The following is a 46,777-nucleotide window of genomic DNA, read 5'->3' as shown; positions in this document are numbered from 1 at the left end:
GAACGCGGACACCGAGCGCTAGCGAGGTGCCGCAGTGAGCGAGCTTGCGAGCGAACCATTCAACACAGAGCGTCCGCGAACGCGGACACCGAGCGCTAGCGAGGTGCCGCAGTGAGCGAGCTTGCGAGCGAACCATTCAACACAGAGCGTCCGCGAACGCGGACACCGAGCGCTGGCGAGGTGCCGCAGTGAGCATTCTGGTCAAGGGCGGCGCCGTGCTCAGCCCGACCGGCTCGGTGGCCGCGGACGTGGTCGTCGACGGCGAGCGGATCACCGCGGTGGTGGCGCCGGGCTCGTGGCCCGGCACCGTCGACACCGTGATCGACGCGACCGGCAAGTACGTGCTGCCCGGCGGCATCGACGGCCACACGCACATGGAGATGCCGTTCGGCGGCACCCAGTCGGCCGACACCTTCGAGACCGGCACCACGGCGGCGGCCTGGGGCGGCACCACCACCATCGTCGACTTCGCGGTGCAGCCCAAGGGATCCTCGCTGCTGTCCACTATGGACCGCTGGCACGAGAAGGCCGACGGCAACTGCGCCATCGACTACGGCTTCCACATGATCGTGTCGGACGTCAACGACGGCACGCTCAAGGAGATGGACGCCTGCGTCGACGCCGGCGTGAACACGTTCAAGATGTTCATGGCCTACCCGGGCGTGTTCTACTCAACCGACGGCGAGATCCTGCTGGCCATGCAGCGGGCCCGGGCCAACGGCGGCACGATCATGATGCACGCCGAGAACGGCATCGCGATCGACCAGCTGGTGGCCCAGGCCCTGGCCGCCGGCCGGACCGATCCCGTGCAGCACGGGCTGACCCGGCCGCCGGAGCTGGAGGGCGAAGCCACCCATCGGGCCATCCAGCTGGCCAAGGTCACCGGCGCGCCGCTCTACATCGTGCACCTGTCGGCGGCCCAGGCGCTGGAAGCCGTGGCCATCGCCCGCAACGACGGCCAGAACGTGTTCGCCGAGACGTGCCCGCAGTACCTGTTCCTGTCCATCGAGGACCTGGCCAAGCCGGACTTCGAGGGCGCCAAGTTCGTCGCTTCCCCGCCGCTGCGCGAGAAGTCGCACCAGGGGGCGCTGTGGCAGGGGCTGCGCACCAACGACCTGTCGGTGGTGTCGACCGACCACTGCCCGTTCTGCTTCGTGGAGCAGAAGGAGCTGGGGCGCGGGGACTTCTCCAAGATTCCCAACGGGATGCCGGGCGTCGAGCACCGGATGGACCTGATCTACCAGGGCGTGGTCGGCGGCGAGCTGACGTTGCAGCGCTGGGTCGAGGTGACCTCGACCACGCCGGCTCGCATGTTCGGGCTGTATCCGCGCAAAGGTGTCATCGCCCCGGGGTCGGACGCCGATATCGTCGTGTACGACCCGAACGCGCGGCAGACCCTGTCGGCCAGCACGCACCACATGGCCGTGGACTACTCGGCCTACGAGGGCCTGGAGATCACCGGCCGCGTCGACACCGTGCTGTCGCGGGGTCGGGTCGTGGTCGACGGCGACGGCTGGCACGGCGCCAAGGGACACGGCCGGTTCCTGTCCCGTGAACTGAACCAGTACTTGAACTGAGAGGCCCAGCGATGGACTTCGGCGTAGTGCTCCAGACCGATCCGCCGGCCCGTGCCGTGGTGGAGACGATGAAGGCCGCGGAGGACGGTGGTTTCCGCTACGGCTGGACGTTCGACTCGGTCGTGCTGTGGCAGGAGCCGTTTGTCATCTACTCCCAGATCCTGGCCGCCACCCGGGAGCTGGTCGTCGGGCCGATGGTGACCAACCCCAGCACCCGGGACTGGTCGGTGACGGCGTCGCTGTTCGCCACCCTCAACGACATGTTCGGCAACCGGACCGTGTGCGGCATCGGCCGCGGCGACTCCGCGCGCCGGGTGATCGGGCAGAAGCCGGCGACGCTGGCCACGCTCGGCGAGGCCATGCACGTCATCAAGGAGCTGGCCGAGGGGCGCGAGGCCCTGCACCACGGCGTGCCGGTGCGGATCCCGTGGGTGCGCGACGGCAAGCTGGAGATGTGGATGGCGGCCTACGGTCCCCGTGCGCTGAAGCTGGTCGGCGAGCAGGCCGACGGTTTCATCCTGCAGACCGCCGACCCCGACATCGCCCGCTGGACCATCGGCTCCGTGCGGGACGCGGCCGCCGCCGCCGGCCGTGATCCCTCGGAGGTCACGATCTGCGTCGCCGCCCCGGCCTACGTCGGCTCCGACCTGGCGCACCAGCGCGACCAGCTGCGCTGGTTCGGCGGCATGGTCGGCAACCACGTCGCCGACCTGGTCGCCCGCTACGGCGAGGACGGCGGCGTGCCCAAGGCGCTGACCGACTACATCAAGGGTCGGGAGGGCTACGACTACGCCCACCACGGCAAGGCCGGCAATCCCTCCACCGACTTCGTGCCCGACGCCGTCGTGGACCGGTTCTGCCTGGTCGGCCCGGAGTCCGCGCACGTCGACCGGCTCCAGGAGCTCAAGGAGCTCGGCGTCGACCAGTTCTCCCTGTACCTCATGCACGACGACCGCGACAAAACCCTCGCTGCCTACGGCACCACCATCATCCCCGCGGTCTGACCCCCCCGATGGGGTGAACTCCCTCAAGCTTGGAAGGGGGCCTTCCTCCACTCGGAGTGGAGGAAGGCCCCCTTCCAAGCGTCAAGGGGTGACTTGCCACACGCCGCGCGGGCGGTTTACTGTTACCTCAAGTAACAGGTAAGCCGGGAGGTCGGCGATGACGGAGCCGGACAAGCTGGTGCTGCGACCGCGGGACGTGCGGTTCGACTGGTCCGAGCTGCCGATGCACTGGGTGCCGCGGGAGCCGTTCGCCACCCATGTGCTCAACGTGCTGCACCTGCTGCTGCCCGAGGGCGAGCGCTGGTTCTGCCGCACCTTCCAGGAGGCCCTGCCGCTGATCGACGACGACCGGCTGGCCGAGGACGTGCGGGGCTTCATCGGCCAGGAGGCGGTGCACGCCGAGGCCCACCAGGGCGTGCTGGCCCACCTGCCGGCCAAGGACCTGGACCCGGAGCCGTTCGTCAAGGAGGTGTCCTGGATCTTCCGGCGCATCCTGGGCGACCGGCCGGCGCTGACGGTCCGGGCCCGGCAGGAGTACCTGATCGAGCGGCTGGCCATGATCGCCGCGATCGAGCACGTGACGGCCTTTCTCGGCGACTGGATCCTCAACTCCCCCGGCCTGGACCGGGCCAAGGCCGACCCGACCATGCTGGACCTGCTGCGCTGGCACGGAGCCGAGGAGGTCGAGCACCGCTGCGTGGCCTTCGACGTGATGCGCCACTTCGACGGCCGCTACCTGCGCCGGGCCCGGGCCATGGTCATCGCCGGCCCGGTGCTGTGGATCATGTGGATCAAGGGCGCGAGGTTCCTGCTGGCCAACGATCCCGAGCTGCCGCGAGGCACCGAGCCAAGCTGGCGTGACTACGGGCGGGCGGTGCGCAAGGGCCTGATGCCCGGCCCGTGGCAGATCGCCCGCTCGATGTCCCGCTACTTCAAGCCCGGCTACTACCCGACCCAGGAGGGCTCCACCGCCCAGGCGGTGGCCTACCTGGCGCAGTCCCCGGCCGCACAGGCAGCCCACTGATGCCGGACCGGTTCCTCCGCGGCCTGACGCGGTTCACCGACGCCTACACGCGCTCGCTGCCGTACTGGGGGCGCAGCCGCGGCCTCGCCACGTTGCTGGAGCGCCCGCTGAACCTCGTGGTCAGCGAACGGAAAGTGGTCGCCGACGGCGTCGTCAGCCTGCGGCTGGCCGGCGAGGACCTGCCGACCTGGCATCCCGGCGCGCACCTCGACCTGCACCTGCCGTCCGGCCTGCGGCGGCAGTACTCGCTGTGCGGGGACCCGGGCGAGCACAGCTACCGGATCGCCGCCCGCCTGATCGGCCCCGGCTCGGCCGAGGTGCACGCGCTGCGGCCGGGCGACCGGGTCACGGTTCGCGGCCCGCGCAACGCGTTTCCCTTCGTGGCCCAGGGAAAGGCGCTGTTCGTGGCCGGCGGCATCGGCATCACGCCGATCCTGCCGATGGTCCGCACGGCCGCCCGGCTCGGCCTGGACTGGCGGCTCGTCTACAAGGGACGGTCGCTACCGTTCCTGGACGAGCTGCCGCAAGGGAAAGTGACCGTCAACCCCGGTCGCGACGAGCTGCTGGCCGACGCGCCCGAGGGCGGCGCGGTGTACGTCTGCGGCCCGGCGGGAATGCTGGACGCGGTACGGCAGGGCTTCCGGGACTGCCCGGCGACCCGCCTGCACTACGAGCGCTTCGGCCCGCCGCCGATCGTCGACGGCAAGCCGTTCGAGGTGCAGCTGGGCGTGGACGGCCCGGTCCTGCCGGTGCCGGCCGACCGGTCGGCGCTGGCCGTGCTGCGGGATTTCCGGCCCAGTGTGCCCTATTCGTGCCAACAGGGTTTCTGCGGCACCTGCCGCCGGCGCACGGTCGAGGGCAATGACATCCTGGTGTGCGTCGAGCGCACCGACGGCGAACGCATGGTGTTGGAGGAGCTATGAAGAGCAGGACTGTGGCCTCCGACGGCGTGCGGCTGGCCGTCTACGAGCAGGGCGACCCGGCCAAGCCGACCGTGCTGCTGGTGCACGGCTATCCGGACACGCACCTGATGTGGAACGACGTGGCCGTGCAGCTGGCCGAGGACTTCCACGTGGTCAGCTACGACACCCGAGGCTCGGGCAAGACCACCGCCCCGTCCACTGTGGAGGGTTACCGGCTGGCGCAGCTGGCCGACGACCTGATGGCCGTGGCCGACGCGGTCAGCCCGGACGCCCCGGTGCACGTGGTGGCCCACGACTGGGGCTCCATCCAGGCCTGGGAGGCGGTCACCGAGCCGGCCAACGCCGACCGGATCGCCTCGTACACCTCGATCTCCGGGCCGTGCCTGGACCACGTGGCCCACTGGACCCGCCGCCCCAGCCTCAAGACCGTGCGGCAGCTGCTGCACTCCTGGTACATCGGCTTCTTCCACCTGCCGGTGCTGCCCACCCTGGTCTGGCGGTTCTGGCTGGGCCGCAACTGGGGCAGGCTGCTGAGCGCGGTCGACGGCGTGCCGCGCCGGCCCGGGCACCCGGCGCCGACCATCACCAAGGACGGCATCAACGGGATGTCGTTGTACAAAGCCAACTTCCGGGCCGTGTCGGCCAATCCGCGGGAGCGCCGGACCACGGTTCCGGTGCAGGTCATCCACCCCGAGCGGGACCGCTACGTGACCGCGCCGCTGACCCAGAACCTCCAGAAGTGGGCGCCGAAGGTGTGGCGGCGGACCATCCCGGCCAGCCACTGGGTGGCGCTCACCCACCCGGAAGTGGTGGCCCGCATGGCCACCGAGTTCATCCGGCACGTGGAGGGCGAGCCGGCGCCGCGCTCGCTGCGGCGGGCCGAGGAAGGCCGGCACCGGGCCCCGTTCGCCGACCAGCTGGTGGTGATCACCGGCGGCGGCAGCGGCATCGGCCGGGCCACCGCGCTGGCGTTCGCCAAGCAGGGCGCGGAGATCGTGGTCTGCGACCGCAACCACGACACCGCGGCCGAGACCGCCGCCCTGGCCGGGACGAAGGCCCACGCGTACCAGGTGAACGTGGCCGACGAGGGCGCGGTGGCCAAGTTCGCCGCCGATGTCGCGGCGGCGCACGGGATTCCGGACGTGGTGGTGAACAACGCCGGCATCGGGCACGCCGGCGCGCTGATGGACGCCACCACCGAGGAGTGGCAGCGGGTGCTGGACGTCAACCTCTGGGGCGTGATCCACGGCTGCAAGTCCTTCGGCGAGCTGATGATCGCCGGCGGCGAGGGCGGGCACATCGTCAACGTGGCCTCGGCCGCCGCCTACCTGCCGTCCAGGCACCTGGGCGTCTACTCGACGTCCAAGGCGGCGGTGTTCATGCTGTCCGACTGCCTGCGGGCCGAGCTGGCCGCCGCGGGCGTGGGCGTGTCCACCATCTGCCCCGGCATCGTCAACACCAACATCGCCGGCACCACCACGTTCTCCGGGGTGACCGCGGCCGAGCAGGCCCGCAAGCAGGAGGCCAGCACCAAGGCCTACCGGCGGCGCAACTTCCCGCCGGAGCGGGTGGCCGCCGAGATCGTGCGGGCGGTGCGGCGCAAGCGCGCGGTCGTGCCGGTCACGATCGAGGCCAAGATCGCCCGGGTGACCAGCCGGCTGTTCCCCTCGGCGCTGCGACGGCTTGCCGCTAGATTCTGACCATGACTGAGTTCCAGGTCGTCTGCGAGATCGAGCCGCCGACCAAGCCGGATCTGATGCACGTGCGGCACCAGATCGGCACGCTGTCCAAGGTCGCGAGCAGCTTCCTCATCCCGGACAACCACATCGGGCGCGCCACCGTGTCCAGCGTGGCCGTGGCGCACGAGGTGCAGGCGATGGGCGGGCGCAGCATCGCCTGCCTGAACTCCCGCGACCGCAACATGTTGGGCTTCCGGCGGGACCTGCTGACCGCCGCCGCCTACGGCGTGGACGAGTTCCTGTTCGTCTACGGCGACAAGCCGGCGGCCGGCAGCCGGACCGGGCAGCTCACCGTGCGGTCGATGATCGACGAGGTGCGGTCGCTGGCGGAGGACAAGGCGTTCTCGGGGGTCCGGCCGTTCCGGGTCGGCACCGCCGCCGGGCTGCGGCCGCTGCCGGCCTGGAAGCACGCCGCCGACTTCATGTTCGTGCAGGTCAGCTTCTCGCTGGACGCGCTGCTGCGGTGGCGGGACGCGAACCCGGTCGACATGCCCGTGTACGCCGGCGTGATGGTGATCGCCAGCGCCGCGCACGCCCGCCGGCTGGCCGCTGCCATTCCCGACATCGACATCCCGGCCGACCTGGTCGAGCGCCTGGACGGCGACCGGTTGGCCGGCGTGGAGACCACCTGCGAGCAGGTGCTGAAGATCCGCGAGTCGGGCGCGTTCGACGGCGTGCACCTGGTGCCGGTGGCCCGCTACCGCGAGGTCGCCGCCCGGCTGGAGCAGGCGCTGAAGTGATCGCCGCCTTCCTGTCCGCCGCCCGCTCGGCGGCGGCACTGCTGCGCACCCCGGAACTGGCTGAGGCCTGGGCCAAGCCCAGCGCCCTGGCCGAGTTCCGGGTGTCCGGGCTGGCCGGCCACCTCGCCGGTCAGGTCACCAACATCGGCTTCTTCCTCGACTCGCCGCCGCTGCCCGACGAGCCGGTGCTCGACGCCGTGCGGTTCTACTCCCAGCAGCCCGACGTCGACGTCGACTCCCCTGTCGCCCGCGGCATCCGGGAGCGCAGCGAGGCCAACGCCGGCCCCGCCGCTGGCGAGCTCGCCGCCCGCTACGACGCCGCCGTCACCTCGGTCGCCGCCCGGCTCGACGGTCTCGACCCGGCCATGCTGGTGACGGTGTGGAACCGCTGGACGCTGCCGCTGGACCAGTGCCTGCTGACCCGGATCCTGGAGCTGGTCATCCACGCCGACGACCTGGCCGTGAGCATCGGCGTGCCCACGCCCGAGTTCGCCGACGAGGTCGTGGACGCCACCGTCAGCACCCTGGCCCGCATCGCCGTGCGCAAGCGCGGCACGGTTCCGGTGTTGCGGGCGCTGTCGCGCCGTGAACGCGCCGACGCGGTGGCCACCGCGTTCTGATCGCGGCATCACCCGAACGCAGCAGCACGCCCCCTCCCGCCAACGGCGGACGCCATGAATCTCAGCGCCCGCCGCTAGGCTGGAAATCGGGGGGGGACCCCCACACGGGGTGATCTTCAGAGCGGGAGCGTCATCACCGGCTTGGGCGTGGCCAGCGGCGTGCCGACCGCGGTGAGCAGACCGGTCGCCTTGTCCACCCGGTAGCTGGTCACGGTCCCCGAGTCCTGGTTGGACGAGAACAGGAACGAGCCGGTCGGGTCGAGGCCGATGTGCCGGGGGTTCTTGCCGACCGGCGTGTTGGCCAGCAGCGTCAGCTTGGCCCCGCCATCACCGACGGCAAAAACGGCCGCGTTGTCGGAGCCCCGGTTGGACAGGTACACGAACCGCCCGTCCGCGGAGACGATGATCTCCCCGGGGTAGTTGCGAACCCCAGCCGGCGGCGCGGCGGTGAGGGTGGTCTGGGGCTTGCCCGGCGTGAGCACCCCCGAGGCCCCGTCGTACGACGCCACGATGACCGAATTGCCGAGCTCGTTGGCGATGTAGGCGTACCGCCCGTTGGGGTGGAACGCGAGGTGCCGAGGCCCTTGCCCGGCGGGAACCTTGGCCTGGTGCACAAGCTTGAGCTTGCCGGCCGAAGACACCGTGTAGGCGTAGACGGTGTCGGTGCCGAGGTCGACGGAGTGCACGTAGGCGCCGTGGTTGTCGGGCAGCACCTGGTGGGCGTGCGGCCCCTCCTGCCGGTCGGGGTCGGGCCCGGAACCGGTGTGCTGGGCCAGGTCCGTCGCGGCGCCGAGGCTGCCGTCGGCCTTCACGGGCAGCACGACAACGCTGCCGGAGTCGTAGTTGGCTGCGAGCACGTGCTTGCCGTCGGGGGTGACGCACAGGTGGGTGGGCCCGTCGCCCTGGGCCGACTGGCTGTTGAGCACCTTCAGCGTGCCGCCGGACACGGACAGCGCGGTGACGCGGCCGCCGGCCTGCTCGTCGACGGCGTAGAGATAGCGCTGCGAGGGGGCGAGCGCGAGGAACGAGGGGTTGGACACGGCGACCACGGACTTGGCGACGACGGCGCCGGCGGCCGGGTCCCAGGCGCCGACGCCGATGCCCTTGCCGGCCCCGCTGCCGTCGGTGTACGTGCCGATGAACAGCGGCCTTGTCGCGGCGCGGGGCTCGCTGCCCGGCCCGGCCTCGGCCACGCCACTTCCCATCAGCACCGCTCCTCCCACCCCGGCCAGCAGCCCGCCCAGGAAGCCCCGACGATCCATTCCAGGCACAGCGACGCCCCTTTCGATCACAACGGCGGCGTGTCGCCACTGTGGCCTAGACCATCGGTCCGGGACAAGACGCGCAACCAAGGTTGCATATTGCGCAACACAGCCTGCACGCAACGAATCGCTGTCAGAATCTCGAACAGCGCAACAAACAGGTGCCATACGCAACATAGACCGGATGAAATCACCGCCAGGGGCCATCTAGCCTTGGGACATGACCGCCACCATCGACACCCCCACCACGGCCGCCGGTTACGTCGACCTCGACGAGCGGTGGAGCACGCACAACTACCACCCGCTGCCGGTGGTCATCGCCGAGGGCGAGGGCGCCTGGGTGACCGATGTCGACGGCAACCGGTACCTGGACTTCCTGTCCGGCTACTCGGCCCTGAACTTCGGACACCGCCACCCCGCGCTGGTCGCCGCGGCGGTGGAGCAGCTCAGCCGGGTCACACTGACCAGCCGGGCCTTCCACCACGACCAGTTCGGCCTGTTCTGCCGCGAGCTGGCCGAGCTCACCGGCACCGACCTGGTGCTGCCGATGAACTCCGGCGCGGAGGCCGTGGAGTCGGCCATCAAGGTCGCCCGCAAGTGGGCCTACCAGGTCAAGGGCCTGCCCGCCGGCTCCGCGCAGATCGTGGTGGCCGGGTCCAACTTCCACGGCCGCACCACCACGATCGTGTCCTTCTCCACCGACGACACCGCCCGGGCCGACTTCGGGCCGTTCACGCCGGGCTTCACCGTGGTCGAGTACGGCGACCTGGACGCGATGGCCGACGCGATCGGCGAGCACACCGCGGCCGTGCTGATCGAGCCGATCCAGGGCGAGGCCGGCGTGGTCGTGCCCCCGGCCGGCTATCTGGCCGGCATCCGGCGGCTGTGCGACGAGCGCGACGTGCTGATGATCGCCGACGAGATCCAGTCCGGCCTGGCCCGCACCGGCGAACTGCTGGCCCTGGACCACGAGGGCGTGCGGGCCGACCTGTACACGCTGGGCAAGGCGCTGGGCGGCGGCATCATGCCGGTCTCGGCGGTCGTCGGCCGGGCCGAGGTGCTGGGCGTGCTGCGCCCCGGCGAGCACGGCTCGACCTTCGGCGGCAACCCGCTGGCCTGCGCGGTCGGCCGGGCCGTGGTCCGGCTGCTGGCCACCGGCGAGTTCCAGGAGCGCTCCCGCGAGCTCGGGGCGTACCTGCACGGGCGGTTGGGCGAGCTGATCGGCCACGGCGTGGCCGAGGTCCGGGGCCGGGGCCTGTGGGCCGGCGTGGAGATCGCGCCCGGCGGGCCGGCCGGGCGGGCCGCCTCCGAGGCGCTGGCCAAGCAGGGCGTGCTGTGCAAGGAGACGCACGACACGACGCTGCGGATCGCGCCGCCGCTGGTCATCACCCGCGAGGAGATCGACCGGGGCGTGGCGGCGATTTCGAACGTTATAGGTAGGTAAAATGCCGTACCGCTTGTGACCCACGTCATGAGACGTTGACGGCATGACAGTCGACATCGCCAGGGCACCCGTGGCGCGGCTGGGCATCGAGGACCTGGCCGCGTGCCTCGATCTCGCCGCCGACCGGCAGTGGCCGAGGGAGCGGCGCAAGTGGTCGTTCCTGCTCACCATGGGCGAGGCCTACGGCCTGCGGGACGAGCACGACCTGGCCGGCTCGGTGGTGCTGAGCCGGTTCGGTCCCCGGCTGGCCTGGGTCGGCATGATGCTGGTGGCACAGCGGTGGAATCGGCGCGGCCTGGGCCGGGCCCTGATGCGCCACGCCATGGATCACGCCGGCGCCGGCACGATCGCCTTGTACGCCACCGAATCCGGCCGCCCGCTGTACGAGGCGCTGGGCTTGCGCGTGGCCGGAACCGTCTCCACGCACCGCGGCCGCTTCCTCGGCGCCGGGTCCCGCACCGGCCTCACCCGCCCGTTCACCCCGGCCGACCTGGCCGCCGTGCAACGCCTGGACGCCGAGGTGACCGGGGCCGATCGCCGCCGCCTGCTGACCGGATACCTCCGCTTCGCCGGCCAGGTCCGGGTGGTGACCGAGGGCGGCGCGATCACCGGCTACGCCGGCTCGTGGCGGGACGGCGAGACGGTCGTGATCGGCCCGGTGATCGCCGCCCGGCTGGCCGACGCCAAGGTGCTGGTGACCGACATCGCGTCCACTGTGGACGGTCCAGTGCGGCTGGACACCGGCCACCCCTACCTGGCCGCCTGGGCCGTCGCCGAGGGCCTGGCCCGGCAGTTCGAGGTGACGACCATGGTGCACGGCCGCGACCTGCCCGGCGACCGGTCCCGCCTGTTCACCCCGCTCATGCAGGCGCTGGGCTAGGCGAAACCGCCGGAGGCGTGCACCACTTCGCCGGTGATCCAGCGGGCGTCCTCGGAGGCCAGGAACACCGCCACCAGGCCGATGTCCTCCGGCGTGCCCACCCGACCCAGCGGGCTCCGGGCGGCCATTCCCGGCGAGTCGCGCACGCCCAACGCCTCCGCCCCCTCGGTGTCGGTGACCCCGGGCGCGATCGCGTTCACGCGGATCCCGCGCCCAGATCCACTGATCGATGCTCGGAAGGGGGCTTTCCTCCACTCCAAGTGGAGGAAAGCCCCCTTCCGAGCTTGAAAGCGGCTGGGGGCGGTCAGCGTTCGGTGATGGTGGGCGGGGAGGGGATCTTGTAGCCGGTGCCGCCGAAGTTGTGCTGGAGCGAGGACTGCCAGGCGCCGGTGCTGACCATCTTGGTGATGGCGTCGTCGATCTTGGCCACCGAGGCGGTGTCGCCCTTCTTGACGCCGATGCCGTAGCGCTCCTGGGTGAACGGCTTGCCGACGACCCGCAGCAGCTCCGGGTTCTGCGCGGCGTAGCCGGCCAGGATGAGGTCGTCGGTGGTCACGGCGTCGACGATGCTGAACAGCAGCGCGGTGATGCACTCGGAGAAGTGCGCGTACTCGACCAGCTGGGTCTGGGCCGCGAACTTGTCCTTGACCTCCTGCGCGGAGGTGGTGCCGGCCACCGAGCACAGCCGCTTGCCGTTGAGCGACTCGGGACCGGTGATGGTCTTGTCGTCCAGCCGCACCAGCAGGTCCTGCCCGGCCACGAAGTACGGGCCGGCGAAGGAGATCACCTGCTTGCGCTTGTCGGTGATGGAGTAGGTCTCCACCACCAGGTCGGCCGAGCCGTTCTCCAGCACGGTCTCCCGGTCCGCGGACACCGTGCTGCGCCAGGTGATGTTGCCGGCGTCGACCCCGAGCTCCTTGGCCACGAACTCGGCGACGTCGATGTCGAAACCGGTGTAGTCGCCGTTGAGGCCCTTGAGGCTGCTGCCCGGCTGGTCCTCGGCGATCGCGATGGTCAGGTGCCCGCCGGACGCCTTGCCGATCACGGTGTTGCCGCCGGCGCCGCTACCGCAAGCAGCGGCGACCAGGGCGATCGCGAGCAGGGCTGGTAATCGACGGAACCACGCCTTCGTGCTCATCATCCACCAAACAGTCGTCAGGTCGTCACGAACCAGCCGAACCTAGGGGGTGATCCGGTAGACCGTCCAGACCAATCCCGTGACGATTTGTTTCCGGACCGATTCTTGTGACCAAAAGTCACCTGGCCCGGGCCACCCGGCCCTCGTCCCACACCGGTTCCGGCACCTCGTGAACTTTCCCGTCCGCGCCGAACAGCAGGAAGCGGTCGAACGAGCGGGAGAACCAGCGGTCGTGGGTGACGGCCACCACCGTGCCGGTGAACTCCTCCAGCGCGTCCTGCAACGCCTCGGCCGAGGTGAGGTCGAGGTTGTCGGTCGGCTCGTCCAGCAACAGCAGCGTGGCCCCGGACAGTTCCAGCAGCAGGATCTGGAACCGGGCCTGCTGCCCGCCCGACAGCGTCTCGAACCGCTGGTCCCCACTGGCCGCCAGGCCGTAGCGGCTCAGCACCGACATCGCCGCGCCGCGGTCCAGCCCCTTGCGGCCGTCTTCCCCGTGCCACAACACATCCACCAGCGTGCGGCCGATCCACTCGGGATGCTCATGAGTCTGCGCGAACAGCCCCGGCACCACCCGCGCGCCCAGCCGGTACGACCCGGTGTGCGCGACCTCGCCGCCGCCCAGCAGCCGCAGGAAGTGGCTCTTGCCGGAACCGTTGGAGCCCAACACCGCCACCCGGTCGCCGAAGAACACCTCGGCGTCGAACGGCTTCATCAGCCCCGACAGCTCCAGCCGCTCGCAGGTGATCGCGCGAACGCCGGTGCGCGAACCGCGCAGCCGAGGCTTGACCTCGTGCTCCTCCGGCAGCTCGGGCGGACGCGGGCTCTCCTCATACTTGCGCAGTCGGGTCTGCATGGCGCGGTAACGGGACGCCATGTCGGGGCTGATCGCCGCCTGCTGCCGCAGTTCCCGCACGAGGTCGATGAGCCGCTGGTGCTCCTCGTCCCAGCGCTTGTGCAGCTCGGCGACCCGGGCCCAGCGGGCCGCGCGGGCCTCGTGCCAGGTGCCGAAACCGCCGCCGTGCACCCAGGTGGTGCGGGCCTCCAGCGCGACGATGTGGGTGGCGGCGTTGGCCAGCAGCTCACGGTCGTGGCTGACCAGCAGCACGGCCTTGTTGGTCTCGCGGAGCCGCTCCTCCAGCCAGCGCTTGCCCGGCACGTCGAGGTAGTTGTCCGGCTCGTCCAGCATCAGCACCTGGTCGTTGCCGCGCAGCAACGCCTCCAGCACCAACCGCTTCTGCTCGCCGCCGGACATCGTGCGCACACCCCGGAACCGGGCCCGGTCGTAGGGAATGCCGAGCGCGGCCACGGTGACGACGTCCCAGAGCACCTCGACGTCGTAGCCGCCGAGCTCGCCCCAGGCCGCCAGGGCTTCGGCGTAGCGCATCTGCGTGGGCTCGTCGTCGGTCTCCATCAGCGCCAGCTCGACCTCGTCGAGCTCCTTGGCCGCCGCCCGCAGCGCCGGCGAGGCCACCGCGAGCAGCAGGTCGCGGACCGTGGACTCGTCACGCACCGAGCCGATGAACTGCGGCATCACGCCAAGCCCGCCCTGGACGACCACGCCGCCCTCGGCCGGCGTCAGCTCGCCGGACAGGATGCGCAGCAACGTCGTCTTGCCGGCGCCGTTCTCCCCGACGATCGCGGCGACGTTCCCCTGCGACACGCGGAACGTGACGTCGCGGAACAGCTGCCGGCCGTCGGAGAGCTGATAGGCGAGCCCGCCGGCCTCAAGAAACCCCATGGGGCCCATAGTGACCGGCGGGTGGGCCCAATTGCGAATTGTTACTTGCCCAAAAGGGTCATCGAGCGGGGTCCAGCACCAGCTTGCCGACGGTCTTGCGGCTGCGAATGTCGATGTGGGCCTGGGCCGCGTCGGACAGCGCGTAGTCGCCGCCGAGCAGCGGCTTGAGCTTGTTCGCGGCCACCAGGCCGAACAGCTCGTTCATGGCGTCACGCATCATCGCCGGCCGGCGGAAGCAGTCCTGGAGCCAGAAGCCGACGACGGACTTGCTGTGCGCCATCAGCTTGTTCAGCACCACCGGCGAGCCCATGCTGCGCGAGGCCGCGCCGTAGGCGACGATGCGGCCGAAGCTGTCCAGGGCCTTGAGCGAGGCGTCGAACACGCCGCCGCCGGTCATCTCCAGCACGATGTCCACGCGCTTGCCGTCGTTGGCCTCGATCAGCCGCTCGGCCAGCGTGTCCTCGGGCTCGGCGTCGATGGCCACGTCCGCGCCGAGGTCGACGGCCAGGCCCCTCTTGCCCTCCGTCGAGGCGGTCCCGATGACGCGGCCGGCGCCCCACAGCTTGGCCAGCTGCACGGCCAGCGTGCCGACGCCGCCGGCCGCGGAGATCACCACGACCGACTCGCCGGCCTGCATGTGGGTGGAGGTGCGCAGCAGGTGCCAGGCGGTGGAGCCCTGCACGATCAGGGCCAGCGCGGCCGCGTCGGACACGCCGTCCGGCACGTCGAAAGCCAGGCTCGGGTGGGCCACGGCGTACTCGGCGTAGCCGCCGCCGGAGCTCAGCGCGACCACGCGGCGGCCGTCCTCGGTGCGGCCGACGATCTCGCCGCCCGGCACGAACGGCAGCTTCTGGTCGGCCAGGTAGGAGTTCTCGGCCTGGTGCGTGTCGGCGTAGTTGATGCCGGCCCGATCCACCTTGACCAGCAGCTGGCCCTCGGCCGGGACGGGGGTCGGCAGCTCCACCACCTTCAGCACCTCGGGCCCGCCGAACTCGCTCACCTGAACCGCACGCACCGTCTGACTCCTTCGTCGCCGTTCCGTACAGCGTACGGTACAGTGTACGGAATGACGACGACAGCCCGGACGAGGGTGCCACGCAACACAGTGAGCGCGGACCTCATCGTCACCGCCGCCCTGCGGCTGCTGGACCAGGCCGGCGTCGAGGCGTTCAGCATCCGCGCCCTGGCCAAGGAGCTCGGCGTCGCCCCCATGACGCTCTACACCTACTTCCGCGGCAAGGACGAGCTGCTCGACGCCGTGCGCGACCACGCGCTGCGGGCCGCCGCGCTGACCACCGCCTACGGCGGCTGGCAGCACCAGGTGCGCACCATCTGCCGCCGGCTGCGCGGCCAGATCCTGGAGCACCCGTGCCTGACCTCGCTGTTGCAGCAGCGGCCGCTGGCCGGGCACGAGTCGGCCGAATCGGCCGAGTCCCTGCTGCGAGCCCTGGTCGAGGCCGGTTTCGACGAGGAGAACGCGGCCAGGACCTACACCATGCTGCTGGGCTTCGTGGTCGGCGTGACCACGCTGGAGGTCCGGCTGCTGGAGGAGAACAGCGACCCGCAGCGGCGGGAGAAGGTCCGCGAAATCATGTCCGGACTGCCGGCCGACCGGTACCCGGCCCTGGTCGCGCACACCCCGGCGCTGCGCCAGACCGTCGGCGGCGACGTGCAGTTCGAGTTCGGACTGGACCTGGTTATCGCCGGCATGGAGCAGCGTCTGATACTTGCCGGGTGAACAAGCTGGAGCTTCCTGACGGCGCCGTGCTGCCCGCACGGCACCCCGACGCGCCGGCCCCCGGCGTCGAGCTGCCCGTGCACTACTCGAAGTGCTTCGGCTGCGGGGACATCGACAGTGGCCTGCACCTGCGGGCCAGGGCCGGCGACGGGCTGACCGTGCACGGCCTGTTCCACGTCACCGAGCACCACCAGGGCGCGCCCGGCCTCGCCCACGGCGGGCTGCTGGCCTGCGCCTTCGACGAGGTGCTCGGCATGCTGGGCATGCTCACCCACATCCCGGCCGTGACCGGGCGGCTGGAGACCGACTTCCGGCGGCCGGTGCCGGTCGGCACCGTGCTGCACATCCGGGCCCAGCTCGACGGCGTGATCGGCCGCCGGATCTACACCAGCGCCGTCGGCCGCCTCAACGCCGACGACGGCCAGGTCGCGGTCAACGCCCAGGGCCTGTTCATCGAGGTCGGGCTGGAGCACTTCACCAAGCACGGCCGCGGCCTCGAAGGCCGCGACTTCGAAGTCAACCCCTGACCCCCACCCCCGGCGCTTGGAAGGGGGCTTTCCTCCACTCGGAGTGGAGGAAAGCCCCCTTCCAAGCGGTTATTGGGCTTCGCGGGAGAGGGCGATGAGGCGGGAGAGGGCGCGGAGGTACTTCTTGCGGTAGCCGCCGCGCAGCATCTCCTCGGTGAACAGCTCCGACAGCGGCTGCCCGGAGACCGCCACCGGCACCGCGCGGTCGTAGAGGCGGTCGGCGAAGGCCACCAGGCGTAGCGCCACGTCCTGGTCCGGGGCGGCGTGCACGTGCCGGAGATGCACGGCCGTCACGTCGGAGACGAGCCGTCCGTAGCGGGACGGGTGCAGCTTGGCCAGGTGCGCGCACAGGGCGTCGAAATCGTCCAAAGTGGACCCGGGCGTGGCCTCGGCGCTCTTGACGAGCTGCTCGTCGGACATCGGCTCCGGCGCGTCGGGCAGGCCGCGGTGCCGGTAGTCCGGGCCGTCCACGCGGATGACCTCGAACTGCTGGGAAAGGCTGCGGATCTCGCGCAGGAACTCGTCCGCGGCGAACCGCCCCTCCCCCAGCTTCTCCGGCAAGGTGTTCGACGTCGCCGCCACGTACGTGCCGGCCGCGGTCAGCTCCTGGAGCAGGCGGGTGACCAGGGTCGTGTCGCCCGGGTCGTCCAGCTCGAACTCGTCGATCGCCAGCAGCCGGTGCTCCGACAGGCGCTTGACCGCCTCCATGAAGCCGAGCGCCCCCACCAGGTGCGTCAGCTCCACGAAGGTGCCGTACGCCTTGGGTCCCGGCACCTCGTGCCACAGCGAGGCCAGCAGGTGGGTCTTGCCCACGCCGAAGCCGCCGTCCAGGTACAGGCCGCGCTTGGCGGCGGGCTCCTTGCCGCCGAACAGCGACTTCATCCAGGACTTGGGCTTCTCGGTGGCGATCCGGCGGGCGAAGGCCCGGCCGGCCGTCACCGCCGCCGCCTGGCTCGGCTCGTCCGGGTTCGGGAGGTAGCTGTCGAAGCTGACGTCGCCGAAGCGGGGCGGCGGCACCATGGCCGCCACGATCTCGTCCCCGCTGATCGTGGGCTGCCGGTCGATCAGGCGCGGGGTGGTCATGCCCGAATCGTAGTGTCGTGTTGGGATGCATCCGTGCGCATGCTCCTGCCTGAGGCCCGTGACATCGACGACACCGAGCTCGAACGGCTCTACGACTACCCGTCCGACCTGTCGCGGCCGTGGGTGCAGGTGAACTTCGTGTCCAGTCCCGACGGGGCCGTCACGGTCGGCGGCAAGTCGCAGGGGCTGTCCGGGCCGGCCGACAAGCAGGTGTTCATGCTCGGCCGGACCCTGGCCGACGTGATCCTGGTCGGGGCCGGCACCGCCGCCATCGAGGGCTACGCCGGCGTCCAGGCCGGCGAGGTCCGGGCCGCTGCCCGGGCCCGGCTCGGGCTGGCCCCCGTGCCGCCCATCGCCGTCGTCTCCCGCCGCGCCTCCGTCGACCCGGCATCGGACCTCGTCTCGACGCCGCTGGCGCCCACCATCGTCGTCACCTGCGCCGCCGCCCCGACGTCCCGAGTGGAGGCTCTCGCGGCCGCCGGCGCCGACGTCGTCATCGCTGGGGACGCCGACGTGAATCTCTCGATCGCCTTGGCGGAGCTGGACAAGCGGGGGTTGCGGCGGGTCAGCTGCGAGGGCGGGCCGCACCTTTTCGGCGCCCTCATCGAGGCCGGGCTGGTGGACCAGCTGTGCCTGACCGTCTCGCCGCGACTGGCCGGCGGCGACGCCAGCCGCATCGCCGTCGGTCCGCCGCCGGCTGCTCCCCGTGAGCTCGATCTGGCCTCGGTGTTGACCGACGAGAGCTTCCTGATGCTCCGCTACCGCTCACGGCGGCCGGTTTAGGCTCCCCGGCGGCCGAGATTGGTCCGTTCGCGGGCTGACCTCGGCCGTGGTTCGCGCCGATACCATCAGGTTCGCCGGCGAAGTCCGTTCTGGTCCCGCGCATGATCTAATGATCTTGTTGTCGGCTGAAGCAGTTCGGTCGGAGGTGAGCATTGCCGCGTCACGTCCAGCCGCGGGCCGGGTTTCCACGCGCCGGTTCGATGGCCCGCACCGAGGCTTGCCTCGTGGACTGCCTGGTCGCGCTCACCTGGCTGCTGCTGCTCGGCGGGGTGGCCATCGCACTGCGGGAGTTAGGTCTCGAACCGCGGTGGAGCGCCTCCAGCGAGCTCTCCGCCGACGTCGCCACCCTCGCCCTCGGGCTCATCCCCGTCGGCTTCTACCTCGTGCTCACCGAGACCAGCCGCCGCCAGGGCAGCCTCGGCAAGCGCCGCGTCGGCCTGCGCGTCGTCCGCTCCGACGGCACCCGCGCCGCCACCTGGCAGCTGGCCCTGCGGACCGCCATCAAGCTCAGCCCGTGGTTCCTGGCCCACCTCGGCCTCAGCCGCCTGTGGATGCACCTCGGCACCGAGCAGAGCGCGTGCTTCTGCCTGTTCTGCGTCTACCTCATCGTGCCCGTCAGCATCGGGCTGGCCCTCGTGCACCCTCAGCGCCGGGCCCTGCACGACTGGCTCACCGGCACCCGCGTCGTCGGCGACTAGGTGGGCGGCCACCGCCGCCCACCCCCAGCCGTCCCAGGCTTACAGCAGCAGCCCGTACTCCGTGGCCGACGCATCCGTGTGCAGCAACCCGTACTCGGTCGCCGACGCCGCCGGCCGCACAATCCCGTACTCCGTAGCCGAAGCCGCCGGCACCACGCCGTACTCCGTCGCCGAGGCGTCGGGGTGGACGATGAACTCGCCCTGCGCGTTCGGCACCGCCGCCGTGTTCGCCGGCAGCGCGTACTCCGCCGCCGTCGTATCGGGATGGATGAACCCCACTCCACCCACGGTCGCTGCCCCGAGCACCGTCAGCCCGGCCACCATCCGCACCACTGCCCGCATAGGTCTCCCCTTCCGTAGTGGACAGCGCCGACGCTAACCGAGCACCGTCCCCGCCGTCCGGCGTTTCGGCCAGGACCGAAACCCGGTCACGCCCACCGGCCGCTCAGTCCACGAGCTTGAGGTCCGTCCGCGGAAAGTCGTTGCCCACGTACAGCAAGGGCTCACCCGCGTGTGCGGCCACGGCGTAGGTCAGACAGTCCCCCATGTTCAGACCAGCGGGATGACGGCCCTTGCCGAAGCGGCTGAAGGCATCCAGGGCCAACTCGGTGTGCTCATCGGTGACCGGAACGGTCTTGATGTTGTTGTACTGGAGGAAACGCGCCAACAACGTGTGTCCACGCGCGCCCCACCGGCTCACCAACACCATGCCCGCTTCAAGCACGGACGGAGCGCCGATCTTGGGATCCGGATCGTCGAGCAGGTGCTGCTCAAGACGCTCATGACCGGGCTCACGGCCGATGATCGCGATGATGGCCGAGGTGTCGATGATCATACGCCGTCCGGTCCGAACCCGAGAATTTCTTCCTGCTCCGCCTTGGAAAGCGGTTTGCCCAGCTCCTCGGGGGGAATCTGGGCCCAGATCTCCTCCTCGAGGAACCTGCGGAAGCGAGCCGCACGTTGCTGCGCGGCGTCACGCTTGGTCAGCCGCTCGCGCTCAGCGCGCAGGGCAGCGCGGATCGCCCCTGTTTTCGTCTCACCGGTCAGCTCGGCGACCTCAGCCGCGAGCCGCTCGGTCTCCGGATCCTTGATGTTCAACGCCATGACCCAACAGTACCCGAGTAGGGTGTAATCAAGGCTACCATTACACCCTACTCGGGTAACTCGCCGCTGCCGGCTACTTCAGGCCGGCGGCGTCCATGCCGCGCAACTCCTTCTTCAGGTCGGCGATCTCGTCGCGGATGCGGCCGGCCAGCTCGAACTGGAGGTCGCGCGCCGCCGCCATCATCTGGTCGGTGAGCTGCTGGACGAGGTCGGCCAGCTCGGCCCGGGGCATGTTCTTGACGTCCCGCTCCACCAGCACGCCCGGCGAGACGGCCTTGCCGTCGCCGGTGGCCCGCTTGCCCCGCGAGGAGTTCCGGCCGGAGCCGCCGACCTTGACCTCCTCGCTGTCCTCGGCCTCGGCGTAGACCTTGTCGAGGATGTCGGCGATCTTCTTGCGCAGCGGCTGGGGATCGATGCCCTTCTCGGTGTTGTAGGCGATCTGCTTGTCCCGCCGGCGGTTGGTCTCGTCGATGGCGTACCGCATCGAGTCGGTGATCTTGTCGGCGTACATGTGCACCTCGCCCGAGACGTTACGGGCGGCGCGGCCGATGGTCTGGATCAGCGACGTCCCCGAGCGCAGGAAGCCCTCCTTGTCGGCGTCGAGGATCGCGACCAGCGACACCTCGGGCAGGTCCAGGCCCTCGCGCAGCAGGTTGATGCCGACCAGCACGTCGTAGTCGCCCAGCCGCAGCTGCCGCAGCAGCTCGACCCGGCGCAGGGTGTCCACCTCGGAGTGCAGATACCGCACCCGGATGCCCAGCTCCAGCAGGTAGTCGGTGAGGTCCTCGGCCATCTTCTTGGTCAGGGTGGTGACCAGCACCCGCTCGTCCCGCTCGGCCCGCACCCGGATCTCGTGCACCAGGTCGTCGATCTGCCCCTCGGTTGGCTTGATCACCACTTCCGGGTCGATCAGGCCGGTCGGGCGGATCACCTGCTCCACGAACTCGCCGCCGGCCTGGCCCATCTCGTACGGGCCGGGCGTCGCCGACAGGTACAGCGTCTGGCCGATCCGGTCCTGGAACTCCTCCCAGGTCAGCGGCCGGTTGTCCAGGGCGCTGGGCAGCCGGAAGCCGTGCTCGACCAGGTTGCGCTTGCGGGACGCGTCGCCCTCGTACATGCCGCCGATCTGCGGCACTGTCACGTGCGACTCGTCGATGACCAGCAGGAAGTCCTCGGGGAAGTAGTCGATCAGGGTGGCCGGCGCGCTGCCGGCGCCGCGGCCGTCGATGTGCCGGGAGTAGTTCTCGATGCCGGAGCAGAAGCCGACCTGGCGCATCATCTCGATGTCGTAGGTGGTGCGCATGCGCAGCCGCTGCGCCTCCAGCAGCTTGCCCTGCTTCTCCATCCTGGCCAGCGACTCGGCCAGCTCGGCCTCGATGCCGGCGATGGCCTTCTCCATCCGCTCCGGCCCGGCCACGTAGTGCGTCGCCGGGAAGATCCGCAGCTCGTCGACCTCGCGCACGACCTCGCCGGTCAGCGGGTGCAGGTAGTACAGCCGGTCGATCTCGTCGCCGAAGAACTCGACCCGCACGGCCAGCTCCTCGTAGGCCGGGATGATCTCCACGGTGTCGCCGCGCACCCGGAACGTGCCGCGGGCGAAGGCGATGTCGTTGCGGGTGTACTGCACGTCGACCAGGGCCCGCAGGAACAGGTCGCGCTCGACCTCGCCGCCCACCTTCAGCTGCACCGAGCGGTCCAGGTAGGACTGCGGCGTGCCCAGGCCGTAGATGCACGACACCGAGGCCACCACGATGGTGTCCCGCCGGGTCAGCAGGCTCATCGTGGCCGAGTGGCGCAGCCGCTCCACGTCCTCGTTGATCGAGGAGTCCTTCTCGATGTAGGTGTCGGTCTGCGGGATGTAGGCCTCGGGCTGGTAGTAGTCGTAGTAGCTGACGAAGTACTCGACCGCGTTGTCGGGGAAGAACCCCTTCAGCTCGTTGGCCAGCTGGGCGGCCAGGGTCTTGTTCGGCGCCATCACCAGCGTCGGCCGCTGGAGCTTCTCCACCAGCCAGGCCGTGGTGGCCGACTTGCCGGTGCCGGTCGCGCCCAGCAGCACCACGTCCGGCTCGCCCCGCTTCAGCCGCTGTTCCAGCTCGGCGATGGCCTGCGGCTGGTCGCCCGACGGCTGGTAGTCGGCGACCACCCTGAACCGGCCGTCGGCGCGCGGGATGTCGCTGACCGGCCGGAACTGCGAGGACGCGAGCACAGGTGAATCTGCCACGTCCACCAGGGTAGGACGCACCCCTGACAGTTTCATGCGCCGCGTGCCGCGGCGGGCTCGGCCCCCGGGTGGCCCCGCGCTCGACACGCCAAAGGTTCATCGGCGTGATCCAAATCACGTTCCATCAACCCAATGGGGCCACAAACATCCTCTAAGCATCGGAATCAGCACGGCCCGGCGATACGAAGAACAATCCCCGCGCCGTTTCTTTCGGGAGGCTTTCCATGCGTTCCACCATTGCTGTCGGGTTGGTCTGCGCCGCGGGGGCGGTCGTGCTGAGCGCGTGCGGAGGGGCCAAGATCAGCGCCACGGTCACCCCCGTCACCAGCGAAAACACCAGCTCCAGCGCGCCGGCCCCGAGCACCGCGCAGCAGCCTTCCGACCAGCCGGCCGGCACGAACGCGGGCGCGCCGCAAACAAGCCCCAACGCGCCACAACAGGTCGTTTCCAGCAATCCGTCGAACTGCCGGTCGAGTGAGCTGAAACTGGGCTTCGGCCCCGACTCCGACCACGCGATGCAGAAGACCTACACCTCGCTCCAGTTCACCAATGTCGGCCAGCGCACCTGCACGCTCCAGGGCTTCCCGGGCGTCTCCTACGTGACCGGCGACAGCGGCCAGCAGGTCGGCCTGCCGGCCAACCGCGCCGGCAACCTCGGCCCGGCCGTCACGCTGCGTCCCGGCGGCAGCACCACCGCCGGCCTGGTCATGGTGAACCCGGCCCCGTACCCGGCCGACCAGTGCAAGCAGGTCGACGTGCGCGGCCTGCGGGTCTACCCGCCCAACGAGACCGCCGCGATGTTCCTGCCGTCCGCGGGCGCCAGCTGCTCGGCCGACATCGGCCCGCTGCTCACCGTGAGCAGCGTCGGGACCTCGGCCACGAGCTGACCGAACGCCACCGACCGGCAGCGGTCGGAATATGACCCTCCCGGAGGATGGCAGCGCGGCCCCGCAGGTCACACGATGGCGGCATGACCGTCGAACTGCCCACCCAGGTCCGGACCGAGACCCACGTCCACCCGCCGAAGGTCGAGCTGTTCGACGTGGACGCGATGACGAACACGGACCCCAAGCGCCAGGTGCGGACGGTCAACGAGTACCGGCGGACCGAGCACGGCCTCTACATGTCGCGGGCCGTGGTCGGGCATCCCGAGCTCAGCCACTTCGAGTCGTGGCTGCTGCCCGCGCACGGCCTGCGGGTGACCAGACAGAGCTGGTGGTCGGGGCACGAGCGGGACTACGACTTCTACGTCGACCTGGTCCACGTGCAGCCCGGCGAGCCGGTGTGGCGGACCGTGGACCTCTACCTAGACCTGCTGGTGCGCACCGGCCGTTCGGTCGAGGTGCTGGACACCGACGAGCTGATGGCCGCCGTCCGTCTGGGTGTGCTCACCGCGCACGACGCCCAGCTGGCCCTGGAGCGCACCTACCGAGCGGTCGCCGGCATCGCCGCACACGGTTACGACATCCAGCGGTGGCTGGCCGCCGAGGGCGTTCATCTCACGTGGGCCAATAGCCGATGACCGAATTCGAGGTCAAGAGCCGTTCGACTGACGGGGACTCTCGCAACCCATTCGGTATCCAAACGGCCACAATGCGTGATGTAACGAATCGACCCGGACGGTCACCGAGCGAACACCTAGGGCTACCCTCGGGTCGCGTGGGAACGGTCATCACTCCGCAGCTGGTCGACACCGTCGACACCGTCACCGGGGTCCGCAGCTACTCGTCCGGTGGCACCAGGCACCTGACGACATGCCAGGTGGAACGGTGGGGACTCCGGATGGAATGCCCGACACCCGAGGACCCGTTCTCCGACGGCGAGGTCACCTGGCTGCTGCCCGACCTGGGCCTGCGCCTGACCCACCTGCGGTCGCGGTCCCGGCACGGCCGGCCCACGCCGAGCACCCTGACCGCCGTGCGGGTGCAGCACGATTCCCGCTCCTGGCGGACCACCGACCTGCTGCTGGGGCTGGCCGTGCCGGGCGGCACCACCGCACGCATCGTGCGCTCCGAGGAGTTCGCCGCGGCCGTCGCCGGCCGGGTGCTCCGGCCCGGCGACGCCGACCTGGCGCTGCGCACCGTGCATCGGACGCTCGAGGAGATCAGCCACTTCCGCCACGACCTCAACGCGTGGCTGAACCACCTGGACATCTTCGACGTCTGGCCGCCCCTGTAAGGACTTGCTCGCCCGGTAGCGCGTCCCGGGCGAAGTCGCAGTGGTCGTCCCCGCCCGGCCACGCCTGCGGCTCAGTTAGGCGGGGACCAACTTTCCCCCACGTGAGTGGCTCACTGGCCGCCAGGAGCGAAGTGAGCCACTCACGTAAGGGAGAACCGGCTCAGCTCGGCGGCTGCCAGCCCACCTTCGCCGCCCACGCCTCGGCCCGGGGGTCGGCCTGCTCGAACCAGGGGTCCTTGGCGTCGGCGTAGGACCCGATGTCGGTGAAACGCGGGGACAGCTCACGTTTGAGGGCGTCGTACTCCGCGCGAGCCGCGTCGTCGGCACGCAGCCAGGCCGGGAACAGCAGCGCGTAGCGCCAGCCCGGCGAGCCGTGGACCCGAATGTGCAGGTTGGCCCAGCGGCCCGGGTCGGCGCTGTAGTGCATGCGCTTGCGCCAGTGCTCGGGGTCCGGGTCGGTCGCCCGGGGACTGTCCCGAGTGATATTCGGCAGCACCGGGAAACCGGCCCCGCCCAAGGCGTCGGCCAGCTTGTCGGCGTCGTCCAGGCTGCGCACGGCCATCTGGAGGTCGATCACGTCCTTGGCCGCCAGGCCCGGCACCGAGGTCGAGCCGATGTGGTCCACCCGCAGCGCCTTGTCGCCCGCGGCCAGCGTCAGCCGGGCGATCAGGCGGCGGGCGTCGCGGGGCCACGCCGGGTCGTAGTCGACGATCTTCGGGCCGCCCCGCTGCGGGAAGGTCGCCTCGCGGACGTGGCGTTCGAACGGCAGCAGCCGGTGGCGCCACAACTCGTCCACCGCGGCCCGGACGTCGGCCTGCGATCCGCCGTTGTCCAGCCAGACGTCCGCCGCCTCGCGCCGCTGCTCCTCCGACGCCTGCGCGGCGATTCGGGCCCGCACGTCCTTTTCGTCCATGCCCCGGCTGCTGGTCAGCCGCCGCACCCGCAGCTCCACGTCCGCGTCCACCACCACGACCAGGTGAAAGGCCGGGGCCATGCCGTTCTCCACCAGCAGCGGGATGTCCTGCACCACGATGCCGTCAGCGGGGACCTTGCTCGTCAGCTCCACCGCCCGGTCGCGGACCCGGGGGTGCACGATCGAGTTGAGCTTGGCCCGGCTCTCGTCGTCCCCGAACACCTTCGCCGCCAGCGCCGGCCGGTTCAGGCTCCCGTCCTCGGCCAGCACCTCCGGGCCGAAGGCCGCCACGATCTCCTTGAGCCCGTCGGTTCCCGGCTCCACCACCTCGCGGGCGATCCGGTCCGAGTCGACCACCGTCGCCCCCAGCTCGGCCAGCCGCCGCGCCACCGTCGACTTGCCGGCCCCGATCCCGCCCGTCAACCCCACCTGCAACATGAGGCCCATCCAACCATCGCGGAGTTGGCCACGTGAGTGGCTCAGGTGGCGTCGAGAGACACCTGAGCCACTCACGTGGCCCGGCCGGCGGCGGAACGTGGAGTACCTGAGTGGCTCAGGTGGGCGCTGGGGCGAAATGAGCCACTCACGTGGGGGAGGGCGGAGGAGCGGTGCGTGTGCCGGAGGGGGTGCGGCATGGCAAAAGCCCCGCTCCGGACGGAACGGGGCTTTCTGGTGTCGCTTACCCACCCTTGGGGGTCCGGGGGCTTGCCCCCGGCGTGGGGGTGTGGGGGCTCGGCCCCCACAAGGCACTGACGAGTGACCCGGCTCGCGCTCTCCGCGAGCACGGGTCACCCATCACTCGTCACCCTCACGCACCGCCGGAGAGCTTCTCGCGGAGAGCGGCAAGCTGCTCGTCGCTGGCCAGCGAGCCGCCGCCCTGGGCCGGGGCCTCGGTGGAGCCGGAGGAGTAGTTGGTCTCCCCCTGCGCCTCGGCGTCGGCCTCGGCGGCCTTGGCGATCTGCTTCATGTGGGCCTCGTAGCGAGTGTGCGCCTCGGCGTACTGGCGCTCCCACTCCTCACGCTGCTTGTCGAAGCCTTCCTGCCAGTCCTGGGTCTCCGGGTCGAAGCCCTCGGGGTAGATGTAGTTGCCCTCGGCGTCGTACTCGGCGGCCATGCCGTACTGGGTCGGGTCGAACTCGGTCTCCGTGGTGAAGCCCTCGTTCGCCTGCTTCAGCGACAGCGAGATCCGGCGACGGTCCAGGTCGATGTCGATGACCTTGACCATGACGTCGTCGTTGACCTGGACGACCTGCTCCGGGATCTCCACGTGGCGCTCGGCCAGCTCGGAGATGTGGACCAGGCCCTCGATGCCCTCGTCGACCCGCACGAACGCGCCGAACGGAACCAGCTTGGTGACCTTGCCGGGCACGATCTGGCCGATGGCGTGGGTCCGGGCGAACTGGCGCCACGGGTCTTCCTGGGTGGCCTTCAGCGACAGGGAGACGCGCTCGCGCTCCATGTCCACGTCCAGCACCTCGACGGTGACCTCCTGGCCGACCTCGACGACCTCGGACGGGTGGTCGATGTGCTTCCAGGACAGCTCGGAGACGTGCACGAGGCCGTCCACGCCGCCCAGGTCGACGAACGCGCCGAAGTTGACGATCGAGGAGACGACGCCCTTGCGGACCTGCCCCTTCTGGAGCTGGTTGAGGAACTCGCTGCGGACCTCGGACTGGGTCTGCTCGAGCCACGCCCGGCGGGACAGGACCACGTTGTTACGGTTCTTGTCCAGCTCGATGATCTTGGCTTCGAGCTCGCGGCCGACGTACGGGAGCAGGTCGCGGACCCGGCGCATCTCGACCAGGGACGCGGGCAGGAAGCCGCGCAGGCCGATGTCCAGGATCAGGCCGCCCTTGACCACCTCGATGACCGTGCCCTTGACCGGCTCGTCCTTCTCCTTGAGGGCCTCGATGGTGCCCCAGGCGCGCTCGTACTGGGCGCGCTTCTTGGAGAGGATCAGTCGCCCTTCCTTGTCCTCCTTCTGGAGGACGAGGGCCTCGACCTCGTCGCCGACCTTGACGACCTCGTTCGGGTCAACGTCGTGCTTGATCGAGAGCTCGCGCGACGGGATGACACCTTCGGTCTTGTAACCGATGTCGAGCAGGACCTCGTCCCGGTCGACCTTGACGATGGTGCCCTCGACGATGTCGCCGTCGTTGAAGTACTTGATCGTCTTGTCGATAGCGGCGAGGAAGTCCTCCTCCGTGCCGATATCGTTGACGGCGATCTGCTGCTTCGGGGTCGTCGAAGCCGGGACGATGGTGGTGTCGGTGGACATTAGGTGGGTTGCTCCGGTACGGATTGGGTTTGATGGGCCTGAAGTTGTCGTGCTGCGGTGAGTGTCACCGCGTGCGCCACCGAAACTCCAGGCCATGGTCAAGAAGCTCTGAGTCCAAAGTTCTGGGCAGCGCAGAACCTACTACGCGGCCCATATCGTACGCGCGCCCGTGACGGCCGGGCAAACCCGGTCCCCAGAAGGAGCAGTGTGAGCACGTTGGATCGGTACGCCGGGGCCGAAGATCTCCTCGGCACGGCCGGCGCGGCCAAGCGCCAGGTGGGCGGCGCGGAGTCCAGAAAAGCGAGTATCGCCTGGTGGGACGCGGATGCCGACGACTACCAGGCCGAGCACGGCGGCTTCCTCGGCGACGCGGAGTTCGTCTGGTGCCCGGAGGGCGTGCACGAGGCCGAGGCCGGCTACCTCGGGGACGTGACCGGCCGCCGGATCCTCGAAGTCGGCTGCGGGGCGGCCGCCTGCGGCCGCTGGCTGGCGGCCCAGGGCGCGGCCGCGGTCAGCCTCGACATCTCGGCGGGCATGCTCCGCCACGCGATGGCCGGCAACGAGGCCACCAACCTGCACCCGGCCCTGGTCCGGGCCAGCGCCGACCAGCTGCCGTTCGCCGACGAGAGCTTCGACGCCGCCTGCTCGGCGTTCGGCGGCGTGCCCTTCGTCGCCGACGCGGGCGCGGTCTTCGCCGAGGTGGCCCGGGTGCTGCGGCCAGGCGGGCCGTGGGTGTTCTCGGTGACGCACCCGATGCGCTGGATCTTCCCCGACGACCCGGGGCCGATGGGCCTGACCGTCGTGCAGTCCTACTTCGACCGGACCCCGTACCTGGAGGTGGACGGCGACGGCGCCGCCACCTACGTGGAGCACCACCGCACGCTCGGCGACTACGTGCGCCAGCTGGCCGCGGCCGGCCTGGTGCTGGAGGACCTGGTCGAGCCGGAGTGGCCGGAGGGGCACGACCGGGAGTGGGGCCAGTGGAGCCCGCTGCGCGGCCGGCTGTTCCCGGGGACGGCGATCTTCCGCTGCCGACGGCCGGCATGACCGTCACCGACTCCCTGCTGGCGGCGCAGGAGGAGCGGTTCGCGCGGCTGGACCGGGTGCTGCCGCCGGCGGCGGCGCCGGAGCCGGGGGAGCTGATCAGCGCCGCCCTGCCGGACGGGTCCCGGGTGGCCGGCGTCGTCGCGCACACGGCGGTCGAGCCGGGCATGCCGCCGTGGCTGTGGTCGGCGGCCGACACGTACGAGCTACAGCCGCTGATCGGCCACACCGGCGCGGCCGGCATGCACGCGGTGCTGCGGGCCTTCCGGCAGTGGCTGGACCGGGTCGGCGACCGCGGCTGGGACACGGCCTCGACGGTGGTCTGGCCGAGCCGGGACGTCGACTGCACGCGCGTGTTCCTCGATCACGGCCTCCAGCCGCTGACGGTGACGGCGGTGCGGCGGCCGACCACGGTCCGACCGCCCGCGCTGACCCTGACCATCCGGCCGGCGATGGCCTCGGACGAGGACGCCGTGGTGGCGCTGGCCATGGCCGAGGTCCGCTACTCGTCGATGGTGGGCGCGGCGATCACCCGGCCCGAGGCGGAGCCGATGCGGCGGGCCGCCATCGCCAACCGGCTCGGCCGCGGCGACGACATCTGGGTGGCCGAGCGGGACGGCCTGGTGGTGGGCCTGGCCGAGACCGGGGTGATCGCCAACTCGCCGGTGAGCAGGACCAGCCGGCAGCTGCCGATCGGCCTGTGGGGCTATGTGAACTGTCTTTCGGTGCTCCCGGGGGCACGGGGCGCGGGAATCGGCCAGCAGCTGATGTCGGTCGTGCACAATCACTTCGCCGGCCACCGGACCGTCGGCAACTTCCTGCACTACAACCCGCCGAACCCGCTGTCGTCGGTGTTCTGGCCCCGGCAGGGCTACCGGCCACTGTGGACGCAGTGGGAGGTGCGCCCGGCGGGCGCGATGCGCTGATCGCCCCTAGGGTCGGAGATCACAGGGCGTCGAGTTGCGGCTGGGCACCTCTGTGTCGCACTATTTGAACTGACCAGTCAGTTCAAGGAGGCTCGGTGGAGATCCACGTCCAGAGCGTCGGCATCGACGGGGCGCACGGCCCGCTGTTGGAGCCGACCTCGCTGCGCGTGCGGACGGGCGAACTCGCCCTCGTCGCCGGGGAGCCCGGCACCGGCCACACCGCGTTCGCGCTGGCGATGGGCGGCCGGATGAGGCCCAGCGTCGGCTCGGTGCTGCTGGACGGCCAGGCCGACGACGCCGGCCTGCGCCGGCGGGTGGCCATCGTGGACGCGCCGGACGTGTCGACGCCCGAGGAGGCGCTGTCGCTGGGCGCGGTGATCGGCGAGGAGCTGGCGTTCGCCAAGCAGCCCGCCAACCGCAAGGCCGTGGCCGACTGGCTGCTCAAGCACGACTCCCGCGATCACGCCACCACCCGCTTCGAGTCGGTGCCGGCCGAGGTCCGCACCCGGCTGCTGGTGGAGGCCGCGAGCCAGCGCCCCGGCATCGAGGCCCTGGTCCTGGTGCTGCCCGACCGGCACGGCGCCGGCCCACAGACCTGGTGGACCACCGCCTCCAAGGCGGCCGAGAAGGGCCTGGCCGTGGTCGTGCTGTGCAGCGAGACCTCCGCCCGCCTGCTCGACCTGCCCGCGGGCCGGCTGGGCGATCGCGAACTGCCCGAGACGCTGGCTTTCACGCCGCAGGTTCAGGAGGAGCACCACGTGAGCGAGCTCGCGAGCGAACCATCGAGCACTGCGCCCTTGGCCGCGGACGCTCCGAGCGCTAGCGAGGAGGGTCTGTGAGCCCCATTCGGTTGGCGGGCACCGAGCTGCGCCGCATCACCGCGGGCAAGCTGCCCAAGCTCGCCGTGGTGGCGCTGGTGCTGGTGCCGCTGCTGTACGGCGCGATGTACCTGTACGCGAACTGGGATCCGTACAACAACCTCAAGTCGCTGCCGGTCGCGCTGGTAGTGGACGACAAGGGCGCGGACGTCGGCGGCAAGCAGCTCAACGCCGGCGACGAGGTCGCCGACGAGCTGCTGTCCGGCGGCCAGTTCGAGTGGCACCGGGTCAGCGACGCCGATGCCGACGCCGGCGTGCGCGACAACAAGTACACGTTCGCGCTGACGCTGCCGGCCGACTTCTCGCAGGCGCTGTCCTCGCCCACGCAGAACCAGCCGCGGCAGGGCGTCATCCAGCTGACCACCAACGACTCCAACAACTATCTGGCCCGCACCATCGCCGACAAGGTCGTGGACGCGGTGCGCGCGGCCGTGGCCAAGAAGGTCGGCACCACCGCGGCCGACCAGCTGCTCACCGGCTACGCCACGATCCGCAGCAGCACGTTGCAGGCCGCCGACGGCGCGTCCAAGCTGGCCGACGGCGCGGCCCAGGCCAACACCGGCGCCGGGCAGCTGGCCAGCGGCGCGTCCGACCTGGCCGCCGGCCAGCACAAGCTGCTGGACGGCTCCAACCAGCTGGTCACCGGCCTCGACCTGCTCAAGGCCAACACCGCCAACCTGCCGAGCCAGACCCAGCAGCTGGCCAGCGGGGCCAAGCAGGTGGCCGACGGCAACGCCCAGGTGGCGGCCGGCGGCTCGGCCATCGCCTCGGCCTCGTCGACGTTCACCAACAACCTGGACGGCCTGCGCTCGGACATCCAGGCCAAGCTCCAGGCCGCGGGCCTGTCGGCGGACCAGGTCAACCAGGTGCTGGCGGTGCTGGACAACGCCCGCAAGCCGATCAACGACGCCAACGGCCAGATCCAGACCGTGAACGGCAAGCTCCAGCAGCTGGCCACCGGTTCCCGGCAGGTGGCCGACGGCGCGTCCCAGCTGGCGGCGGCGTCCCCGCAGCTGGCCGGCGGCATCGCCCAGGCCGACTCCGGCGCGACGCAGCTGCGGGACGGCCTCAAGACCGCCACCGACGGGGCCGACAAGCTGTCGGCCGGGGCCACGCAGCTCAGCTCCGGCACCAAGCAGCTGGCCGACGGCAGCGCGCAGCTGCGGGACGGGCTCAACCAGGGCGCGGGCAAGATCCCCGACCCGAACGACCCGAGCAAGACCGCCGACACCATCGGCGACCCGGTCACCGTGCAGGCTGTCGGCCAGGCCACCGCCGACACCTACGGCGCCGGCCTCGCCCCGTTCTTCCTCGGCCTCGCCACCTGGATCGGCGCGTTCGTGCTGTTCCTGCTGCTGCGGCCGCTGTCCCGGCGGGCGCTGGCGGCCCGGCAGCGGCCCGGCATCGTGGCCCTGGGCGGCTGGCTGCCGGCCGCGCTGCTCAGCTTCTTCCAGGTGGTGCTGCTGTTCGCCGTTGTGACCACGCTGGTCGGCGTGCACCCGTCGAACCCGTTGGGCACCTTGGGTTTCCTGGTGCTCACCGGCTTCGCCTTCACCGCCATGCTGCACGGCCTGAACGCGCTGTTCGGGGCGGTCGGCAAGTTCCTCGGCCTGGTGCTGCTGGTGTTGCAGCTGACCACCGCCGGCGGCACCTTCCCGTGGCAGACCATCCCGGCCCCGTTGCAGCCGCTGCACATCGCGCTGCCGCTGGGCTACGTCGTGGACGGCCTGCGGCACCTGCTCTACGGCGGTTCGCTGGACAGCCTCGGCATCGACCTGCTGGTGATCGGCGGCTATCTCGTGGTGGGGCTGGCGCTGGCCGCACTGGCCGCGTACAAGCAGAGGGTGTGGACGCCCTCCCGCCTCAAGCCGGAACTCGTGCTGTGAATCCCCGGCCCGCCCGCACCTCTGCGACGAAGCAGAAGCTGTTCGACGCCGCGCTCCGCCTGGTCGGCGAGCGCGGCGCGGCCGGCGTGACCGTCGACGAGATCGCCGCCGAGGCGGGTGTGGCCAAGGGGACCGTGTACTACAACTTCGGCAGCAAGGACGGGCTGGTCGACGCCCTGCTGCGGCACGGCGTCGAGCTGCTGGCCGGGCGGCTGCGGGCCGCCGAGGACGTGGACGAGCCCGGCGACGCCCTGGAGGCCCTGGTCGACGGGGCGCTCGGCTTCTTCGCCGAGTACCCCGCCTTCGCACAGCTGCTGGTCAGCGAGATGTGGCGGACGCCCGGCCAGTGGCACGGAACGCTGAGCCTGCTGCGGGACGACATCGTGGCCATCGTGCGGCAGGTCGTCCAACGCCGGGCCGACGTCGGCGCCCTGCCACCCGACGTCCCCGTCGGCACCGCCTCCGCCGCCCTGTTCGGCACGCTGCTCGTCGTCGCCCTGGACTGGCAGGTCTTCCAACCCCAGCGCAGCCAGCGCGAAGTCCGCGACTCCGTGATCCTCTTAGTGCGCGGCGTAGGCCAGCGCTGACCTCGTGTTGCGCATGGCCCGGTCGATGTACTCCTCCTTCTCCCCCACCGGAACGACATAGCTCAGCGCGTCGACGGCCGCTTGGTCGCCGGCCAGGCGGCGGATGAGCCAGGTGGCCAGGTAGTGCGAGGCCAGGCAGCCGCCGGCGGTGGCGACGTTGTCGTTGGCGCAGAAGGGTTTGTCCACGACCTCGACGCCGGCGGCCACGACCCAGGGCTTGGTCCGGTCGTCGGTGCAGGCGGGAACGCCGTGCAGCAGGCCGAGTTTGGCCAGCACTAGGGTGCCGGAGCACTGGGCGGCCAGCAGCTGCCGGGACGGGTCGAGGCCGCGGAGCACGCCCATGATCTTGGGGTCCTCGACGACCTCCCGGGTCTTGGCGCCGCTGCCGATGATCACCGCGTCGGCCCGGACGGCGTCCTGGAGGGTGGCCATGGCCTCGACGACCACGCCGTTCATGGAGCGGACCGTGGGCGCGGGGCTGGCGATGGAGATCCGCCAGTCGTGCCGGTCGACCCGGTTGAGGATGCCGAGCGCGATCAGGGAGTCGAGCTCGTTGTAGCCGTCGAAGGTCAGGATCGCGATGTGCATGCGGCCAGGGTAGGCCGGTCCATGCATGACGGTCGAAGAATTGTCATGGATACAATCGGCCGGGTGCGGACTCCTCGGTACAAAAGCGTGGTGGACGGCCTGGCGGCGGAGCTGCGGGCGGGGCGGTGGCCGGTGGGGACGCGGCTGCCGACGCATCGGGAGCTGGCGCAGCGGGAGGGCATCGCGCTGGTCACGGCCACTCGGGTGTACGCCGAGCTGGAGGCGATGGGCCTGGTGACCGGGGAACAGGGCCGAGGCACATTCGTGCGGGACACGGCTTTGCTTGCCGGGCAAGGGATCGACGAGGGTCTGGTGGCGGCCGACGCCGTCGACCTCCGCTTCAACTACCCGGCGCTGCCGGGGCAGGCCGACCTGCTGCGCAACGCCCTGCGGGAGCTGGCCGGGGCCGGCGACCTGGAGTCGTTGCTGCACTACCAACCCCATGGCGGGCGGCTCGACGACCGGACCGCGGTGGCCCGGCATCTGCGGCGGCGCGGCCTGACCGTGGACGCGGCGCAGGTGCTGATCGTCAGCGGCGCGCAGCACGGCCTCGCTTCGGCGGCCATGTCCTTCCTACGCCGTGGCGACGTCGTGGCGGTGGATGCCCTCACCTATCCGGGTTTCAAGGTCCTCGCCCACACCCTGGGCCTGGAGCTGGTGGCCACGACCGACCTCGACGACCTCTGCCGGCGGCGACCGGTTCGCGCCGTCTACACGATGCCGACGCTGCACAATCCGCTCGGCACGGTGATGTCGTCGACCGCCCGCAAACGCTTGGCGGCCACCGCCCGGCGGCACGGGCTGGTGATCATCGAGGACGCCACGTACGCCTATCTCGTCGAGGACGCCCCGCCGCCGCTGGCCGTCCTCGCGCCGGAGATCACCATCCACGTCTCCAGCCTGTCCAAGAGCGTGGCGACCGGCCTGCGGGTCGGTTTTGTCGTGGCGGCCGAGATCGCCCCGATCGAACGGGTCATCCGCGCCACCACCTGGAACACGCCCGCCCTCACCGTGGCGTTGATCCGCCGCTGGATCGACGACGGCACCGTCGACCGGCTTGAGGGCCACAAACGCACGGATGCCCATATGCGCCAAGCGATTGCCCGCGACGTCTTCGCCGGGCTGCCGCACACCGGCCACCCGTCCTCGTACTTCCTGTGGCTGCCGCTGGCCGAGCCCGCCCGGGCCGACCGCATCGCCGCTTCCCTTCAGCGGCACCGCATCTCGGTGTCCACGGCCGCTCAGTTCGCGACCACTCCCGTTGTGCCCCAAGCCCTCCGGCTCGCCCTGGGCTCCATCCCGGTCGCCGACCTGCGCCCCACCCTGGCCACCGTCCGCGCCGCCATCGAGACCGCCTGAGGTGCTTGGAAGGGGGCTTTCCTCCACTCGGAGTGGAGGAAAGCCCCCTTCCAAGCACCGACAACGTCAGTGGGCGGCCTCGTCCCAGGAGCGGCCGTAGCCGACGGAGACCTCCAGGGGGACGGCGAGCTGGTAGGCGTTGCCCATGTTCTCCCGGACCAGGGCCTCCACCTGCTGGTGCTCGCCCTCGGCCAGCTCCAGCACGAGTTCGTCGTGCACCTGGAGCAGCACCCGGCTGCGCAGTCCGGCCTCCCGCAACGCCTTGTGCACGCCGAGCATGGCCACCTTGATGATGTCGGCGGCACTGCCCTGGATGGGGGCGTTCAGGGCCATGCGCTCGGCCGCGTCGCGGCGTTGGCGGTTGTCGCTGTTGAGGTCGGGCAGGTAGCGCCGGCGACCGAAGATGGTCTCGGTGTAGCCGTCGGCCCGGGCCTTGGCCACCACGGCCTGAAGGTAGTCGCGGACGCCGCCGAAACGGGCGAAGTAGGCGTCCATCTGCTCGCGGGCCTCGTCGGTGGAGATCCGCAGCTGCGAGGCCAGGCCGTAGGCCGACAAGCCGTAGGCCAGGCCGTAGGTCATGGCCTTGACCCGCCGCCGCAGCTCGCCGGTGACCTCGTCGATCGGCAGCGAGAACGCCTGCGCGGCCACGTAGGTGTGCAGGTCCTCGCCGGTGTTGAAGGCCTCGATCAGGCCGGCGTCCTGCGACAGGTGGGCCATGATCCGCATCTCGATCTGGCTGTAGTCGGCGGTCATCAGCTCGGCGTAGCCGGAGCCGACCACGAACGACTGCCGGATCCGGCGACCCTCCTCGGTGCGCACCGGGATGTTCTGCAGGTTGGGGTCGGTCGAGGACAGCCGGCCGGTGGCCGCGATCATCTGGTTGAACGTGGTGTGGATGCGGCCGTCGTCGGCCACCGACTTGAGCAGGCCGTCCACGGTGGTCTTGAGCCGGGTGGCGTCCCGGTGCTCCAGCAGGTGGGCCAGGAACGGGTGCTCGGTGGTCTCGTACAGCGTCTGCAGCGCCTCGGCGTCGGTGGTGTAGCCGGTCTTGGTGCGCTTGGTCTTGGGCATGTCGAGGTCCTCGAACAGGACCACCTGCAACTGCTTGGGCGAGCCGAGGTTGATCTCCTTGCCGATCACCGAGTACGCGTCCTGCGCGGCCTGCTTGACCCGGGCGGCGAAGTGCGCCTCCAGCTCGGTGAGGTGCTCGACGTCCACGCAGATGCCGGCCTCCTCGAGTTCGCCGAGCACGCCCAGCAGCGGCAGCTCCAGCTCGTCGAGCAGCCGGCGGCTGCCGATGTCGGCCAGCGCCGTGTCCAGCGCGTCGGCCAGCTCGGCGACCGCCTTGGCCTTGACGATCTGCGCCTTGGCCGCGGCCTCCGCGTCGGCGGCCTCGTCGGCCAGCAGCGACAGCTGGCCGTCGTCGACGCCGTCCTCGGCCCGCAGCTCCCGCTTGAGGTAGCGCAGCACCAGGTCGTCCAACTCGAACGAGCGCTGGCCCGGCCGCACCAGGTACGCCGCCAGCGCGGTGTCGCTGGTCCAGCCCTTGGGGTCCCAGCCGCGGGCCCGCAGCGCGTGCTCGGGGCCTTTGAAGTCGTGCCCGGCCTTGGCCACCTTCTCGTCGGCCAGCCAGGCCGCCAGCGCCTGCTCGTCGGCCTCGGTCAACGCGCTGACGTCGAGATAGCCGCCCTCGCCGGAGACCGTGGCCAGCGCGATGCCCTCGACGTCCCCGGTGCCGCCGCCCCACGTGCCCTTAAACGCCAGGCCGACCCGCTCGCCGGTGCGCGCGTGCTGCTCCAGCCACGGGGCGACCTCGCCGGCCGGGATCGCGCCGCCGGTGACGTCGAAGCCCTCGTCGGCCTCCGGCTCGGCACTGCTCAGCGTGGCGAACAGGCGATCCCGCAGGACGCGGAACTCCAGGTCGTCGAACAGCCGGTGCACCTGGTCGCGGTCCCAGGGCTGGACCGCGAGGTCGTCCGGGGCGACGCCGATCTCCACGTCCTTGACCAGCTCGGTGAGCTGCCGGTTGAGCAGCACGTTGGACAGGTTGGCCCGCAGCGCGTCGCCGGTCTTGCCCTTGACCTCGTCGACCCGGTCCACCAGGTCGCCCAGCGAGCCGAACTCGCGGATCCACTTGGCCGCGGTCTTCTCCCCCACGCCCGGGATGCCGGGCAGGTTGTCGGAGGGGTCGCCGCGCAGCGCCGCGAAGTCGGGGTACTGCTGCGGGGTCAGGTTGTACTTCTCCTGCACCGCGTCCGGGGTGAACCGGGTCAGGTCGGAGACGCCCTTGCGCGGGTAGAGCACCGTGACCCGGTCGGTGACCAGCTGCAACGCGTCGCGGTCGCCGGTGCAGATCAGCACCTCGAAGCCCTGGCCGGCCGCCTGCGTGGTCAGCGTGGCGATGATGTCGTCGGCCTCGAAGTTGTCCTTGGTCAGCACCCGGATGCCCAGCGCGGCCAGCACGTCCTGCACGATGCTGACCTGGCCGCGGAACTCGTCCGGGGTGGCCGAGCGGTTGGCCTTGTAGTCGGCGTAGGCCTCGGTGCGGAAGGTCTTGCGCGACACGTCGAAGGCGACCGCCAGGTGGGTCGGCTTCTCGTCGCGCAGCAAGTTGATCAACATCGAGGTGAAGCCGTAGACCGCGTTGGTGGTCTGCCCGGTCGTCGTCCTGAAGTTCTCCGCGGGCAGCGCGAAGAACGCCCGGTAGGCCAGCGAGTGGCCGTCGAGCAGCAGGAGACGGTGATCAGAGTGGGCTGCCGGCTGGTTCACGGGGGCGAGTCTAGGGTGAGGGTCTGACATACGAGTTGGAGGTGCCGGTGACCGACACCGCGCAGACCCGGGCCGAGGAGCTGGCGGCGCTCCCCGAGCAGCTGCCGGCCAAGATGGGCATCGAGGTCGTGGACTGGAACCGCGACCGGCTGGTCGGCACCATGCCGGTGGCCGGCAACCGCCAGCCGTACGGGCTGCTGCACGGCGGGGCCAGCGCCGTGCTGGCCGAGACCCTGGGCTCCATCGCCGCCGCCATGCACGCGGCCGACCAGGGCCGCATCGCCATGGGCGTGGAGCTCAACTGCACCCACCACCGGGGCGCGGTCGCCGGGGTCGTCACCGGCGTGGCCACTCCGCTGCACGTGGGCCGCACGATGTCGAGCTTCGAGATCGTCATCTCCGACGAGGCCGGCAAGCGGGTCTGCACCGCCCGCCTCACCTGCGCCATCCGCGAGTCCACCGGCGCCAAGACCACCTGATGGTGTGACCCCAACGCCACCAAGTCCGCCTTCACACCCCCGCCCCGACCTGCCCTGACGCTCGGAAGGGGGCCTTCCTCTCCTCGGAGTGAAGGAAAGCCCCCTTCCAAATTTGAGGAAGAGCGCCTGATCGGGTGGTTCAGCTTTCGCCGAGGTAGGCGTCGCGGACGCGCTGGTCGGCCAGCAGCTCGTGGCCGGTGCCCTCCAGCGTGGTCCGCCCCAGGTCGACCACGTACGCGTAGTCGGACTGGGCCAGCGCGGCCAGCGCGTTCTGCTCCACCAGCAGCACCGTGGTGCCCAGGTCGCGCAGGTTGCGGATGGTGTCGAAGATGCGCTGGGTCATGATCGGCGACAGGCCCATCGACGGCTCGTCCAGCATCAGCAGCCGCGGCCGGGACATCATCGCCCGCCCGATGGCCAGCATCTGCTGCTCGCCGCCGGAGAACAGGCCGGCCTTGTTCTGCCGCCGCTCGCCGAGCACCGGGAACAGCTCGTACACCCGCTCCATGTCCTCGGCCACGCCGTCGTCGGACCGGGTGTACGCGCCGAGCAGCAGGTTCTCCTCGACGGTCATCCGCGGGAACAGCCGCCGCCCCTCCGGGCAGTGGGCCACGCCCATGCCCAGGATGGCGTGCGCCGGCTGGGTGTGGATGGGCCGTCCCTCGAACAGGATCTCGCCCCGCTTGGGCCGCAGCAGCCCGGAGATGGTGCGCAGCGTGGTGGTCTTGCCGGCGCCGTTGGCGCCGATGAGGCTGACGATCTGCCCCGCCGGCACCGAGAAGCTGATCTCCCGGATGGCCTCGATCGCCCCGTAGGCCACGGACAGGCCGCGCACCTCCAGCAGCGGGCGGGTGTGGGTGGCGGCGGCCGCCCCCGGCGCCGCGGACGTCTCGGTCACGCCGCCTCCTTCGTCGGCCGCGCGACCGCCCGCGCAGTGCTGAATGGTTCGCTCGCAAGCTCGCTCACGGCGTTTCTCCCTCCTGCACGGCCTGCAGTTCGGCCTCGACTTCCTCGGGCGGCTTGCCCAGGTACGCCTCCACCACCCGCGGGTCGCCGCGCACCACGTCGGGCGTGCCCTCGACCAGCAGCTCGCCCTGCACCAGCACGGACACGCTGTCGCACAAGGTGAAGATGAACTTGGTGTCGTGCTCGATGACCACCACCGAGATGCCGAGGTCGCGGATCCGGAAGATCAGCTGCCGTGCCGCCTCGGTCTCCTGCGGGTTCATGCCGGCGGTCGGCTCGTCCAGCAGCAGCACCGCCGGGTCGGTGGCCAGCGCGCGGGCGATCTCCAGCCGCCGCTGGTCGCCGTAGGGCAGGTTGCGGGACAGCTCGTCCTCGACCCGGGCCAGCCCGACGAAGTCCAGCAGCTCCCGCGACCGCTCGCGGGCGGCCGCCTCGCCGCGCCGGAACGACGGCCCGTGGAACAGGGACGCCAGCGGCCCCTGCTGCATCCGCACGTGCCGGCCCAGCAGCACGTTCTCCAGCACGGTCATGCTGGGGAACAGCCGGATGTTCTGGAACGTCCGGGCCACGCCGGCCTCGGTGACCGCCGCCGGGTCGCCCGGCAGCACCTGCCCCTTGAGCAGCACCTGGCCGGTCGTCGGCGTGTAGAGACCGGTCAGGCAGTTGAAGAAGGTCGTCTTGCCGGCCCCGTTGGGACCGATAAGGCCGACGATCTTGCCCTCGTCCAGCGTGAGGGACACGTTCTTCAGCGCCGACAGGCCGCCGAAGACCATGGACACATCCCGTGCCTGCAACACCGGGGTGGTCATGCTCCGGCCTCCTTGGCTCCGACGGCGACCGGCGTCTTGATGGCCGTGTCGTCCAGTGACTCGCCGGTCTCGTCCTCGCCGGCCAACTCCGCCCTGCGGTGCCGGTCGGCGACCAGGCCCTGCGGCCGGAACCGCATGATGAACACCAGCGCCAGGCCGAAGAACATCAGGCGGTAGTCCTGGAACTGCCGCAGCTCCTCGGGCAGCACGAACAGCAGCGAGGCGCCGAGCACCGCGCCGGGGATCGTGCCCATGCCGCCGAGGATGACCGAGGCCAGCAGGGTCACCGACTGGTTGAACTGGAAGCTGTCGTACGAGGCGGTGGCCAGCTTGTGCGCGAACACCGCGCCGGCCACGCCGGCCAGCGTCGCGCCGGTCATGAAGGCCAGGATCTTCAGCTTGCCGGTCTTCACGCCCATCGCCCGCGCGACGTCCTCGTCCTCCCGGATCGCGATCCAGGCCCGGCCGATGCGGCTGTTCTTCAGGTTGGCGAAGACCAGCATCACCGCCGCCACCAGCAGCACCGTGAGCAGGTAGTAGAGGATGCCGGCCGGCAGCTGGAGGCTGCCGATGGTCAGCGAGTCGCTGAACTCGGTCCCGAACAGGCTCAGCTGCGGGATGTTCGGGATGGCGTTGGAGCCGCCGGTCAGGCCGCCGATGTTGTTCTGCGCGGTGCGGACGAAGATCTCACCGAACGCCAGCGTCACGATGGCCAGGTAGTCGCCGCGCACCCGCAGCGTCGGCGAGCCGACCACCGCGCCGAAGATGCCGGCCACCACGCCGGAGGCGATCAGGGCCAGGATGAACGGCAGCCGGATGCCGAACTCGGAGGCGATCGCGCCGGACAGGTTGGCCGCCACGAAGGCGCCGATGCCCATGAACGCGACGTAGCCGAGGTCGAGCAGGCCGGCCAGGCCGACCACGATGTTCAGGCCGATCGCCGTCGCGGCGTACACGCCGATGTTGGCGGTGATCGTCATCCAGTAGTCGTTGCCGACCGAGGTGAACGGCACCGCGAGCGCGCACACCACCAGCACGGCGATGCTGAACAGCCGGTGCCGCTCGGACATGTCCGAGATCCACTTGGTGATGCCGAACGCCCACAGCACGCCCATCAGGCCGCCGGCCGCGGACAGGTAGGACAGGAACAGCGGGCCGATGTACGGGTCGGACACGCCGCTGTGGCCGCCGGCCGTGAGCGTCTCGGTGATCAGCAGCACCAGCGCCGCGAACGCGACGATCAGGATCAGCCACTCCGCCCACCAGGGCAGCTTCGGCTTGACCACGGTCAACGTGGTGCGCGGCAACTGGTTGGCGCCGTACACCACCGCGAGACCGCCGAGCACGCCGACGATGCCGCCGAAGGCGGGCGCGCCGTCGGCCATCGTGACCGCGCCGAAGCCGCCGCCGTCGCCGGCGATGAACAGCGTGTTGACCACGGCGATGCCCAGCGAGCCCCAGCCGACCGCCTTGAGCACGCGGGCCCGGTCGCGCAGCGGCACGTAGGTGAACACCAGCACGGCCAGGCCGAGGATCTCCAGGTACAGCCGGAAGGACGTGAGCCCGAACGGGGCGTCGAAGAACTCCAGGGTGGCCTTGTCCGGGTAGGGGCCGTCGTTGAGCACGAAGGTCGCCCACGGCAGCAGCGCGCCGACGATCAGCAGCACACCGCCCAGCGTGGTCAGGGGACGAGCGATCGCGGTTCTCATGCGCGCACCCTTTCCGCCTCGCCGAACAGACCCTGCGGCCGGAACACCAGCACCACGATCAGCAGGACGAAGATCCACACGTAGTCGTAGGCGGTGCCGCCGGGCAGCCAGATGTCGGCCAGGTTCTTGACCAGGCCGATGATGAACGCGCCGATCACCGCGCCGCGGATGCTGCCGATGCCGCCGAGCACGGCCGCGGTGAAGGCGAAGACGCCGTTCTGGAAGCCGATGTAGTTGTCGACGGCGTTGATGTAGTTGCCGTAGAGCACGCCGCCGACGCCGGCCAGCACCGCGCCGATGGCGAAGGTCAGCACGATCACCCGGTCCGGGTTGATGCCCATCAGCCGGGCGGTGTCCGGGTCCTGCGCGGTGGCCCGCATCGCGCGGCCCATCCGGGACCGGTTGACGTAGGTCTGCAGGATCGTCGCCAGCACCAGCGACACGACCAGCATCAGCAGGCCGCTGGGCTTGAGGGTGATCGAGCCGATGTGGATCGGCGCCGAGTCGATCAGGCTGGGGAACGGCACCGCCGAGGTCGCGCCCGGATACCAGAGGCGGACGACCTCCTGGAGGAACACCGACACGCCGAGCGCCGTGATCAGCGGCGCCAGCCGGGGCGCGTTGCGCAGCGGCCGGTAGGCGAAGCGCTCCATCAGCAGCGCGATCACCAGCGAGGTGATGATGCCGCCGACCACCATCGCCGGCAGCGCGACGTACCAGATCTTCTGGGCGTCCGCGGGCAGGATGAAGGTGTAGGTGGCCAGGCCGCCGAACGCGCCGGTCATGAAGATCTCGCCGTGCGCGAAGTTGATCAGTTGGATGATGCCGTAGACCATCGTGTAGCCCAACGCCACCATGGCGATCAGACCGCCGAAGATCAGGCCGTTGGTTATCTGTTGCAACAGAACTGCCACTGCTACCTCCATAGACGGCGGGGGCGAGGCCCTTGTGAGGCGCCCACCCCCGCCGCTTTGTGCCTAGTGTCAGTAGCTGGTGATCAGCTCTCCGCCGCGCCGGACTTGACGGCCTTCCAGGCGCCCGAGGACACCTGGTACACGGTCAGCACCTTGTTCGTGCTGTCGCCGTACTGGTCGAAGGAGATCGGGCCGGTGGCGCCGCTGCCGGAGTACGACTGGATGTTCTTGATCAGCGCGTCCCGCTGGCTGTCGCTCCAGGTGCCGCTGTCGCCCAGGGTCTTGGCCAGGCTGGAGATGATCACGTTGGCCGCGTCGTAGGCGAAGGCGCCGTAGGAGGCGTAGGGCTCCTTGTAGCTCTTGGCCGCGTAGTCCTTGATGAAGGTGGCCGCGCTCTGCAGCTGGTCGGCCGGCGCGCCGACGGAGGTGGCCAGGTCACCCTCCTTGCCGCCCAGCGCGATGAACTTCGGGTCGTAGATGCCGTCGCCGCCCATCACCGGGACGTTCAGGCCCAGGCCGGCGGCCTGCTTGGACAGCGGGCCCGCGGCCGGGTACTCGCCGCCATAGAAGATGGCGTCGGGGCTGGTCGCCTTGACCTTGGTCAGCACGCCGGAGAAGTCGGTGTCGTTCTCGCCGACCTGCTCGTGGTCGACGATCGTCGCGCCGTCCTTGGTCGCGCGGTCGGTGACCGCCTTGGCCAGGCCCTGGCCGTAGGTCTTGCCGTCGTCGATGATCGCCAGCTTCTTCTTGCCGGCCGTCTTGACCAGGTAGTCGGCGGCGTAGGGGCCCTGGAAGCTGTCGGTGGTGCAGACCCGGAAGTAGTTGTCGAACGGACGCTTCTCGTTCGCCGGGTCGGTGCCCTGGGTCAGCGACGGGTTGGTGTTGGCCGGCGAGACCATCGGGATCTTCTTGTTCGACAGGATCGGCTGCACCACCTGGGCCACCGAGGAGTTCAGCGTGCCGACCACGCCGACCACGTTGGAGTCCGAGGACATCTTGGTGGCGGCCTGGGCGCCGACCTGCGGCGTCGCCTGGTCGTCCTCACCGTCGAGGGCCAGCTTGTAGCCCTTGACCGCGCACTTCTCGTTGGCCTGCGCCACGGCCAGGTCGGCCGAGTGCTCGATGCCCAGGCCGACCGCCGACAGGTTGCCGCTCAGCGGCGAGATCGTGCCGATGACGAGCGTGCCCTTGCTGACATCGCAGCTGGCGGAGCCGCCGCTCTCGGTCTTGTTCGTGCCGCAGCCTGCCAGCGCGAGTGCGCCGGCCACGACCACCACTGCGGCCTTCACCGTCCGGTTAAGCACGTGACGTCCCTTCTCCGAGCTGCCCGGCCGTGCGATAGACACCGACCGTGTGACCCTGCCTGATTTGGGGGTTGCGCGGAAGTTAGGCGATGAAGCGCTCCACAGTCATCGCGGTGGACCTTTCCGTGACCAGACCGCAACGTTGCGAGAACCCTGCGTTGCCATACCGACGCACAACGCCACAACTGTTTACCAAACAACATCGAACGGAAATACCGATTTCAAGTCGGCAACGGGCCTGTCTTCGCCCCTATGTACCCGCCTACCATGCCCGAATGCCCCCGACGAAACGGCTGCTGGTTGCCCTGGGAGCGGTCCTTCTGCTGGTCAGCGCGGGTGTCACGCTACGCGCGCTTCAACAGACCCAAAACACACCACCTGCCCCGAATTCGGAGATCAGACGGGTGGACCGATTCACCAACCGTAACGTTCTGGTGCCGCAGCCAATCGACACGCCGGCAACCCCGGCCGACCTGCGGGTGACTTCGGAAGTCGGCGCACTGCGCGCCGACTGGGCCGATGCCGGAGCATCGGGGTACGAGGTGACCTGGCGCCACGGGGGCGAACTGGACCACACAATGCTGACCATACAGCCCGAAGTCCGGCTCGGCGGACTTCGGGCAGGCGTGTCCTACTCGATCGAAGTGCGGGCCGTGGACGCTTACGGCAAGCGGTCCAACCCGGCGGAGGCCACCGGGACCCCGGCGGCTGCTCCCGACAACGCGTGGAAAACGCCGTTGACCGGGCTGTTCGACGACTTCTCCGACGTCGCCACGCTGACCAGGCGCTGGCACCTGGCCGGCTACCAGGGCTGCGTCGACGCTGCTGGCGGGGCCGGCGGGCTCGTGATCGGCCTCGAATGCGGAGCCGATGAGGCAGTGCTGCGCGCCCGATCGCGCATCGAACTCGGGTCGAATGGGGAATTGGGCCGAATAGCCGTCGTGACCGACGCGGCCGGCCCCGGAGGTCGGCTAACTGTTGATCTCAGTCCCGGCCCCGTCGACCGGGTCGGGCCGACGCTGCCGCCCGGCGCCGTGCAGATCGTCGTGGACGATCAGGGCGCCCAGGTGCTCGCCGCCGACGACGTGCCTCGGGTTCCCGGCGCCCACCCCGCCGTCACGGTGGCCCGCGGCATCGGCGTGCCGCACCGGTTCGAGGTCGTGCTGCGCAGCGACGGCATCACCGTGCTCCAGGACGGGCAGGAGATCGGCTTCGGCGGCGTCGTGCCGTCCTGGCGATCCGCCTACGTGCTGTACGGGTTGCAGGGGCCGGCCGGGCTCAAGTCCCGGGTGTTCGTCGACGCCGCCGGCTTCTCCGGGCCGCCGTCGCCCGCCCAGTCCGTCGGCGAGGTGTCCCTCGTGCCCGCCACCATCCGCGTCCTCGGGCCCACCGACCTCGCCCCCGGCATCGGCATCTCCCGCAAACCCCTCATCGGCGCCGCGTCCGCCCGCTACGTCGCCACCGTGCGGGCCGACTCCGCCGACCTCGACCCCGGCGGGCTGTCCGTGCAACTCGGCGACGCCCGCTACCCCGTCGTCCAGGCCGACCCCGGGCCCGTGCCGTCCGGGTCCGTCACCACCGTCTACGCCGACCTGCCCGCCGTCCTGCTCGGGCCGTCAGGGCCCGACCAGCTCAGCCCGTACGTGCTGCGATCGGACCGGGGGCAGGCCACCATCGTCGAGAGCTACCTGGAGATCCACTCCACCGGCGCTCCCCCGCCGTTCTCCAGCCCCGCCCTGGCCGCCGCGCCGCCGGTCAGCCAGCCGCCACTCGTGCAGGTCGACTCCAGCCAGGACAGCGGCCGCTTCGTGCTCGACGTGACCCTCGACGGCCGCTACAACAGCGAAGTCACCGGCATCGCCGGATTCGAGGTGTGGGTCGACGGGCAGCAGATGGTCGGGCAGCCCACCGACGCCGGCGGGCCCGGCCTCGGCGGCCGCTACACCGTCGTGTTCTCCGCCGGGGCGCTGCGCCCCGGCAAGCACACCGTCGACGTGCGGGAATACCCCGTCGACAGCTCGCTGGCCGCTGCCTCCACGCTCAAGGACGTCACCGTCACTTGATGCCGTCGACCACGGCCTCCGCCACCGCCTTCATCGTCGTGCGGCGGTCCATCGCCGTGCGCTGGATCCAGCGGAACGCCTCCGGCTCCGTCATGTTCTGCGCGCTCATCAGCAGGCCCTTCGCCCGCTCGATCACCTTGCGCGTCTCCAGCCGGTCCGTCAGGCTCGCCACCTCGTTCTCCAGCGCCTGCAGCTCCGAGAACCGGCTCATCGCCAACTCCACCGCCGGCACCAGATCCCGCTTCGCGAACGGCTTCACCAGGTACGCCATCGCGCCCGCGTCCCGCGCCCGCTCCACCAGATCCCGCTGGCTGAACGCCGTCAGAATCACCACCGGCGCGATCCGCTCCTTGGCGATCACCGACGCCGCCTCGATGCCGTCCATCTTCGGCATCTTCACGTCCAGAATCACCAGATCGGGTCGCAGCTCCCCGGCGAGGCGCACCGCCTCCTCGCCGTCACCCGCCTCCCCGACCACCTGGTAGCCCTCCTCGCGGAGCATCTCCACCAGATCGAGCCGGATCAACGCCTCGTCCTCCGCGACGAGCACCCGACGCTGCGGGGCAGTTGCCTGCGTCTGGGCCTCGGCAGCCGGCTGGGTCACCGCGGTCCTCCTGTGCGATCGAGGAATCCACCCTGACGAGTGGACCGAAACCGCAGTTTACTCAGTGCGCCTGCCCACCACCCCCGCCCACGGCGTGATCAGCCCTACACCCCGGGGCCCCCTCCACCCCCCTCACCCCCGTCGCGTAGAGTGACCCCCTGCACGAGCCCCCGTAGCCCAACGGCAGAGGCAACGGATTCAAAACCCGTCCAGTGTCAGTTCGAATCTGACCGGGGGCACTCGCTCTGGGTGATCTCTGTTCGCGAAACGCGCGAACCGG

General features: G+C 70.6%; 44 protein-coding genes and 1 tRNA gene. 25 read left to right on the top strand and 20 right to left on the bottom strand.

The window, feature by feature from the left end:
* Positions 1-188 precede the first annotated feature (188 nt).
* The 7 genes from hydA (at position 189) to ACIG5F_RS36790 (ending at position 7,627) form a co-directional block, all read left to right on the top strand.
* Complete coding sequence (gene hydA / locus ACIG5F_RS36820; RefSeq protein WP_396524618.1) at positions 189-1,577, top strand: dihydropyrimidinase; 1,389 nt, start codon at positions 189-191, stop codon at positions 1,575-1,577.
* 11 nt (positions 1,578-1,588) lie between these two features.
* Positions 1,589-2,581, top strand: a complete 993-nt coding sequence (locus ACIG5F_RS36815; RefSeq protein ID WP_396524617.1) for a TIGR03842 family LLM class F420-dependent oxidoreductase — start codon at positions 1,589-1,591, stop codon at positions 2,579-2,581.
* Between the two features lie 157 nt (positions 2,582-2,738).
* On the top strand, positions 2,739-3,605 hold the full coding sequence (locus ACIG5F_RS36810) for a metal-dependent hydrolase (protein WP_396524616.1): 867 nt from the start codon (positions 2,739-2,741) through the stop codon (positions 3,603-3,605).
* The gene (locus tag ACIG5F_RS36805; protein WP_396524615.1) at positions 3,605-4,528 is read left to right on the top strand and encodes a PDR/VanB family oxidoreductase; all 924 of its coding nucleotides are present in this window, start codon (positions 3,605-3,607) and stop codon (positions 4,526-4,528) included. The genes ACIG5F_RS36810 and ACIG5F_RS36805 overlap by 1 nt, the downstream gene beginning before the upstream one ends.
* Complete coding sequence (locus tag ACIG5F_RS36800) at positions 4,525-6,228, top strand: SDR family oxidoreductase (RefSeq protein ID WP_396524614.1); 1,704 nt, start codon at positions 4,525-4,527, stop codon at positions 6,226-6,228. Before ACIG5F_RS36805 ends, ACIG5F_RS36800 begins: the two co-directional genes overlap by 4 nt.
* A 2-nt stretch (positions 6,229-6,230) precedes the next feature.
* Positions 6,231-7,007, top strand: a complete 777-nt coding sequence (locus ACIG5F_RS36795; protein ID WP_396524613.1) for a methylenetetrahydrofolate reductase — start codon at positions 6,231-6,233, stop codon at positions 7,005-7,007.
* On the top strand, positions 7,004-7,627 hold the full coding sequence (locus ACIG5F_RS36790) for a maleylpyruvate isomerase N-terminal domain-containing protein (protein ID WP_396524611.1): 624 nt from the start codon (positions 7,004-7,006) through the stop codon (positions 7,625-7,627). Before ACIG5F_RS36795 ends, ACIG5F_RS36790 begins: the two co-directional genes overlap by 4 nt.
* 116 nt (positions 7,628-7,743) lie before the next feature.
* Here ACIG5F_RS36790 and ACIG5F_RS36785 read toward each other — a convergent pair whose 3' ends face one another.
* Positions 7,744-8,889, bottom strand: coding sequence for a lactonase family protein (locus ACIG5F_RS36785; protein WP_396524628.1), 1,146 nt, complete (start codon positions 8,887-8,889; stop codon positions 7,744-7,746).
* Between the two features lie 220 nt (positions 8,890-9,109).
* On the opposite strand from ACIG5F_RS36785, the gene rocD reads away from it, so the two are divergent.
* On the top strand, positions 9,110-10,333 hold the full coding sequence (gene rocD, locus ACIG5F_RS36780; protein WP_396524610.1) for an ornithine--oxo-acid transaminase: 1,224 nt from the start codon (positions 9,110-9,112) through the stop codon (positions 10,331-10,333).
* Between the two features lie 43 nt (positions 10,334-10,376).
* Positions 10,377-11,213: a GNAT family N-acetyltransferase gene (locus ACIG5F_RS36775; RefSeq protein ID WP_396524609.1), complete on the top strand. Its 837-nt coding sequence runs from the start codon at positions 10,377-10,379 to the stop codon at positions 11,211-11,213.
* Here the strand turns inward: ACIG5F_RS36775 and ACIG5F_RS36770 are convergent.
* The 4 genes from ACIG5F_RS36770 to ACIG5F_RS36755 all read right to left on the bottom strand — a co-directional run bounded on the left by ACIG5F_RS36770 (position 11,210) and on the right by ACIG5F_RS36755 (position 15,104).
* A complete protein-coding gene (locus ACIG5F_RS36770) occupies positions 11,210-11,473 on the bottom strand; it encodes an SDR family oxidoreductase (protein WP_396524608.1) in 264 nt (87 codons plus the stop codon). The two genes, ACIG5F_RS36775 and ACIG5F_RS36770, sit on opposite strands and share 4 nt — an antisense overlap.
* Positions 11,474-11,517: 44 nt before the next feature.
* Entirely contained in the window at positions 11,518-12,354 is an 837-nt protein-coding gene (locus ACIG5F_RS36765; protein WP_396524607.1) for a glutamate ABC transporter substrate-binding protein, read from the bottom strand.
* Positions 12,355-12,469: 115 nt separating this feature from the next.
* Positions 12,470-14,089 (bottom strand): ABC-F family ATP-binding cassette domain-containing protein, encoded by a 1,620-nt coding sequence (locus ACIG5F_RS36760; RefSeq protein ID WP_396524606.1) that lies wholly within the window; start codon positions 14,087-14,089, stop codon positions 12,470-12,472.
* A gap of 58 nt (positions 14,090-14,147) precedes the next feature.
* Positions 14,148-15,104, bottom strand: a complete 957-nt coding sequence (locus tag ACIG5F_RS36755; RefSeq protein ID WP_396524605.1) for a zinc-binding alcohol dehydrogenase family protein — start codon at positions 15,102-15,104, stop codon at positions 14,148-14,150.
* A gap of 51 nt (positions 15,105-15,155) precedes the next feature.
* On the opposite strand from ACIG5F_RS36755, the gene ACIG5F_RS36750 reads away from it, so the two are divergent.
* A complete protein-coding gene (locus ACIG5F_RS36750) occupies positions 15,156-15,827 on the top strand; it encodes a TetR/AcrR family transcriptional regulator (protein ID WP_396524604.1) in 672 nt (223 codons plus the stop codon).
* The gene (locus ACIG5F_RS36745; protein ID WP_396524603.1) at positions 15,824-16,354 is read left to right on the top strand and encodes a PaaI family thioesterase; all 531 of its coding nucleotides are present in this window, start codon (positions 15,824-15,826) and stop codon (positions 16,352-16,354) included. The genes ACIG5F_RS36750 and ACIG5F_RS36745 overlap by 4 nt, the downstream gene beginning before the upstream one ends.
* Before the next feature lie 69 nt (positions 16,355-16,423).
* Here the strand turns inward: ACIG5F_RS36745 and zapE are convergent, their stop codons facing one another.
* Positions 16,424-17,437, bottom strand: coding sequence for a cell division protein ZapE (gene zapE, locus ACIG5F_RS36740; protein WP_396524602.1), 1,014 nt, complete (start codon positions 17,435-17,437; stop codon positions 16,424-16,426).
* 39 nt (positions 17,438-17,476) lie between these two features.
* Between zapE and ACIG5F_RS36735 the strand changes: the two genes are divergently transcribed.
* Both ACIG5F_RS36735 and ACIG5F_RS36730 read left to right on the top strand, forming a co-directional pair.
* The gene (locus tag ACIG5F_RS36735) at positions 17,477-18,220 is read left to right on the top strand and encodes a pyrimidine reductase family protein (protein WP_396524627.1); all 744 of its coding nucleotides are present in this window, start codon (positions 17,477-17,479) and stop codon (positions 18,218-18,220) included.
* A 200-nt stretch (positions 18,221-18,420) separates the two neighbouring features.
* Complete coding sequence (locus ACIG5F_RS36730; RefSeq protein ID WP_396524601.1) at positions 18,421-18,918, top strand: RDD family protein; 498 nt, start codon at positions 18,421-18,423, stop codon at positions 18,916-18,918.
* Between the two features lie 39 nt (positions 18,919-18,957).
* On the opposite strand, the gene ACIG5F_RS36725 is transcribed toward ACIG5F_RS36730, so the two are convergent.
* From ACIG5F_RS36725 to uvrB, 4 genes are all read right to left on the bottom strand, one after another.
* Positions 18,958-19,260 carry a hypothetical protein gene (locus tag ACIG5F_RS36725; RefSeq protein WP_396524600.1) on the bottom strand — a complete coding sequence of 101 codons (303 nt, stop codon included), beginning with the start codon at positions 19,258-19,260 and terminating at the stop codon, positions 18,958-18,960.
* A gap of 103 nt (positions 19,261-19,363) precedes the next feature.
* Positions 19,364-19,753 (bottom strand): type II toxin-antitoxin system VapC family toxin, encoded by a 390-nt coding sequence (locus ACIG5F_RS36720; RefSeq protein WP_396524599.1) that lies wholly within the window; start codon positions 19,751-19,753, stop codon positions 19,364-19,366.
* Positions 19,750-20,022, bottom strand: coding sequence for a type II toxin-antitoxin system VapB family antitoxin (locus tag ACIG5F_RS36715; RefSeq protein WP_396524598.1), 273 nt, complete (start codon positions 20,020-20,022; stop codon positions 19,750-19,752). Before ACIG5F_RS36715 ends, ACIG5F_RS36720 begins: the two co-directional genes overlap by 4 nt.
* Positions 20,023-20,095: 73 nt before the next feature.
* Positions 20,096-22,279: an excinuclease ABC subunit UvrB gene (gene uvrB / locus ACIG5F_RS36710; protein WP_396524597.1), complete on the bottom strand. Its 2,184-nt coding sequence runs from the start codon at positions 22,277-22,279 to the stop codon at positions 20,096-20,098.
* Between the two features lie 188 nt (positions 22,280-22,467).
* Between uvrB and ACIG5F_RS36705 the strand changes: the two genes are divergently transcribed.
* The 3 genes from ACIG5F_RS36705 (at position 22,468) to ACIG5F_RS36695 (ending at position 24,421) form a co-directional block, all read left to right on the top strand.
* Positions 22,468-23,130, top strand: a complete 663-nt coding sequence (locus ACIG5F_RS36705; RefSeq protein WP_396524595.1) for a DUF4232 domain-containing protein — start codon at positions 22,468-22,470, stop codon at positions 23,128-23,130.
* Positions 23,131-23,213: 83 nt separating this feature from the next.
* Positions 23,214-23,765, top strand: coding sequence for a DUF402 domain-containing protein (locus ACIG5F_RS36700; RefSeq protein WP_396524594.1), 552 nt, complete (start codon positions 23,214-23,216; stop codon positions 23,763-23,765).
* A 137-nt stretch (positions 23,766-23,902) separates the two neighbouring features.
* Positions 23,903-24,421, top strand: a complete 519-nt coding sequence (locus ACIG5F_RS36695; RefSeq protein ID WP_396524593.1) for a DUF402 domain-containing protein — start codon at positions 23,903-23,905, stop codon at positions 24,419-24,421.
* A gap of 160 nt (positions 24,422-24,581) precedes the next feature.
* Here the strand turns inward: ACIG5F_RS36695 and coaE are convergent, their stop codons facing one another.
* Positions 24,582-25,772 carry a dephospho-CoA kinase gene (gene coaE, locus ACIG5F_RS36690; RefSeq protein WP_396524592.1) on the bottom strand — a complete coding sequence of 397 codons (1,191 nt, stop codon included), beginning with the start codon at positions 25,770-25,772 and terminating at the stop codon, positions 24,582-24,584.
* A 370-nt stretch (positions 25,773-26,142) separates the two neighbouring features.
* Positions 26,143-27,612 carry a 30S ribosomal protein S1 gene (gene rpsA, locus ACIG5F_RS36685; RefSeq protein ID WP_396524591.1) on the bottom strand — a complete coding sequence of 490 codons (1,470 nt, stop codon included), beginning with the start codon at positions 27,610-27,612 and terminating at the stop codon, positions 26,143-26,145.
* Between the two features lie 207 nt (positions 27,613-27,819).
* Between rpsA and ACIG5F_RS36680 the strand changes: the two genes are divergently transcribed.
* From ACIG5F_RS36680 to ACIG5F_RS36660, 5 genes are all read left to right on the top strand, one after another.
* The gene (locus ACIG5F_RS36680; protein ID WP_396524590.1) at positions 27,820-28,659 is read left to right on the top strand and encodes a class I SAM-dependent methyltransferase; all 840 of its coding nucleotides are present in this window, start codon (positions 27,820-27,822) and stop codon (positions 28,657-28,659) included.
* Positions 28,656-29,582 (top strand): GNAT family N-acetyltransferase, encoded by a 927-nt coding sequence (locus tag ACIG5F_RS36675; RefSeq protein WP_396524589.1) that lies wholly within the window; start codon positions 28,656-28,658, stop codon positions 29,580-29,582. The genes ACIG5F_RS36680 and ACIG5F_RS36675 overlap by 4 nt, the downstream gene beginning before the upstream one ends.
* A 95-nt stretch (positions 29,583-29,677) precedes the next feature.
* Positions 29,678-30,421 (top strand): hypothetical protein, encoded by a 744-nt coding sequence (locus tag ACIG5F_RS36670; RefSeq protein ID WP_396524588.1) that lies wholly within the window; start codon positions 29,678-29,680, stop codon positions 30,419-30,421.
* Entirely contained in the window at positions 30,418-32,346 is a 1,929-nt protein-coding gene (locus ACIG5F_RS36665; protein ID WP_396524587.1) for a YhgE/Pip family protein, read from the top strand. Before ACIG5F_RS36670 ends, ACIG5F_RS36665 begins: the two co-directional genes overlap by 4 nt.
* Positions 32,343-32,933, top strand: a complete 591-nt coding sequence (locus ACIG5F_RS36660; RefSeq protein WP_396524586.1) for a TetR/AcrR family transcriptional regulator — start codon at positions 32,343-32,345, stop codon at positions 32,931-32,933. Before ACIG5F_RS36665 ends, ACIG5F_RS36660 begins: the two co-directional genes overlap by 4 nt.
* On the opposite strand, the gene ACIG5F_RS36655 is transcribed toward ACIG5F_RS36660, so the two are convergent.
* On the bottom strand, positions 32,907-33,521 hold the full coding sequence (locus tag ACIG5F_RS36655; RefSeq protein ID WP_396524585.1) for a DJ-1/PfpI family protein: 615 nt from the start codon (positions 33,519-33,521) through the stop codon (positions 32,907-32,909). The genes ACIG5F_RS36660 and ACIG5F_RS36655 overlap by 27 nt on opposite strands.
* Positions 33,522-33,584: 63 nt before the next feature.
* Between ACIG5F_RS36655 and ACIG5F_RS36650 the strand changes: the two genes are divergently transcribed.
* Positions 33,585-34,880: a PLP-dependent aminotransferase family protein gene (locus ACIG5F_RS36650; protein WP_396524584.1), complete on the top strand. Its 1,296-nt coding sequence runs from the start codon at positions 33,585-33,587 to the stop codon at positions 34,878-34,880.
* Between the two features lie 66 nt (positions 34,881-34,946).
* Here ACIG5F_RS36650 and polA read toward each other — a convergent pair whose 3' ends face one another.
* A complete protein-coding gene (gene polA / locus ACIG5F_RS36645; RefSeq protein ID WP_396524583.1) occupies positions 34,947-37,649 on the bottom strand; it encodes a DNA polymerase I in 2,703 nt (900 codons plus the stop codon).
* Between the two features lie 47 nt (positions 37,650-37,696).
* Between polA and ACIG5F_RS36640 the strand changes: the two genes are divergently transcribed.
* Positions 37,697-38,128 carry a hotdog fold thioesterase gene (locus ACIG5F_RS36640; RefSeq protein ID WP_396524582.1) on the top strand — a complete coding sequence of 144 codons (432 nt, stop codon included), beginning with the start codon at positions 37,697-37,699 and terminating at the stop codon, positions 38,126-38,128.
* 139 nt (positions 38,129-38,267) lie between these two features.
* On the opposite strand, the gene ACIG5F_RS36635 is transcribed toward ACIG5F_RS36640, so the two are convergent.
* From ACIG5F_RS36635 to ACIG5F_RS36615, 5 genes are all read right to left on the bottom strand, one after another.
* A complete protein-coding gene (locus ACIG5F_RS36635; RefSeq protein WP_396524626.1) occupies positions 38,268-38,972 on the bottom strand; it encodes an ABC transporter ATP-binding protein in 705 nt (234 codons plus the stop codon).
* A gap of 118 nt (positions 38,973-39,090) precedes the next feature.
* Positions 39,091-39,903, bottom strand: a complete 813-nt coding sequence (locus tag ACIG5F_RS36630; protein ID WP_396524581.1) for an ABC transporter ATP-binding protein — start codon at positions 39,901-39,903, stop codon at positions 39,091-39,093.
* Positions 39,900-41,612, bottom strand: coding sequence for a branched-chain amino acid ABC transporter permease (locus tag ACIG5F_RS36625; RefSeq protein ID WP_396524580.1), 1,713 nt, complete (start codon positions 41,610-41,612; stop codon positions 39,900-39,902). The genes ACIG5F_RS36630 and ACIG5F_RS36625 overlap by 4 nt, the downstream gene beginning before the upstream one ends.
* Entirely contained in the window at positions 41,609-42,526 is a 918-nt protein-coding gene (locus ACIG5F_RS36620) for a branched-chain amino acid ABC transporter permease (protein ID WP_396524579.1), read from the bottom strand. The genes ACIG5F_RS36625 and ACIG5F_RS36620 overlap by 4 nt, the downstream gene beginning before the upstream one ends.
* 83 nt (positions 42,527-42,609) lie before the next feature.
* Positions 42,610-43,830, bottom strand: a complete 1,221-nt coding sequence (locus ACIG5F_RS36615; protein ID WP_396524578.1) for a branched-chain amino acid ABC transporter substrate-binding protein — start codon at positions 43,828-43,830, stop codon at positions 42,610-42,612.
* 89 nt (positions 43,831-43,919) lie between these two features.
* On the opposite strand from ACIG5F_RS36615, the gene ACIG5F_RS36610 reads away from it, so the two are divergent.
* Entirely contained in the window at positions 43,920-45,893 is a 1,974-nt protein-coding gene (locus ACIG5F_RS36610) for a fibronectin type III domain-containing protein (RefSeq protein ID WP_396524577.1), read from the top strand.
* Here the strand turns inward: ACIG5F_RS36610 and ACIG5F_RS36605 are convergent.
* Entirely contained in the window at positions 45,886-46,497 is a 612-nt protein-coding gene (locus ACIG5F_RS36605; protein ID WP_396524576.1) for an ANTAR domain-containing response regulator, read from the bottom strand. The two genes, ACIG5F_RS36610 and ACIG5F_RS36605, sit on opposite strands and share 8 nt — an antisense overlap.
* A 166-nt stretch (positions 46,498-46,663) precedes the next feature.
* Here ACIG5F_RS36605 and ACIG5F_RS36600 point away from each other — a divergent pair.
* Positions 46,664-46,736 (top strand) — tRNA-Leu (locus ACIG5F_RS36600).
* Positions 46,737-46,777: the final 41 nt, after the last annotated feature.

The organism is Kutzneria sp. NPDC052558 (assembly GCF_044547355.1).
In the GTDB taxonomy this organism is placed as follows: domain Bacteria; phylum Actinomycetota; class Actinomycetes; order Mycobacteriales; family Pseudonocardiaceae; genus Kutzneria.
Note: the sequence above shows the minus strand (reverse complement) of the source record. Positions and strands in the feature narration are given on the sequence as shown.

What these genes read in the sequence shown, in the direction of transcription:
- ACIG5F_RS36655 (WP_396524585.1), bottom strand. Translation starts at nt 33,521, where the DNA reads ATGCACATCGCGATCCTGACCTTCGACGGCTACAACGAGCTCGACTCC.
- ACIG5F_RS36815 (WP_396524617.1), top strand. Translation starts at nt 1,589, where the DNA reads ATGGACTTCGGCGTAGTGCTCCAGACCGATCCGCCGGCCCGTGCCGTG.
- rpsA (WP_396524591.1), bottom strand. Translation starts at nt 27,612, where the DNA reads ATGTCCACCGACACCACCATCGTCCCGGCTTCGACGACCCCGAAGCAG.
- ACIG5F_RS36760 (WP_396524606.1), bottom strand. Translation starts at nt 14,089, where the DNA reads ATGGGGTTTCTTGAGGCCGGCGGGCTCGCCTATCAGCTCTCCGACGGC.
- ACIG5F_RS36805 (WP_396524615.1), top strand. Translation starts at nt 3,605, where the DNA reads ATGCCGGACCGGTTCCTCCGCGGCCTGACGCGGTTCACCGACGCCTAC.
- ACIG5F_RS36750 (WP_396524604.1), top strand. Translation starts at nt 15,156, where the DNA reads ATGACGACGACAGCCCGGACGAGGGTGCCACGCAACACAGTGAGCGCG.
- ACIG5F_RS36800 (WP_396524614.1), top strand. Translation starts at nt 4,525, where the DNA reads ATGAAGAGCAGGACTGTGGCCTCCGACGGCGTGCGGCTGGCCGTCTAC.
- ACIG5F_RS36625 (WP_396524580.1), bottom strand. Translation starts at nt 41,612, where the DNA reads ATGAGAACCGCGATCGCTCGTCCCCTGACCACGCTGGGCGGTGTGCTG.
- ACIG5F_RS36765 (WP_396524607.1), bottom strand. Translation starts at nt 12,354, where the DNA reads ATGATGAGCACGAAGGCGTGGTTCCGTCGATTACCAGCCCTGCTCGCG.
- ACIG5F_RS36715 (WP_396524598.1), bottom strand. Translation starts at nt 20,022, where the DNA reads ATGGCGTTGAACATCAAGGATCCGGAGACCGAGCGGCTCGCGGCTGAG.
- uvrB (WP_396524597.1), bottom strand. Translation starts at nt 22,279, where the DNA reads ATGAAACTGTCAGGGGTGCGTCCTACCCTGGTGGACGTGGCAGATTCA.
- ACIG5F_RS36810 (WP_396524616.1), top strand. Translation starts at nt 2,739, where the DNA reads ATGACGGAGCCGGACAAGCTGGTGCTGCGACCGCGGGACGTGCGGTTC.
- ACIG5F_RS36630 (WP_396524581.1), bottom strand. Translation starts at nt 39,903, where the DNA reads ATGACCACCCCGGTGTTGCAGGCACGGGATGTGTCCATGGTCTTCGGC.
- ACIG5F_RS36785 (WP_396524628.1), bottom strand. Translation starts at nt 8,889, where the DNA reads ATGGATCGTCGGGGCTTCCTGGGCGGGCTGCTGGCCGGGGTGGGAGGA.
- ACIG5F_RS36675 (WP_396524589.1), top strand. Translation starts at nt 28,656, where the DNA reads ATGACCGTCACCGACTCCCTGCTGGCGGCGCAGGAGGAGCGGTTCGCG.
- zapE (WP_396524602.1), bottom strand. Translation starts at nt 17,437, where the DNA reads ATGACCACCCCGCGCCTGATCGACCGGCAGCCCACGATCAGCGGGGAC.
- coaE (WP_396524592.1), bottom strand. Translation starts at nt 25,772, where the DNA reads ATGTTGCAGGTGGGGTTGACGGGCGGGATCGGGGCCGGCAAGTCGACG.
- ACIG5F_RS36795 (WP_396524613.1), top strand. Translation starts at nt 6,231, where the DNA reads ATGACTGAGTTCCAGGTCGTCTGCGAGATCGAGCCGCCGACCAAGCCG.
- ACIG5F_RS36720 (WP_396524599.1), bottom strand. Translation starts at nt 19,753, where the DNA reads ATGATCATCGACACCTCGGCCATCATCGCGATCATCGGCCGTGAGCCC.
- ACIG5F_RS36725 (WP_396524600.1), bottom strand. Translation starts at nt 19,260, where the DNA reads ATGCGGGCAGTGGTGCGGATGGTGGCCGGGCTGACGGTGCTCGGGGCA.
- ACIG5F_RS36775 (WP_396524609.1), top strand. Translation starts at nt 10,377, where the DNA reads ATGACAGTCGACATCGCCAGGGCACCCGTGGCGCGGCTGGGCATCGAG.
- ACIG5F_RS36610 (WP_396524577.1), top strand. Translation starts at nt 43,920, where the DNA reads ATGAAGCGCTCCACAGTCATCGCGGTGGACCTTTCCGTGACCAGACCG.
- ACIG5F_RS36735 (WP_396524627.1), top strand. Translation starts at nt 17,477, where the DNA reads ATGCTCCTGCCTGAGGCCCGTGACATCGACGACACCGAGCTCGAACGG.
- ACIG5F_RS36730 (WP_396524601.1), top strand. Translation starts at nt 18,421, where the DNA reads ATGGCCCGCACCGAGGCTTGCCTCGTGGACTGCCTGGTCGCGCTCACC.
- ACIG5F_RS36705 (WP_396524595.1), top strand. Translation starts at nt 22,468, where the DNA reads ATGCGTTCCACCATTGCTGTCGGGTTGGTCTGCGCCGCGGGGGCGGTC.
- rocD (WP_396524610.1), top strand. Translation starts at nt 9,110, where the DNA reads ATGACCGCCACCATCGACACCCCCACCACGGCCGCCGGTTACGTCGAC.
- ACIG5F_RS36700 (WP_396524594.1), top strand. Translation starts at nt 23,214, where the DNA reads ATGACCGTCGAACTGCCCACCCAGGTCCGGACCGAGACCCACGTCCAC.